Source organism: Fulvivirga sedimenti, from assembly GCF_020328055.1.
Genome location: NZ_JAIXNE010000003.1, coordinates 1,038,088 through 1,095,758, shown reverse-complemented (window position 1 = coordinate 1,095,758; position 57,671 = coordinate 1,038,088). Strand labels below are relative to the sequence as shown.

The following is a 57,671-nucleotide window of genomic DNA, read 5'->3' as shown; positions in this document are numbered from 1 at the left end:
GAAGCCGCTTTTTTCTTCTTTTTAAAGGTTTCCGTACGACCGTTGCTTCGGGGTTATTCATTTGTTGTGATAATAATTGAACTGTGGGTTAAAATAGGAAATTAACAGGAAAGTGTTCTTCTGTAATTTACCATAAAAATGGATTTAACATGATCCACAATATAATTTGAAACAATCCAAATTGTTTAAATGTAAAAATCAATTGGCAAATTCTTATTTTCCGTTTGGAAATTATAATTCATGAAAAAGTTGTCCCCGCTAGCTAAGAAAATCCTGATTGGAATTGCCTTATTATTCGCTATAATTCTGTTTTCAATCCCGTGGATTGTGGAATATTATCTTGAAAAGAACGATGTCGAATGGCTGGGTCGTGAGGTGGAAGTGGCGGATATTGACATCAATCTATTTACCGGTAAAGTAGGAGTGTACAATGCATTTCTTTTTGAAGAAGACGGTACCACACCTTTTTTAAGATTCGAATCATTTGAGGCAAATATTCGGATGTTATCATTTCTGTCCGGAATTTTTGAACTGGAATATGTTACAGTTTCAAATTCCCTCCTTCGGATCGTTCAGACAGGCGAATCGTTTAACTTTGATGATCTCGCCAAACCGGGCGAGTCTGAATCCACCGGTGAGGATGATGAAGCTGGCGATCCGCCCAGGTATATCATCAATGAAATACTTCTTACCGGCGGGGCCTTTGAATACATCGATAATAATTTATCCTCGAGTATTTTGATCGACAGGATCCGGCTTGAAATCCCCAGGGTTTCCTATGATTACCCGGGATTAGACTTTATCCTGGCGGGAACACAACGGGAAGGTGGAGAACTGGGCTTTGATGGTTCTGTAAACTGGGGTGAATCAAATTTTGCCATGAATGGGGAAATTGCCGACTGGCAACTGCGCCCGTATAAAAACTATCTTAATTCCTACCTGGCAATTCAGGATTTTGCCGGCTTGTACAATCTTCAGCTTAATATAGCCGGAAAGTATGCAGATGAGAAAAGCATTGCGGCATCTGCCTACAGTACGCTTGACAAGTTTCTGCTGGTTGACAATAATTCCGACAGTCTCATTACCTGGAAGCGTGCAGAAATATTTGTGGATTCGGTAAATACTGAAGAACGGCTCTATGATATGGGTACAGCGACACTCGATGCACCCCATATATTATTTAAATATTTCAAGGAGGGCGACAGCTTCTCCGGTTTATTGCTGGATACGACTTCTGCCCAGGTGCTCGATACCGTTTCCGTCGCCCAGCAGGAGATCGTGTTTCAAAATCCGTTTCAATATATTTCAGAATACATCTACTACCTTATTGATGAGGAGGTATTAACGACCTATGGCGCAGACAGTATGGTGATTCATAAAGGCAGGGTCGATTTCCTTGACTATTCCCATCTAGAGGATGCGCAGATCACCCTGGAAAATTTAAATATCCTCATCCCTGAAGTAAGTCCGGAAGATTCAACTCTTTCCATGCTCATAAATTCGAGGATCAATAAAACGGGAAAGTTCAAAGGAGACATGACGCTCTACAGGGCGGGGCTTTCAAATATGGGCATAAATATGGAACTTTCTGATTTTTATTTGACCTCCTTTGATCCTTATTCAAGGCACTACACCGCACATCCGATGTGGGAAGGTGTCATGAACATGAAAAGTTCAACGACGATCCGTGACTACCAGGTTCAAAGTATGAATGAAATTGATATCCTGGATGTCAAAGTGGGAAATAAACTGGATATCGAGTCGGAATATAAGATTCCTCTCCGGTTCGCTGTGGGATTATTAAAGGATGTTAACGGTGATATCCGACTGGAGGTTCCCATCGAGGGCGACCTGCATGATCCGGAATATAAACTGGGCAAAGTGATTTTGAAGGTGATAATGAATCTTTTCGCCAAGGCGGTGGCTTCTCCATATAATTTACTGGCCAGGGCGTTTGATGCGGATGAGGATGACCTAAAATCCATCAAATTCGGAAATGACCAGGATTCACTTGCAAACCCCCAGATTAAGACAATGGACCTCACTGCCCGTGTGCTGGAGCGAAAATCAGATTTGAAAGTATTGCTGGAATACGTCTTTAACGAAAAGGAAGAAAAGGAAATTATTGCACTTCAGTATGCCAAGGAGAAGTACCTTCAGCAGGCGCCGGATTCAATCCGAGGCCTGGGCCGGGACCAGGTATCCAACAGGGATTCATTATTTGTTTTGTACCTGGAGGACAAGGTCGGAGGCCTGGGGCAGCGATCTGTTCAAGCTATGTGTATAGAACTCATCGGGGAAAGCATGCTTGACGAACGTGTTGCATACATTCGTGAGAGTCAGTGGAACCTGGTATCGGAATATCTCTATCAGGAGAAGGGTGTAAGTCCTGAACGCGCAGAAATGAAGGAAACTGAAGATGAAGGATTGATGTCGGTGTATTTACAGCCTACGTTTCTGATTAAGTATGATGTAAGGGACAGCATTCCTGATGGTGTGTTGGAGGAAAATAGACCAGCTGAATCCACTGTACCGGGCGATTCGGTAGTAGTGAATCCAACTGGTAATTAAAGCCGAACTGTAAATCCTACCGGCGCCCGGATTTCCCCGGGGTCGTACATATTCAGATACAGAACAACAGGTTCGGATTGTCCTTCCCAGGTGATCTGATATTTATCCAATAATCCCATGCCATCAAATCCATGTTCTGTTTCGAACGTGCAGCAACTGCCAATTCGCATGTATTTGAGTGATTGTCCTTCCGGACCGGCGAGTGAATTAAGGAACAAACGTTGTCTGATAGCGCCAAGTGAAAGGTCGTCACCGCCAATGTTTACCGGATTGTTGGCGGAATACCCATAGGAAATATCACTGGATATACCGAACAGCTGTATTCCCTGGTTGCCCTGTTCAAGATAAGTCATGTGTTGAACATGCATCACAGGTTCCGGACTGCAGCGAGTAAATAGTATGACGAGTAATAGTAATCCGTATCGCATGGATAGTCATTTTGACTTATATATGCTGGATAAAGCCAAAGTGTAACCGGATATGATGTAAGTTTTATGTTAGAATTAAAAAGTTTCTCATCCTTTCAGGAAAGATTAATACCAGGATGAACAATACCACAAGCAAAAAAATCATCAGAAACAGGAGTCCGAGGGGATAAATAAGTAAACCTTTAATAAAGGCATGTATCCGTTTATTGTGTCGATAAAAATCCATGGCGAAAAAAGCAGTGTACAGCATACTTATTCCCGTTACAATACCGGAAAATGAGATTCCGGTAAATTTGAAGATGGTGATGGAAAAATAATTGAACACCTGTGAATGTGCCAATGAATACAATACTAATACACTGGTTTCCAGCAAATTAAACTTGCTTTTTCGAAATAGCAATGCAGTTGCGAAAAGAAAGAAAGGGAAGAAAAAGAAGGACGCGAATTTAAAATTACTGTATATCCACCCCTGCATGCTTTCCTGTTGTTCGATCTGTTCAGGTGTTAATCCACTTTGTTGAAAAAAGGATGTTTCGTTTCTTGTATAGCCGATCATGTCCACATCCATAATGGTGATCAGCAGCACCAGAATGGTGAGCATGACAAAGTAATAACCCACAGGTCCCACATAGCGAACACGGTTGCCTGCAATGTAAGATTTGGCAACCGTTGCGGGCCTGTAAAAAAGATCAAGAAACGTCCGGCTGAATTTGAAATCAAATCCGATGAGCTTATCCTGGAGGTCGTCAAAAAAGACACGGAAACTGAGACGCCCGACTACTTTTTTTTGGGTGCACCAGGGGCAGTATTCATATTCATGTGGTTTCCCGCAGTTGATACAATTGTGCATCACTCGGCTATTTCTACGATCATTTCCACTTCAACGGGAATGTTGGTTGGCAGCGAGGCCATTCCAACCGCTGCACGTGCATGTTTGCCTGATTCTCCAAAGACTTCGGTCATAAGATCCGAAAAGCCGTTGATCACTTTGGAATGATCAGTAAAATCGTCTGTAGCGTTCACCATACCCAATACGCGTACAACCCTTTTTACTTTACTTAAGTCGCCTATGGCATCTTTCAATGTAGCCAGAACGCAAACACCAGCAAGCCTGGCAGCATCATAGCCTTCTTCAACCGTCAGGTCCTGTCCGACTTTCCCGCGCTTGAATTCACCCCCGCAAGGCCCGTGGCCGGCCAGAAAAATCAGGTTTCCTGTTCTGACGTATTTCACATAATTGGCAACCGGTTTCGAAACCTCAGGCAGGGTGATCCCGAGATCTTCGAGCCTGTCTTCAGGTGATTGCGACAAAACGGGAAATGAAAACAATATCAGGCCGAGGATGAGGTAAAATCTTTTCATATTTTTTTAAATCAAGATAAATAATTACCCGGTCGTATACAATCGGTTGCAAAAAGCTACCAATGAATTCAATACCCCTCGGGCGAATTATTATCTTTGTCAGGATAAAACCTGATTATGTCGAAAAAATCTTTCAAACGTCATACCATAACGGCAGCATTGCCGTACACCAATGGTCCTGTGCATATTGGTCATCTGGCGGGAGTTTACGTTCCCGCAGATATATATGCCCGCTATTTGAGAAGTAAAAAAGAGGATGTTGTTTTTGTCTGCGGATCGGATGAGCATGGGGTGGCTATTACCCTTAAGGCACGCAAGGAGGGGAAAACTCCCCAGGAAATTGTGGATACCTATCATGCCCTGATTCGGGATTCCTTCCGTGATTTTGGTATAGACTTCGACATATATTCAAGAACTTCCTCGGCGGTACATCACGAAACGTCCTCTGAGATGTTTCGTGATCTCTATGAGAAAGGGGTGTTTGAGGAGACCACCTCAGAACAGTATTATGATGAAGAGGCCGGGCAATTTCTGGCCGACAGATATATCGTTGGTACATGCCCCAATTGCGGGTTTGACAATGCCTATGGTGATCAGTGTGAGAAATGCGGAACATCGCTTAGTCCGTCTGAATTGATCAACCCGCGATCTGCCCTTAGCGGATCGGAACCAATTCTCAAACAAACAAGGCACTGGTATTTGCCGATGGGTGATTATGAGAACTGGCTTCGTAAGTGGATTCTGGAAGACCATAAGGAATGGAAATCGAATGTATACGGCCAGTGTAAATCCTGGATTGATGGGGGGCTTAAACCCCGCGCAATGACCCGCGACCTGGATTGGGGGGTGAAAGTGCCTGTTGAAGGGGCAGAAGGAAAAGTATTGTATGTATGGTTTGATGCACCGATTGGTTACATTTCTGCCACCAAGGAATGGGCCGATGAAACAGGGAAGGACTGGAAACCTTACTGGAAAGATCCGGAGACCCGATTGATTCACTTTATTGGCAAGGATAATATTGTTTTTCACTGTATTATCTTTCCGGCTATCCTGAAAGCTGAGGGGAGTTTCATCTTACCCGATAATGTACCAGCCAATGAGTTTCTGAACCTCGAAGGGAATAAAATCAGTACTTCAAAGAATTGGGCAGTATGGTTGCATGAATACCTGGAAGAATTTCCCGGAAAGCAGGATGTGCTGAGATATGCCCTGTGCTCCAATATGCCCGAGAACAAGGACAATGACTTTACCTGGAAGGACTTCCAGGCGCGGAATAACAGCGAGCTGGTGGCGATACTGGGAAATTTTATCAACCGGACGTTGGTCCTTACACATAAGTACTTTGAAGGGTCTGTGCCTGCTGCCAATAGTCTCTTCGATATTGATCAGGAATTGATTGAACAGATCAGAAAGGCGCCGCAGTTGGTGGGCCAGGCGCTTGATCAATTTAAATTCAGGGAAGCTCAAAACGAATTCATGGCCCTTGCAAGGGCGGGGAATAAATATCTCGCTGACACCGAACCCTGGAAAGAAATAAAATCGAACCCGGAACGTGTTGCGACCATTTTAAATCTGGCGCTTCAGGTTGCGGCCAACCTGGTTATCGTCGGATATCCGTTCCTTCCTTTTTCAATGGAGAAATTAAGAATCATGCTTGGAATTGATTCGGTAGATTGGCAGTACGGCGGACAGCCCGATATACTGCAACCCGGTACTGAAATTAACAAAGCCGAACTCATGTTTGAAAAGATTGAAGATGATGCCATACAGGCGCAAATTGATAAGCTGGAAGCAACCCGGGTTTCCAATGAATCAGAAGAATCCAGCGAAAAGACTGCACCAGAACCGGTTAAACCGCAAATTCAGTATGATGATTTTGCGAAACTGGATATGCGGGTGGGAACCATCCTGTCGGCCGAGAAAATGAATAAATCAAAAAAACTGCTGAAGCTCCTGGTGGATACCGGTGTGGATCAACGCGTGGTTCTTTCCGGAATTGCAGAACACTTTCACCCGGATGAAATCATCGGCCAGCAGGTTACAATTCTGGTGAACCTTGCACCGCGAAAGATGATGGGTATTGAATCACAGGGAATGATTCTTATGGCAGAAGATTCGGATGGAAGACTTATTTTTCTCGCTCCTACAGACAGCGCTGATAACGGATCAACAGTGAGCTAGGATTCCCAGTTCGCTGTTTTTTCCTCGAAAGAAATATCCCGGGAGGCATGAATATGCACTTTGATATGTGCCACTAACTCCTGGGCTCCGTTGTCAAGAAGAATTTCCTGAGCTGCCCTGATCACGTTCATGACCTCATCATAAGGCCCCTCGATAACAGTTTCCATCGGTGTGACACGAAATCGCAACCCCGATTTTTTGATGACCCCGATAGCATCGTCTATCAGTCCATAAGCTGTTTTGTCTGCAGGATGGCCGATCGGTATCACCTGCAGGGAGGCGTTGATCTGATGTTTCATGTGCTAGTCATTAAATTCATTCATGGTGCGGACGATCCCGATACTGCAAAAGGAGAGGATCATTTCAGAGGCTTTCTGAATAGGGAATTCCAGCTCCCTGAATTCTTCCTTGCTGAAATTACTCAGAACATAATCAACCTGGTGCCCTTTATGGAAATTATCACCGATCCCGAACTTTAATCGGGGGTAATTTTGTCCGCCGGTAAGGTCTTCAATACTCTTGAGGCCATTGTGACCGGCAGAGGAGCCTTTCGCACGCATACGAAGTTTACCGAAGGGGAGGGCGAAGTCATCAACGACCACCAGCAGGTTCTCTTTTGGTATTTTTAACTCCTGCAGCCAGTATTGGACAGCCTTGCCGCTCAGGTTCATGTATGTGGTGGGCTTGATGAGGTGAATTTTCCGGCCTTTATGTGCGAACTCTGATTTCATCGCGTGTCGCTCGACCTTGAAAGAGGCATCTTTCTCTTTGGCCAGGTAGTCGAGTACAAGAAAGCCGATGTTGTGACGAGTTAGTTCATACTCGGCTCCGATGTTACCCAAACCTGCAATCAAATATTTCATAGGACAAAAATGATAAAAAAAATCCTGTCATGAAGCCATGACAGGATTTTGTATTCTGATGCGGAATAATTAGGATTCAGCACTTTCTTCAGCAGCGCCTTCAGCACCTTCGGCACCTTCAGCAGCTTCAGCTGCAGCCATTTCTTCTTCCAGTTCCTCAGCTTCTTCCTCAGCAGTTTTACCGCGAAGTGCACGTGGAATTTCCACAACCGCAACGGATGCGATTTTCGGATCCAGGATTTCGAAATCTACTTCGTTAATTTCACCTACCTTGATAGATCGTCCGAAGTCAAGTTTTTCAAGACGAACCTCAATGAATTCAGGCATGTTTTTAGGCAGCGCCTTAATTTTCAGGTATCTTCTTTTCTTAATCAGTGTTCCACCTTTCGTTACACCAGGGGATGTTCCTTCAAAGTGAACCGGAATATCCATTTTAACAAATTTGCCTTCGAAAAGCTGAAGGAAATCGACGTGAAGGAGTACCTCACTTACCGGGTGGAACTGGATATCCTGCATAATTGCCTGATAAATATCACCTTCAATGTTGAGGGTAACAAAATGGGCACGGTCGGAATAAACCAGGTCACGGAAAAGATACATTGGCGCGTGGAAGTGAACTTGTTCTTCACCACCATAAATCACACATGGTACATTTCCTTCCAGACGAAGCCTTCTGGACTCTGATTTGCCGAGATTTGCTCTTTTAAACCCTATAATCTCAACTGTTTTCATCTTATATTTAATTTAGTTTAGTAATTACGATTGTATAAATAATGCACTAATGGAGCCATGTTCATGAATGGCCCTGATCGCGCCTGCAAAGAGATCGGCTACGGTCAGTACTTTTATTTTTGAAGATTCCCGATTCAATGGAATGGTATCTGTAACCACGAGCTCTTCAAGAACTGAATTTTCAATATTCTCATAGGCATTACCCGATAGTACCGGATGTGTTACCACCGCACGTACCGAGTTCGCTCCTTTTTCCTTTAGCAGGGCTGCTGCCTTGCACATGGTTCCTCCCGTATCGATCAGGTCATCGACCATGACCACATCCTTGCCTTCCACATCTCCAATAAGACGCATTGAAGCCACTTCATTGGCACGTTGACGGTGTTTGTCACAGACAACCAGTTCAGCGTTAAAGAACTTTGCAAATGCCCTTGTCCGCTTTACACCACCTACGTCAGGAGACGCGAAGATCAGATCAGGCAATTGAATTGATTTGAGATACGGTATGAAAATGGATGTTCCGTCGAGGTGATCCAGCGGAATATCAAAGAATCCCTGGATTTGATCTGCATGAAGATCGCATGTCATAATCCGGTCTGCTCCGGCCGCAGAAAGCAGGTTTGCCATTAGTTTGGCAGCGATCGATACACGCGGCTTATCTTTCCGATCCTGTCGCGCATAGCCAAAATAAGGAACCACAGCCGTCACATACTTTGCACTTGCGCGTTTGGCTGCGTCGATCATTAATAATAATTCAAGAAGGTTGTCGGTAGGCGGGAAGGTTGACTGGATCAGAAAAACATCCGCACCACGAACAGATTCGCCGAAATATGGAGAGATTTCACCGTCGCTGAAGCGCTGAAGCGTACTTTCGCCCAGGGGCTTTCCATACGCCTTGGCGATCTTTTCAGCCAGGTAGAGTGAACTTTCTCCGGAAAATATTTTTACTTTCGACATACCTATTTTCGGTGAAAAAACGAGGGTGGACAAGCGGCCCACCCTCGTTTTTTTGATAAGTTGCCCGACTAGGGCTCGAACCTAGACTCTTCTGAACCAAAATCAGACGTGTTGCCAGTTACACCATCGGGCATTTTCCCCTCGAATTTGGGATGGCAAAGGTAATATTTATTTTTAAAAAATTACAAGTGCCTTTTAAAATTCTTATGGTGTTTGTGTCATGAGTTCTTTCTTTTCCTCCAGGAACCCATCTGCAAAGAACTGATATTTGTTGAGGATTGAGCGAACAGCATTGCGTACTTCGCGCTGATCGGCAAAATTTACATCTCCGTAATTGTCGGTTGCATACCCCTGCCAGATAGAAACATTTTGCTTCCGGTCAAAAACCTGAATCAGCAGTGTGCCCCGCGGAATATTTAATTTTAACTGATCATAGGACAGATCGCGATCTTTCTTTCGCATCCATTCCTCGATATCCGGCTGTGAATAACCCCGGAAATTCAGACTGTCCATGTAAACAGTGTAGGAAAGAAGTAAATCGGGCTTTCGGTCTCTTAATTTGTAACCCAGAAAATTCATGTGTGATTCAATAGAACCTCGGATCATGCCGCTGATCTCTGTCTTTGAGTCAGTGAAGTTCTCTTCCTGACGAATGAAATCATAGGAATTATACTTATCAAACCGGCCACGGTAGCTGTAGTCGTACTCGACGGGCAATTCTTTGTAACTGAAACAACCCGTCAGAAGAATTAAGAGTGCAATTGAGTAGAGTTTTTTCATGGGTCTTCTAGAATTTAGGGCCTATGAAATTACCTAAAAAAACCCAATTCGTTAATACAATTGGAAATAAAAACAATTTTGTCGGCTACAAAACATTTTGATTTTCAAGCCAGATTCGTGCAGAAATGAACGGTATAATCCAGGGTGAAACTTCATCTTTACTTCGATTGGAAGGATAGTATGCCCAGTTCCAGGGGTATAATGACCGTTCAATATGCGGCATTATGGCAAGATGACGCCCATCCTCCGATATGAGTGCCGCTGTCGCAAAATCTGAACCGTTCGGATTGCCCGGATAATTTTCGTATGCATACTGTGCCGCGATACCATAATTTTGTTTGCCTTCAGGCAAAACAAATTTTCCTTCACCATGTGCAAGCCATACTCCCAGCCGTGATCCTGCCAGCGCACTTAACATGACTGAATTGTTTTCCGGTATTTCGATGTTTACAAAGGCCGACTCGAATTTCCCTGAGCTGTTATGGTGCATTTTCGGATGATGGGGCCTGTCCGGGTATAACAAACCTAATTCCATCATAAGCTGACAGCCGTTACAAACTCCCAGGCTCAATGTATCCTCCCTTGCATAAAAGTCTTTCAGAGCCTTGTTGGCTTTTTCGTTATAAATAAAGGCTCCTGCCCAGCCCTTAGCTGATCCTAATACATCGGAATTGGAAAAACCACCGACGAAAACGATCATTTGAACATCCGAAAGGTCTTCTCGTCCGCTGATCAGATCAGTCATGTGAATATCTTTCACCTCGAAACCTGCCTGATACAGGGTCCAGGCCATCTCACGGTCACCGTTCACGCCCTTTTCACGTATGATTGCGCACTTGATTTTACCAGGGGAAGTACGGCGAAGTGACAGATCAAGATCTGCCAGGGAACCACTGAATTGTTCCGGAAAATGAAAGTTTAGGGGCTGAACGGCAAAGTTTGCATATCGCTGCTCCGCGTGGCTGGTTTCGCGTTGATTCCGGTCCATGAGATATGAATTGGTAAACCAGGTATTTCTTAACTCATGAACATTCAGCTGAAAACGTTTTCCACGATGCCTCAGGTCCACCAAATGATTGGTTGTTACCTGTCCGATTCTGTAGGCAAGCAGATCATATTTCTCAAAAACCTCATTTGCGATATCATTATCCCTTACCTGAACAACAACGCCGGGTTTTTCAGAAAAGAGTATTTTAACCAGATCCGATTCCGGTAATTCAGAAAGATCAAGATCCAGGCCGCACTCGGTTGAAGGGAAGCACATTTCGAGCAGTGTCGTGATCAATCCTCCTGATGCAATATCATGACCGGCGACCAGCTGTTCTCTACCTACCAGAATTTGAATGGCATGAAAGCATTTGGCGAAATATTCACTATCCTGCACATCCGGCGGTGTCGCGCCGATTTTGCTGATTACCTGGGCAAAAGAACTTCCATCAAGGGAAAACGCGCCTCCTGCAAAATCAATATAGTAAATGCTGCCTCCGGCCTGGCTATCCGCTACGGGGGTTATGGTTTTGCGAATATCACTCACTTCACCCACCGAACTTACGATGACTGTTCCAGGTGAAGAAACGGTTTTTCCATCTGGATATTTTTGCGTCATCGACAGTGAATCTTTTCCCGTAGGTACGTTGATTCCCAGCGAAATTGCGAATTCACTAAGTGCCTCTACGGCTGCATAGAGCCTGGCATTTTCTCCGGCGTTTCGTGTTGGCCACATCCAGTTGGCACTCAGGGATACGCCGTTCAGGCCGTGACGCAGCGGCGCCCATACCAGGTTGGTTAGTGCTTCAGCTACAGCAAGTCTTGATCCGGCACCCGGATCGGCCAGGGCTGCTACCGGCGCATGGCCAATCGAAGTAGCCACACCTTCAAATCCGCTATAATCCAGCGCCATCACCCCTACGTTGTTCAGCGGAAGCTGAATTGACCCGCAGGTCTGTTGTGTGGCAACTTTTCCGGTTACAGAACGGTCTACTTTATTTGTCAGCCAATCTTTACAAGCTACTGCTTCCAGCTGTAATACCTGTTCGATATACTGGTTGAGCATATCAGCATCATAGGAAACAGGGGCAAAGGATTCTGTTGAGGTCGTATCTTCAAGTATCGTCCTGGGAGATGATCCGAACATGTGTCCTAAAGACCAATCCATCGGATTATGACCGGTTTTTTTATTTTCGAAAACAAATTTATGATCACTGGTTACTTCACCGACCTCGTAAATAGGCGCGCGTTCACGTTCAGCAACCTTTCTGAGGGTTTCCACATCCTTTTGATGCATCACGAGTCCCATGCGCTCCTGGGATTCGTTTCCGATGATCTCCTTGTCGGAAAGGGTCGGGTCGCCAACGGGTAACTTGTTCACCTCAATTCGGCCGCCTGATGCTTCCACCAGTTCGGAAAGACAATTAAGATGCCCACCGGCACCATGATCGTGAATCGAAACGATGGGATTCTCCGCCTGTTCCTGCATCGCGCGGATGGCATTCATTACACGTTTCTGCATTTCCGGATTGCTTCGCTGTACAGCATTCAGCTCAATGCGGTTGTCAAATTCACCGGTATCAACCGATGAGACTGCTCCTCCGCCCATACCGATTCGATAATTATCACCACCCATGACAATGATTCTGTCGCCCGCTACGGGCTGACCTTTCTGACTGTCGGATTTTTTTCCAAATCCGATACCACCGGCAAGCATGATTACCTTATCATACCCAAGGACCGAATCATTTTCCTTGTGCTCGAATGTCAGCAGGCTTCCACTGATCAGCGGCTGCCCAAATTTATTTCCAAAGTCACTGGCTCCGTCTGAGGCCTTAATCAGAATATCCAGGGGTGTCTGGTACAACCACGGACGTTCCGGAACTTCATTCTCCCACGGCTTGTCATCCGCAGTGCGTGGATAGGAGGTCATGTATACGGCTGTTCCCGCGAGCGGTAAACTGCCTTTACCACCGGCCAGTCGGTCGCGAATTTCGCCGCCGCTGCCGGTGGCCGCTCCGTTAAATGGCTCTACCGTTGTCGGGAAATTATGTGTTTCAGCCTTCAGACTGAGAACGGTTTCAATGCGTCTGGTGGCAAAGAAGTCGGCAATGTCCTGTCGGACAGGCGCAAACTGATCTACTTCCGGACCTTCGATGAAGGCAACATTATCCTTATAGGCGGAAACGATGAAATTGGGATTTCTTTTGGAAGTTTCCTTGATGAGCTGAAACAGCGTATGGTGTTTAGTTTCACCGTCAATGATGAATTCCCCGTTAAATATCTTGTGCCTGCAGTGTTCAGAATTTACCTGTGAGAATCCGAATACTTCGCTGTCGGTGAGTTTTCTTCCCAGATCCCTGCTTACCGATTCCAGGTATTCAATTTCTTCATCGCTCAGCGCCAGTCCCTCTGCTTTGTTGTAAGCTGCAATATCTTTGATTTCACGTACGGGTTCCGGGTCATGGGCAATATCAAAAATTTCCTGGTCAAGCCCTGAATATTTCATTTGCAGCATCCGGTCGAATTCAAGATGATCTTCATCGGCCCGGTGGAACATTTCAATACGCTGAATTCCCCTGATTCCCATATTCTGAGTGATCTCCACCGCATTTGTACTCCACGGAGTGATCATTTCTTTCCTCGGCCCTATGTGGGTGCCTGAGAGTTCATCCTGCTCAAGCGACTCGGCGTCACCGAACAGCCAGCACAGTTTTGTTATATCTTCTTGAGAAAGGGTATGGGAGGTTCCGACGGCATAAACGGTGTCATGCAGTCCAAGGAAGAAACGGATCATCATGATTGCATTGCTATTATGCTGCAAAAGTAGCTAAAAGAAAATAAAGAAGTACGGTCTTTTGCTGAATTGGAAAAGAGGCCTGCTAGAAGAACTTCTTGTAGTTTTTCTCATCCGACCAGAATTCATGGCAAGCATCGATATGGTCTTTTTTGAATGATTTATCTTTTTTCAATTCTTTCCATTCTCCCAGACCCAGTCGTTCGCACATTTTATAAAAGCGATCGTCCTGTCCGTTTTTGCCATTTTTCACCAGCGCACTAAGCAAAGGTCTTCCCGCCTCATGTTCAGTTTCGGATATTTCATCCAGGATCTCTCCCAGAAGCTGCTTCTCATGTTTTATATCCATGTTCAAACCAAGATCCGTTGTAACAATGAGCCTGCGATAGGATACAGGCATAGGATCGGTACGTGAAAGCTGAATTAATTTATTTCGTATGCGTGTATTCAAGAGTATCAGGGGTTTATCCGAATAACAAAAATAATGAATTAGATACTTTTTTGCCTATGTATTGCGGCAACCTTTGCAATTAGCTGGTTGTGACCACTTTCAATTTCTATCAGGTCGGCCTTTCTTACATATTTAAGCAGGTTTTCCATCGCATCGGGGGTGATGATACGGTCATATTTTCCTACGTAGATGGTTAATGGGATTTCATATTGATTTATCAGGTCTGCGGTTTCCTTCATTCGGAATGTAAGGGGTTTGAACATAATCCAGGAATAATAGACCCGTCGTCTTTTTTTGCGTGTATCCATATGGAGGGAGGCGAATTTACTCAGACCTTTATCCAGCAGACCGGCTTTTTCCACCAGGTTCACCAGGTTGTAGAATCGCCAGGGCTTCACGATCATACTTCTGAAATATGGCTTGATCACCAGCGGATAACTGGCAAGGCTGTACCAGGTACTTGTTTTAATGCCGTCGGGTGCCAGCATGATGATCGATTCCACGCGGGACGGAAGCGCGTGCAGTGATGCAAGAACAAACTTCCCGCCCATACTGAAGCCCATCAGTGAAAATCGTTCAATTCTTTCATGATCCAGGAAAGCCACCAGAATCTCCTTCCAGATATCAGGCTGAAGCGAGCCCAGTGAATCGCTCCAAAATGATTTTCCATGGTAAAATATATCGAAGTGGATGGTTGTATAAACTGAATTGTCTTCCAGCGGGAACATATCCGGGGCTGTCTGACCAAAGCCGTGAAATGTAAGCAGATGGCGCTTGCCATACCCATGGCGATAATAATGAATGACGATTTCATGCCCCCGAATCTTCAGGTGAAGATGTTCTTCCTTTCCGTCCTGTTTCATGATTGAAAAATAATTTAAAAAAAATACACTTTCTACTGAACCTTTTCAAATGGCGTTCGTTAGGACTGCTATAAACCCAGGAAACTTTGATCATGTTAAAAGTTTCCACGGTGTTAAGTTAATGTTAAGTTGGTTAAAACAATGGAAATAAGTGAGAAGATAATTGCCGCAGCCAGTGAATTATTTCAGCGATACGGTGTGCGCAGTGTTTCGATGGATGACATCGCCTATCATTTATCCATGTCTAAGAAAACGCTTTATCAGTATTTCAAGGATAAGGATGAGATCGTAACGACGGCATTCCGCCGCCATATGGATAAGGAGAAGGAGGAGTACGATGAAATCTACAAGGTATCCAAAGACCCTATAGACGAGCTTACAAGGGTTTCTGTTTGCATGAGGAAGGATTTTAAGAACATTAATCCATCCCTGCTTTTTGATATCCGCAAGTATCATCCGACTGCATGGGAGATCTGGCTGGAATTTAAAAACGACCACATATACGGAACAATCACCGACAACCTGAAAAGAGGGATCGAGATGGGATGTTTTCGTAAGGATATAGATGTAGAGGTAATGGCCAAATTACGCCTGGAACAGGTGCAGATGGCATTTGATAACCAGCTCTTTCCACCGGATAAATTTGATCTTCCGTCTACTCAAATGCAGTTTTTTGAACATTTCATACGGGGAATACTCACTGAAAAAGGGGTGAAACTGTATGAAAGCTACCTTAATGAAAAAGAAGCTTCAGAGCTATGAGAAATATAATTGTCCTACTAATTCTGTCCGTTGTCGCCACAACATCTTTCGCACAGGAAACTGCATTAACACTCGAGGAGTGTATAAATTATGCACTTGAGCATAACCAGGAATACCTGAATGCGAACCTTGAAACGGAGATTTCCGATTACGTTGTGAAGGAAACGATTTCCGACGGCTTGCCCCAGCTGAACGGCAACCTTGACCTTACCTATAACATAAAAATTCAGACAAGTTTCATCCAGGATTTCATCTCCCCGGCGGTATATGACGTCCTTCAGGGAGAGGGATTGCTGGAACCGGGGCCTACCCCGGATCCTCAATTCTTCCCGGTTCAGTTCGGGACCAAGTATGCGGGAAATGCCAATATTAGCCTAAACCAGATGGTTTTCGATGGAAGTTTCTTTGTAGGACTGAGGGCAGCCAGAACATTTGCAGAGCTTTCCTACAAGGATCGGATCCGTACCAAGATCGATGTTGTCGAAGGAGTTAGCAAAGCGTATTATCTGGCGATGGTGAATCAGGAGCGGCAGGAACTGATTCTCAAAAACTATCAGCGTCTTGATACGCTCCTTCAGGAAACCCAGGCATTGTATGAAAATGGTTTTGCTGAAAAAATTGATGTAAACCGGATTCAGGTGCAATTCAACAATATCCGGGTCCAGCAGGATAACATTGCCAGGTCAGTTGCCTTGTCCAAGGCCCTGCTGAAATTTCAGATGGGCATGTCACCAAAAGACGACCTCGAATTGAAGGATACCATCGATGAATTGATTTTCCAGGAAGTTCCTGCGCAGGTATTTCAGGATTTCGATTACAATCGACGGATTGAGATGTCCTATCTCCAAACCAATATTGAATTGAATCAGCTGGACATTAAAAACGTGAAAATGGGCTATCTGCCAGACATCGACCTCTATGGTGCGTTGGGTGCAACAGCCGGAACGCAATCAAGTGGTGAATTATTCAAACCGGGGACAAACTGGTTTGACTACAGTGCGGTTGGTGTGAGAATGCAATTACCCATCTTCGATGGCCTGAGAAAAAGTCATCAGATCCAGCAGCGCAAGATCAAGGCGTTACAGCTCGAAAACTCCAGGGAACAACTGCAGAACTCAATCGATGTCGAAATTCAGCAGTCGGCCACCAACTACCAGCTCGCTGTAGATAACCTGAAGGCCCAGTTGGAGAATATGGATCTCGCCGAGGAAGTATATAATGTCGCGAAGATAAAATACGAAGAAGGAGTGGGTTCCAGCATCGAAGTCACCAATGCCGATGCGGACTATAAAGAATCACAAACGAATTACTACAACGCCCTCTATGATGCGCTTATCGCGAAGGTTGAGCTTCAAAAGGCATATGGCGTCCTGATAGAACAAAACTGAAAATAACAACTTAGAAACCTCAAATCGAATGAAAAATATCCTTTTATATCTCACCGTATCTGCCGCTGTTCTGGCTGGTTGTTCCAGTGGGAACGATTCGCTGGAAGCGAAAAAAGAAAAAGTAGCGGAATACAAAAAAGAATTACACGAGATCAATGTGAAAATCCGTGAGCTTGAAAGCGAGATCGCCTCGCTGGAGGGAGTATCAGAGCAACGAAGTAATGCAATTCTGGTGAATACAAGCCCGGTTCAGCCTACCCGCTTTACACACGCAATTGATGTTCGCGGAAATGTTGCTTCCCGTACGAATGTTTTTCTCTCTTCTGAAACGGGAGGTGCCATTCAACAGGTTCGTGTTTCAGAAGGAAATGTCGTGAAGAAAGGGGACATCCTGGTAACAATTGACAATGCGATCATCCGGAATAATATTGCAGAGGTAAAAACAGCGCTTGAGCTTGCCGAGGCAGTTTTTGAACGCCAGAGTAACCTGTGGGAGAAAAAGATCGGAACGGAAATTCAATACCTCGAAGCAAAAAACCGTAAGGAATCACTTGAAAGGCAACTAACAACACTTGAGACGCAGTTGAGTAAGACCATCATCCGGGCTCCGTTTGCCGGAAGTGTCGATGCCGTAGAAGCAAAGGTTGGACAGATGGCTCAGCCTGGGATGCCTTTGGTGCAGATTGTAAATCAAAATGACATGTACATTGAAGCAGACGTTTCGGAGCGCTTTATTGGAGACTTTAAGAAAGGGGATCATGTAGAAGTATTTTTCCCGATTGTGAACCGAAAGATCGAAACTTCCATCATCGCGGTGAGCGAAATCATTAACCTGGAAAACCGTACGTTCAAAATTGAGATGCGCATGCCTAAGGTGGATTTTGTCGTGAAGCCTAACCAGGTTGTGGTGATTCAGCTAATCGATTATACACGGGATTCTACGATTGTCGTACCTACCGAACTTATTTTGTCTGATGCCGACGGCAAGTTCCTCTATGTTGTGGAGGATCAGGATAATCAGCAGGTCGCCGCCAAAGCCCGCATTAGTGTTGGAATGACAAGTGAAGGGAAGACTGAAATCCTTGACGGACTGGAAATAGGGGATTTAGTCGTGCTGCAGGGGTACCGTGATCTCACCGAAGGAACCATTGTCGAACAAACAGAGAAGTCTACAGAAACTGCCAAACTCTAATTTAACATGGCTGATAATAACGAAATAAAAAAGGGTGATTTCCAGGAGAAGGAATTCGGGTTGACGGTCGCATCTCTCAATAACCGGACAACCGTGTTTTTCCTGCTTTTCCTGATCGTGGTAATGGGTATCAATTCTTATATCTCATTGCCCAAGGAAAGCTATCCCGAAGTTACCCAGCCGATGGTATATATCGGTACCGCATATCCGGGCAATTCACCTGTGGATATTGAAAATCTCATTACCAGGCCGCTCGAAAAGGAGATCAATGATATTTCGAACCTGGACAACATCAAGTCAACCTCGGTTCAGGATTTTTCAACGATCATTGCTGAATTTGATGCCGATATTGATATTGAGGATGCGCTTCAAAAGGTAAAAGATGCCGTTGACAGGGCCAAGCAGGATCTTCCTTCCGACCTCGATCAGGATCCCAACGTATTCGAAATGAATTTTTCGGAATTCCCGATTATGAACATCAACCTTTCGGGAAATTACCGGGTCGAAAAACTGGAAGAGATTGCCGAGGACTTCAAGGATGAGCTCGAGAAAATATCCGAGGTTTCCTACGTTGAGATTCGTGGCGTAGATGAAAAGGAAGTAAAAATAATGGCAGACCCCTACCTGATGGACGCCCGGCAGGTGAACTTTTCCGATATCGAGAACGCGATCAGGGGAGAGAACATCACTTTTTCCGGCGGAAGCATCAGGGAAGGAGATATCCGGCGTACCATTCGTGTTGTTGGTGAATTTAGCGATCCCCTGCAGATGCTGGATATTGTGATCAAGCATCAGGATAATAACATTGTTTATCTGCGGGATGTGGCTGATGTTGAATTTGATTACAAGGAAAAACAAAGCTATGCACGCCTGGATCAGCGCCCGGTTGTTTCTGTGGATGTCGTGAAGCGAAGTGGTGAGAACCTGTTGATCGCCACCGACAAGATTAATCAGAAGATCGATGAGATGAAACAGAAGTATCCCGCTGATCTGGAGTTCAATATTACCAACGATCAAAGCCAGATGACCCGGGATCTCGTGAATAGCCTTGAAAATAATATTATTTCGGGAGTTATACTGGTTGTACTTGTACTGCTGTTCTTCCTGGGTACACGCAACGCATTGTTTGTGGGAATCGCTATTCCTGTATCCATGTTCATGTCATTTCTTATTCTGAGCTTCCTGGGCATTTCGATCAATATGATGATCCTTTTCTCACTGATCCTCGCACTTGGGATGCTGGTTGATAACGGTATTGTAATTGTTGAGAACGTTTATCGCCTGATGGAAGATGGCATGACACCCTGGGAAGCAACCAAACTGGGCGTTAGTGAAGTGGCGTGGCCCATCATTACCTCAACAGCTACCACGCTGGCGGCATTCCTGCCACTTGTGTTATGGCCGGGTCTGATCGGTGAATTCATGCGCTACCTGCCAATAGGGGTAATCATTACGCTGGCATCCTCATTATTTGTAGCCCTGGTGATCAACCCTGCGCTGATATCAATGTTTATGAAGATTGAGGATCATTCCAAAATTGACCATTTTAAGACGTTGCGAAATGCCGGAATACTGTTACTGATCGGAATCGCACTTGTTTTTACACCGGTCATGTGGCTTGGAAATATATTGATTTTCTTTGGCTTGCTGATTCTGCTGAATGTATATATTCTGATGCCTTTGTCGGACCGCTTTCAGCGAAGTTTTCTTCCATGGCTTGAGGAAATCTACTGGAACACCGTCAATTATGCCCTTGTCGGTTTCAGACCATATCTTATTTTTTGGGGAACAGTTGCACTTCTGGTAGTTGCTGTGTTCCTGAATGCTGCATTTCCACCTAAGGTGGAGTTCTTTCCGGAGAATATGCCAAAGTATGTCAATGTATTCATTGAGTTTCCGGATGGCACGGATATTGAAAAAACCAATTCCTTTTCGAAGGAGATAGAAAGCCGTATAGCCCGCGTAATAGAGCCCTATAACGAAATAGTGGAATCGATGATTGCCAAGGTTGGCCAGGATACGGCAGATCCAAATGATCCGTCTGCCTTCGGACAGTCGGACACCCCCAATAAGGCACGCATTACTGTAAATTTCGTTGAATTCAAGGAAAGAGGGGGGGTAGATACCCGAAAAGTGATGTCAGAAATCAGGGAAGCGGTGCAGGGATACCCGGGAGTTAATATAGCTGTAGATAAGGATAATATGGCTCCCCCAACGGGTAAGCCTGTAAATATTGAAGTGACGGGAGAGGATATTCCAAAGTTGATCAGCGTGGTGGAAGACATGAAGAAGTATATCAATGAGGCGGGAATAGACGGTATTGAACAGCTTCAAAGTGATATGAGCATTGGAAAGCCTGAATTGCTCGTTAATATAGACAGGGAAAAGGCACGTCGATTCGGATTATCAACCCAGACGATCGCGAATGAAATTCGTACCTCTTTGTTCGGTAAGGAAATTTCAAAATTTAAACAGGGTGAGGACGATTATGAGATCCAGCTACGGCTTCAGGATGAATATCGCTATGACCTGGAAGCGCTCAGAAACAAATCCATCACGTTTAGAAACCAGGTGAATGGGCGCATTATGCAAATTCCCATTTCATCGGTGGCAGAGCTCGAACTCAGTACTACCTATGGATCTGTGCGTCGTAAGGACCTTGATCGCGTGATTACCCTTTATTCCAATGTTCTGGCTGGCGCCAATGCAACGGAGATCAATGACCAGCTGAAGGTACTTCTGGAGGATTTTGAAATGCCGGCCGGCTACTCCTATAAATTTGGGGGTGAGCAGGAAAAACAAGCAGAGGAATTGGCATTCCTGCAACAGGCGCTTGTTCTTGCGGTTTTCATCATATTTATGATCATCGTTGCGCAGTTCAATAAAGTTACTACCCCACTTATCATCATGTCGTCAGTGGCCCTAAGTACGGCAGGCGTGCTGCTGGGATTATTCATTTTCGATATGAAATTCGTCATCATCATGATGATGATCGGAATTATTTCACTTGCCGGTGTGGTTGTAAATAATGCCATCGTGCTGGTGGATTTCATTGAGCTGATCCGGAAGCGCAAGCAAAAGGAACTGGGCGTAGACCGTCTTGATTTTCAGCATATCAATGAAGCGATCGCAGAGGCAGGAAAAACACGTTTGCGTCCGGTTCTGCTGACGGCTATTACAACGATCCTCGGACTGATTCCGTTGGCGGTCGGGATCAACTTTGATTTTGTTAAGTTCTTCGCAACCTATGAAGTCGACTTCTACATTGGGGGAGATAACGTGGTATTCTGGGGACCCATGTCGTGGACCATTATTTTCGGATTGACGTTTGCAACTTTCCTTACGCTAATTGTTGTTCCGGTCATGTATCAGTTCTTTGCGAAGATCAATCGCAAATTGAATATAAGTTAAATTAAAGGGGGACATCGAACAGGTGTCCTCCATCAGACATAATGAATAGAGTTTTTGTGATCGGTGTTGTTTTAGCAATTCTCCTCTTGATTGACATATATGTTTATCAGGCGGTGAGCTTTGTTATGCGAAATTTTTCCTCGACCAGTCAGCAAATCGTGCGCTATACCTATTGGTTCTTTACAGCGGCAACATTTGCGGTCATTCTGCTATATAATTTCGGTGATCCGGATATATGGAAGGGCAGTACCCGGAGCGTTGTATTCACCATTATTTTCATCAATTACTTTTCAAAAGTTTTTGCAGCCCTGTTCCTCGTGGTAGATGATATCATTCGGCTCGGCCGGTGGATTGCAGGCCTGTTTCAATCCGGTGGATCATCTGTTTCTGAAGGACAGACCATTACCCGAAGTGAATTCCTGACGAAGACAGCACTCGTTGCAGGAACTGTGCCATTGCTTACGATGAGTTATGGTATTATCTCCGGGGCGCATGATTACAGAATTCGCAGAAAGACCATTTACCTGCCCAATCTTCCCTCATCTTTTGACGGGATTACCGTTGCACAGTTATCAGATATTCACTCAGGCAGTTTTTTTAACAAAACAGCTGTTAAGGGCGGAGTTGAAATGTTGATGGCTGAAAAGCCTGATATGGTGTTTTTTACCGGCGACCTGGTAAATAATGAAACGTCGGAAGTGAAGGATTATGTGCCAATATTCGAAAAGGTGAAGGCACCGCTGGGCGTTTTCTCCACTACAGGAAATCATGATTACGGAGACTACCGCAGTTGGAACTCTGAGCAAGCCAAAAAACAGAATTTCGAAGATCTGAAAGAAGCCCATCGTTTAATGGGATACGATCTGCTGATGAATGAAAATCGTTATATCGAGGTTGACGGAGAGAAAATTGCGGTCATCGGAATCGAAAACTGGGGGGCTGGCCGGTTTGCCAAATATGGCAAACTTGATGAAGCCATGAAGGGAACTAATGAGGCCCCTGTAAAATTACTTCTTTCGCACGATCCAAGTCACTGGGATGCGCAGGTAAGACCCAACTATCCGGATGTGGATATTGCATTTGCCGGGCATACCCATGGTTTTCAATTCGGTGTAGAATGGGGTGATTTCAAATGGAGTCCTGCACAATATGCCTACAAGCAGTGGGCCGGACTTTATCAGCAGGATCAGCAATATCTCTATGTGAACCGGGGATATGGGTACATCGGTTATCCGGGTCGGATAGGAATTCCACCTGAAATTACGCTGATAACCTTAAAAAAAGGTATTAATCCTCCAGCTTGATCCAGTCATCACTGGATGATACCCCGATGGTACCATCCTGATACTCCATAAGAAAATCGAGCATTACGGGTGTCCTGCACCCCTGAAATGAAGTTTCTCCCGTTGCACGCAGAATGATCGGGTAGGAATAACCATAATCCCTGCTGATCCGTACGAGACTGTCATTCTCATTGATTAGAAATCCATACTCAACTTCAATGGGACCTTTTTTGCAGCCGTTAAGCGCCAATCCAAAAATATCATAAACATATGTGCCGGTACCATCTTCCCGGATTTCCAGGTACCCGTCTTTCGCCCCGGAATATTTTCCATTGAAGCGCGAAACATTATAGGCGGTTCTATACACCTTGCCTTCATACTCCATTTGCCTGACAGGCTCATTCGCTTTTTCCTGGCTGTAAAAAATTGCCAGCAAAAGTATGCCTATTCTGATCATTAAAATGGCAGGTCTTCTTCCCCGTTGGATTCGTTATTGATCCATTCAGGCTCTTCCATGTTGTCCATTCCGGGTGCAGGGGGCATTCCTTCCACATCCTTTTCAAGACGCCATGCCTGTAGTGAGTTGAAATATTTTACCTGTCCCTGGGGGTTGGTCCATTTACGTCCTTTCAGGTTAAAGTATACATTTACCTCATCGCCGGCCGAAAACTGATCCAGCTGTGCACATTTGTCCTGGATCATTTCGAATTGGAGAAATTCTGGATATTGAGGGTTTTCTACGTATTCCAGGACAAAATCACGTTTTTGAAATTTGTCTGAAATTTTTTGTGTAGTGGAGATCTCTAAAATTTTACCTTTTACATTCATGAGTGAGTACTGTTTTCTACAAAACTAAGGGGTGGCATGCGATTACCACAACTTTATCTTTTTTTTCTGAATACAAGTCGCATGACCCATAAAAATATGAGTACGCCAACAAGAATTATGAAGAGTGTGGTCGCATCGATCTGTTCAACGGCATGCATCTTATATTGTATATTTTAGCTGAATTTTTAATTCATGTTCACGGTAACCTGATTTCTCAGGGGATGAAACTGTGAGTGCCCACCGAAACCAGCCCGTCAGGCTTCGGTTAAACCTGTGTCTCACCAGCAGGAAAGCACGGTATCCTTTTCCGTAATACGAAGGTAAGGAAAATGATCCCCAAACATCCCTTTCAAATGTAAATTCCCGCGTATAATAACTGTCGGTTCTGAAATACATGAAGCGCATGTTCCAGGAGGTTCGCGGATTGTCGATGATCCATTCGCAGGACAGCAGCCATCCCTGTTCGGCATCAAGGCTGCTTCTCATGTTATATTGTACCCGGATTCTCATTTCATGCAAGTTCTTTTTCAATACCCAGTGAAATTGATGCCTGTATGTTGTTAGTGATTGGGAATTGCCAGGTGACTGATCTCTTTTTTCGACTTTACTTAATAGCCTGACATTCATATGATCATGAATTGTATATGTCAGATCCAGACGTCCATCCCGGCCCCTTACCGCAGTGTTATGCCGGTATGAATACCAGGGTATCAGATAAAAATCAGCATAGGCAACCAGCAACAGTTTCTTTCGAATGGAGTACCGGAAGCCCAGATACCGTCCGCGTTCATTACTGAACCCCGAACCTGTTTCAGAAAAACCTTTACCATAAAACGTAAAATACCCCGGCTGATATCTTCGTAGCAATAGAATCCATTCCAGATTTCTGCCAGCTGATATTGAAACCCCGGATACCCAGGCTGTAGAACCTGTGGGATTTGCTGCAATTTCAAACCACATCAACAGATTTCTATATCGGTAATTCCCAAACAGGGAAGCTTGTCCGAATGATGAACCTTCCGGCAAGGGATCCTTATACATCCGGTCGTATGCCAGGTTATGGGTAAGCCTGTCTGAATTGATCGCATATCCGAAACGACCATTGGTTCCATGGTATTCCGTGAAATGCCCAATCGATATTATTCCAACTGCCTTACGCTTTTTCTGACTTGCCTGGTCGGAATGATCGCCGGAATTCATGAAGCTTCTGAATGTTTTATCGTTGTAAATACTGGCATCCCTGCGCCGAAAACTAATATAACCGGATGTCTTCCATCGTCCTTTTGAGAGTGTAATTGCGCCACCGCTCATGCCGCTGGATTCACTGAAGGATCCATGGTAGGTTATAAAACTTGCTGCCGAAGGAAGCGGCAGATTTGATCCCTTGCCAAGCTGGAAAGATCCCTGATGAATCAGCCCCTGGCCGGTGTGAACCCTGAAATCTCCAATTATCATCCTTTCAATGATCCCGGAAGGTTGCTTTTGGAAAAAAACATTGATATGATCCGCTCCCCAATATCCCTGTGCCGGGCTGATCTTCCATGTTTCACCCGGATCCTGGTCAAATCGCAAGCCTGCCTTCCATTGCCCGGGCTTATCGAGCGTCATTCTTCCGCGGAAATGTATTCCCGGTCTGGCGGTTTGTTTTTCCGCCAGAAGCATGAATTCCAATGATTCAGGCCGACTCAAAAACCCCTCGGATGTTTCATAATTAAAAGCTAGCTCCGGAATCATGAAATATTGAAGTAACGACCTGATCTTTTCCCGGGTAAATCCGGGGATAGCCTGCAGTTCATATGGTGAAATAATTCTGCCGAATTTTCTTCGATACTGTATGAATTCCTCAATGTCCTTTGAGGTTAGAATATCAATCATCTGAAGGTGTTCCGGGGTTGCTTCCTGCAGGTATTGGGGAAGTTCGCCCATGGCGTCGGGTAAGTTACCCTCCTCAAGAGCAGATTCAAAAAGCAAACCCGCCTGCGCATGAACGTGCAAACTGCCAATCACCCAGGCAAGGATGGTCAAACTATTTTTCAGATTTCGGAACATAGTTGAAACCTGTAATTGACCGCGCTCCCAGGTAAGGGTGGCCGGTGACAGAAACCCCGATTTTCAGTTGTTTATAGTGAAACTGGATACCCAGACTTGCCGACCATCCCGCTGTTTCGATTCCAAAGAGGACCCTCAATTTTTCCAGGACACTTATTTCCCCTCCGAAAATTAATATTGACGGATATGGAGGTTCATGGTTGTATTGTACATTGAATTCTGTGATTCCGGAAATATGAATTTTGACGGCGATGGATTTGAAAAAGACCGGGCTGCCATAGAACAATCGGGTCTGAAATAATGCGCCAATCATAAGTTGCTCACCCAGATCAAACTGAATACCGGCTCCGGTAAAAAGCCGCTCATTTATAATTTGATCGGATCTTTGAGTGATAAGTCCGCCCTGGAAACCAGCACGGATATTGGGTAAGTGGAGCATGACAGCCAGTACACTGCCAACTATGGAGTGTCCCTTACTCCAGAATGCGTGGACTCCTGCGCCGGCCCCCCAGTTTCCCCTGTTCAGTGTCGTGCAGATGTAGCCATTTTGTACACCTGAATCCCCATAAAATTTACCTAATCCTCCTGATATCTGACTGCTCATCATCCCGGCTGGGTTGTGGAATACCGAGGTTCCATGAGTGCCGGTGGTGCCTGAACCTCCCAGGGCGGTTTGGTGCGTTGTAAAAACGGGAAAATCCAGTTGAGCAAACAGGATTGATGGAATGATCAGACAATAAATTGTAAAGAGAAATGGCATCCATCAACAATGTCATTATTGTTATGGACAATGGCTGGCCGTTAGAATTCCTTCTTGAAATTAAGAAAGAACCCCCCTTCCTTTTCAGCATTGAAGCTATATTCAAGACGGAGGACCGCATCATAAAAGGTCACGAAATCAATTCCGAGACCCGTTCCAAAAAGATATTTATTGGAAAGTCGTGTGTTAAGCCCTTCAGTCTCATAGAATTCATAATTCCGGGCATAACCCATATCGAAATAGGTCTTCAGGTAAATTGCGATCGGAATTCTTCGAAACTGCTCAACGGGAATAAATCCTGCATACAGATCTGTAGAAAATATTTTCTTTTTAAAGGTTGTCCGGTTTAGCAGCAGGTGCTGGCCTTCGATCAGGTAAAGCTCATATCCCCGGATATAGTCGCTCCGGTATCCCAAGCCTGAAAGAGAGGAGTAGGGAGGGTTTTCGGGTGCACTAATGTACGCTGCCGAATAGTTCGAAAGATAATAATCCTTGCCAAGCGGAGAATAATGAATGTATTTTACGACCAGTTCTGTTTTATCAAGATCCTTGTAAATACCCAGTCCGTCCTTCCGCAAGGTGGCCTGAAAAAAGTGCCCGTTTAGTGGATAGGCAAATAAATCTCTTCTGTCGATAACGAACTGATAGGAGATGCTGAAATACTGTTGTTTTAAAGAAGAATCACTGTGATAGGAAGGATTGGAAATGAGCAATGTGTCTGAAATGTCATTGTTATTGTAGGTTATATCTACATTATGCCTCGTGAAGAAAGAATTGCGAAACGTATAACCTATATTGATCAGCCGGCGGGTTCTCAATACATCCTCACTGTCAAGAAACTGTGCAACGTGATTTACCGTGCGGTATGCTACATTTTTATTATCTGCATATTGAGCCGCAAAATTCAGTCCGTGTCGCTGTGACTTGTCCACATAAGGCATTTGATATGCGATGGCAAACCGCTTTGTAAATCCGAACTGGGCGTCAAGCCGCAAACGTTCATTTCGTCCGCGGGTATTATTCTGATATAGTTTGAGTCCGTAGGATACACGACTCAGATCACCACCCTGGTTTTGGATCCAGTCATTGAAATTTCGGTCGGCCAGGGAAAATATAGGTACGGGAAAGGTATACCACCGTTCAGAAATCTCAATCAAAATATCAGTTCTGCTTTGAAAGGGGGGCATAACGGTGATTTTCACCGAGTTGAACAACCGGGTGTTCATAATTTTTTTACGGTCGCCTTCCAGTATGATGGCCAGTTCTTTTGACTCGTACACATCACCCGTTTTTACCGTCATTTCCCGCAGAATAATGGGATTTTTGGTCTTTTTATTTCCGACAATAATGATCTTGCCCACTTGATAATAGCGGATGGTATCTGAAGATACACTATCAGCATGTACGGAGTGGTTCAGCGGCAGGCCACTGCCCGTGAAAAGGGAACATAAAGAGATCAGCACAACGAGCATGCCCGGAAATTAAATCTTGGTGGAAAGATAAATATACTATTTATATCAGATTTTCAGTTGGGTAACCCACCCGAATATCCTGAATAGGAAGGTTATTTAATGGTTTTTGGTTCCCGGCCACGCTTTAAAGCACGAAACAGTATGAATATTCCGGCAATGATTAGCGGGATACTCAGAATTTGTCCCATGTTGAACGTGAGATCCTCTTCAAATGCTACCTGGTTTTCCTTGAACAGCTCGTGTACAAAACGCAAACCGAATAAAATGATCAGAAATAGCCCCAGGAGCAACCCCTCCGGTAATTCACTTTTATAGTGAAACCAGATTGCGAACAGCAGGAAAAAGAGCAGCAAACTGGTGGCCGACTCATATAATTGTGTAGGATGTCGGACGATTCCATAAACCGGTACTGTGGCGCGAATCCTGTTATCCTCCAACTGTACCACCTCATAACCCTTGTACAGAATAGAATCATACATGAAGTGATCATTGAGATAATACCTGGAATCTGACAGGTACCTTGGAATATTATTCAGAACAAATCTTTCAACAGCATCCCTGGTATTCACATTGTCCTGCGGTTCATAGGTGAGAATCATATTGATCGGGACATATTGTTCATCGTTCGGAGGCAAATCTGCGATCCTTTGATAATCCACGTTCTCAATACCGGTTTGGGAGGGGCGTTCCAGGAATTCCCTGACGTCCTTTCCGAAAACAACTCCATAATTGCTGTGAGTGGGTTTACCGTAAATTTCAGAATTCATGAAATTTCCAAATCGGATCAGACATCCGGTGAGCGCGACAACAATCACAATTCGATCTACTACCTGTAAATAACTTTGGCCCGGCCGTTTGATCGGCGTAAATACGGGTTTAATCCCTTTAAAATGAACATCATATTTGCTGTAAAGCCACAGTGCAAACAAAATTCCAAACGCCGCTCCGTGGCTGGCAAGTCCGCCTTCCCATATCTTCAGAATCTCAATCGGGTTGGCCAGGTATTTATCCGGCTCATAGAAAAGCACATGGCCAAGACGGGCACCGATGATAGTGGCGATCACCATAAAGACCGTAAGTGTTTCAACATCCTTTTCAGGCTTATTTTCCCGATTATAGATATAAAACATTATCTGTTGACTGACGATAAAGCCTAAAGCAAACAGGAGTCCGTAATACCTAACAGGCCTGCCGCCCATCAGCGGGAGAAAATCAGGGAAATAAAAGAATTCGGGAAGGGTGTCCCAAATCAGGTAGGAGAGTAGCATTCTAATATTATTTTGCCCACAAGAATAAGCAAATCTGGACAGAATGCCTTTTACATATGCTCCTTTTTATTCTTTACAAGGTCATACAGGAGTTCACGGGCACGATGTAATTGCGCTTTAACAGTACCCAGTGGGGCGTCCAGCTCATCGGCGATTTCCTCGTAAGACAGTTCTTCAAAATAGCGGAGTCGTACCAGACGCTGATATTTAGGGGGTAGTTTGGTTACGAAAAGCTGAATGAGTTCAATTTTTTGTGTTTTGATGGCACGTTCCTGCGGGTTCAGATTATGATCCTCCACGTCAATGGTAACTGCGTCCCCGTTGTCATCCTGAAACGAGGTGTCGAGACTCATCGTTTCCAGTTTCTTCTTCCGGATGAAATCGATTGCATTATTGGTTGCAATTCTGAAAAGCCAGGTGCTGAATGTATAGTCCTTCTTGAAGCGATGAAGATTTTTGAATGCCTTCGCAAATGCTTCAATGGTAAGATCCTCCGCGTCATCAACATTACGAACCATTTTCAGGATCATGTGATAGACCGGGCGTTTATAACGCTCCATAAGTTTCGCAAAGGCCTGTTCGTCCCCGTTATTGACCGCATCATCAATGAGGTCAAAATCTTCAAGCGCCTTATCCGAGAACTGTTTTTTTATTTCCATCGGACTGTTTTTCTAAATGTAGCTGCCAAACCCATGACCGGATATAAGATGGCAAACAGCAAATCCATGGGTAAAACCTTCCCGGTGGAAAAAGGTATTTCGAGTTTTTGACATGTCCTTTTAAACGTTAACAGCAGAAAAAGGGTTCGTATAAAAAGCCCTGAAACACTGTAAACCCAACCCATTGGCTGGAAAAGAAGAATACCCATGAAGATATAACCAAATATATGCGATAAAGACAAAACAGCCAATAATCTGCGGGTTGCTGGTCGGTAATGCCGCCCAACGGATAAATGCCGCAATTTTTGGCGGTAATACTCCTTCCACGTCTTTTTGGGATAACTCCAGGTAAGGGCATCCCTGCCGATAACAACACTTGCCGAGTGAGGTCTTACATGCTTATTTACAAAAATATCATCGTCCCCCCCGGTCACATTACCATAACCCCGAAAGCCCTTTTGTTCCACAAAAATCTGCCGTCGATAGGCCAGGTTCCTTCCGACCCCCATATAGGGTTTGCCTGCGAGGGCCATTCCCAGGTAATGGATTCCGGTCCAGATGGTTTCATACCGGATGAAAAGGTTCAGCAGTCCGGGCCCCGGTGTATACATTGAAAACCCAAGCACGAAATCTTTAGTATCAGTGCCAGCCATCATTTGTCGTATCCACTGATCAGATTCAGGAAAACAATCGGCATCTGTGAGAAGTATCCACTCCTTGCGTGCTGCCATGATGCCTATCGACAGGGCATATTTTTTTCCATTGAGATTTGCGGGAAGGTGGTCCACCTTGGCCAGGCGAAGATGGCTGTATGTTTCCTGGAATGCGCGGATTACCTGACGGGTTTCATCTTCAGACCGGTCATCTACAATGATCACTTCATAGTGAGGATAATCCTGACTGCAAAGCGCAGGAATCAGCCTTTCCAGGTTATGCTCCTCATTCCTGGCACAAACTACCACAGAAACAGCAGGAGTTTGATCGTCATTCACAGGTTGATGCCGGGAAAAGGCCCTTAGCATCCGAATTAGGAAATATACCTGAATGAGGATGCAAATGTAAAATACCGTGAGAAGCAAGGGGTAGGGCATGGATTGAAAATAAGAACAAATATACTACAGGGGTTAATATGACAATATCCGGCAGGGATTTATCTTTTCAATGAAGGAACATCGTATAATCTGTTATTTTTGCTGGATGAAGTTTGATCTCTCCCATAAAGACAGCAAGTCTTCGGCACGTGCCGGCAGTATTACCACAGATCACGGAGTAATTCAAACCCCGATCTTTATGCCCGTTGGTACAGCCGGATCTGTGAAAGCTGTGCATCAGCGGGAGCTGAAGGATGATATTAAAGCACAGATTATTCTGGGGAATACCTACCATTTATATCTCCGCCCTGGCCTGGACATAATCGGGGAAGCCGGAGGCCTTCATAAATTTAATGGCTGGGATGGGCCTATTCTTACCGATTCGGGGGGATATCAGGTATATTCCCTTTCAGGTACGCGAAAGATCAAGGAGGATGGCGTCACGTTCATGTCGCATATCGACGGGTCACGGCATACTTTCACGCCGGAAAACGTAATGGATATACAACGCAGGATTGGTGCCGACATTATAATGGCTTTCGACGAATGCACGCCGTATCCGTGTGAGTACACCTATGCACGAGAAAGCATGGAGATGACCCATCGCTGGCTTGATCGCTGCTGTAAGCGCTTTGATGAAACGGAAAGTTTATACGGCTATCAGCAGACCCTCTTTCCGATCGTTCAGGGAAGTGTCTATCCCGATTTGCGGAAACAATCGGCAGAGGCTATTGCAGCATTCGGTCGGGAAGGAAATGCTATTGGCGGGTTATCTGTTGGCGAGCCGGCTGAAAAAATGTATGAAATGACGTCACTTGTGTGCGATATTCTGCCTTCGGATAAACCCCGATACCTGATGGGTGTGGGAACGCCTGCAAATATTCTTGAATGTATCGCCCTGGGTATAGATATGTTCGACTGCGTCATGCCTACACGCAATGCCAGGAACGGCATGCTGTTCACGACCCAGGGCATCATAAATATCCGAAATGAAAAATGGAAGAATGACCTGAACCCGATCGACCCTGAACTGGGAGGCTATGTGAGTACGTTTTATTCCAGGGCTTACCTGCGGCATCTGATACACAGTAAGGAAATATTGGGCGCGCAAATTGCTAGTATTCATAACCTGACTTTCTACCTTTGGCTGGTTGGACAGGCCCGGGAGCATATAATTGCGGGAGATTTTGCCATTTGGAAGGAAAAAATGACCAAAACAGTATCACAACGACTCTGAATGAAACTTATTGATAAATATATACTGAAAAAGTTTCTGAGCGCTTTTGTATTCACTGTACTCATCCTCGTTGCGGTGATCGTTGTGATTGATATCACCGAAAAACTGGATAAATTCAGCCGGTCTGAAGCGACATCATGGGAAGTGGTACAGTATTACCTTGATTTCGTTCCCTGGATTGCCAATCTGATCACGCCCATTACCACCTTCATCGCCACTGTCTTTGTCACTGCACAGCTGGCGGGCCGCACAGAGATCATAGCTATTCTTTCGAGCGGCGTCTCCTTTCGTCGAATGCTGATGCCCTATTTTATTGGCGCTTCGTGCATCGCTATACTTACTTTCGTGCTAAGCGGTTGGGTAATCCCGAATTCCAATAAACGGGCGACGGCCTTCGAAATGGAACACCTGGGCAAGGCAGAAAATCCGTCGTTGTCCAACATTCATCTGCAAACCACACCCGATACCTACCTTTATATCCGAACTTATAACAACGAATCGGATATGGGATTTGATTTTACCCTTGAACAGGTGGAAGGGACCGAGGTAATGGGAAAGCTTACCGCAAACCGAATGTCCTGGGATGAGGAACTGCAAAAATGGAAACTCACAAACTGGAAATATCGAAGTTTGGATTCGATGCGGGAAGAACTCAGTGAGGGACGGGAAATGGATACCTTGCTGAATATCCATCCGGGTGATTTTGAAAACATCTATCGCGCCTATGATGCGATGACACTGAATGAGCTCAACGAGCATATAGATAAACTCGTGATGCGCGGAGCAAGTGGTGTTCAGATCTATCTTGTAGAGAAGTATACGCGCTATTCAGCGCCATTTGCTGTACTCATTCTCACTTTTATGGGAGTTATTGTTTCTTCCCGGAAGACGAGGGGAGGGGCCGGTCTCAAAATTGCGATTGGATTTGTGCTGTCCTTTTTATTCCTGGTCTTTTTTCTGCTTGGAAAGACCTATGCCGAAGCAGGCTCAATGGATCCGGCTTTTTCGGTCTGGATCCCAAATATCATTTTCGCAGGAATTTCATTGGTCATGTATAGATATTTGCCACGCTGATGACTGCAACCCGGGATTATGTTCGTCTGCATGTGATCGTGCTGTTCTGGGGATTTACGGCGATCCTCGGAGCTTTGATTACCATTCCTTCGGTTGAAATTGTCTTCTACAGAACACTCATTGCCTTTATCGGACTGGGGATACTTTTAAAATTCAGGGGAAGATCATTCAAAATGCCACGCCGTTCTGCACTTCAGATATTAGGTACAGGCGGATTGATCGCGGCCCACTGGATCTTGTTTTTCGCCGCTGCCAGGGTGGCAAATGTTTCGGTTTGCCTTGCGGGAATGGCGACCTGCTCGCTGTGGACCAGCCTGCTGGAGCCATTATTCAATAAGAAGAAGATACTGTTTTATGAAGTTCTGCTTGGTTTACTCGGACTGATTGGGCTGTGGGTTATATTCCAGTTTGATTTCCAGTATAAGTGGGGTATTATCATGGCAGTTATTTCGGCCTTCCTGAGCGCACTCTTTACGGTAATCAACGGCAGTTTCACGAAACGTCATAATGCCTATACCATTACCTTCTATGAGATGATAGGCGCATGGCTGAGCGTCGTACTGTTTCTGCCGTTCTATCAGGCGTATCTCAGTCCTGATGGCTTACTTCACCTGGCTCCCGTTCCGCTGGACTGGCTTTATTTAATGATTCTGGCCATCATTTGTACAGTGTATGCCTACAGCGAATCGGTCGAGTTAATGAAACGTCTTTCTGCATTTATAATTAATCTTACTGTAAACCTGGAACCGGTTTATGGGATAATACTGGCACTTATCCTTTTTCCGGAAAAGGAAAAAATGCCCGGCAATTTTTACCTGGGCACAGGTCTCATTATTATTTCTGTTCTGTTGTATCCACTTCTGAACAAATATTACAGACGCAGATATCTGAAAGTTGATGGTTTACGCTAAGCGGCCCGTCCAGATGAAATAGCCCGATTTGGGCGCCGGTGGGGGTTCGCTATCAAAAAGACCGTAAACGGCGGAGCCAGAGCCTGACATGCATGCGTAAAATGCGCCATCATTGTAAAGGGAAGATTCAATCTCAGATAACTGACTGAAATTTTTATATGTTCCTTTACAGAAGTCATTGGTCAGCTTGTCTTTCCATAAACTCTTGTCAAGAGCCAGCAATTCCGCGACAGGCAGCCGGTTGTCGGCGGGTGTCAGGTTGGCAAAGGCCTGGGCTGTAGATATATGAATTCCCGGGTGAATGATCCGAATGTAGTTATCCGCGAGTGAAATATCTGCGGGCAGCAGGTCGGTTCCCCGGCCACTTCCGATCATGGGTTTGTTGTAAATGAAAAACGGACAGTCACTACCCAGAACCGCCGAATATTCACTCATTTCCACGGGTGACAGATTCAAATGGAAAAGATCATTCAGCAACCGAATGGTAAACGCACCGTCAGATGATCCACCACCCAGGCCTGCTCCCATCGGCACGATTTTATGCAAATGCATTTTTACGGGTGGAATATTGTACTTTTCCTTAAGCAGGGAGTATGCCCTTATGCAGAGGTTGGAATCCTCACCGCCGGGCACCTCAAGGCCGGTTTGACTGAATTCAAACTCTTTTGAGGGAATGGCTTCCAGTATGTCAGACAGCGGGACCGGATAAAAGCAGGTATCAAGGTCATGGTACCCATCGGGCCGTTTCCTCAGAACATGCAGCCCGAGGTTGATCTTAACATTTGGAAAAACAACCATCCATTATTTAGATAGTTCGGCAATGATTTCTTCAGTAATTCCCGAAGATGAGAATCCGCCATCATGCATCAGGTTTTGCATCGTGACCCTCCGGGTGTAATCTGAGAACATCATTACAATATAGTTCGCACAATCTTCTGCAGGGGCATTTCCAAGTGGAGACATCTTATCTGCATAGTCGAAGAATACATCAAATCCCGGTACACCGGTTCCTGCTGTGGTCATTGTAGGAGACTGTGAAATGGTATTCACACGCACTTTGCCATTCTTCGCAAAACGGTAACCGTAGCTTCTTGCGATGGATTCCAGTACAGCCTTGGCCTGGGCCATGTCACCATAATCAGGGAATGTGCGTTGTGCAGCAATGTAGGTAAGCGCCAGAATCGATCCCCACTCATTCATTGATTCCGTTTTTTCAGCGATCTGAAGTACTTTGTGGAATGATATCCCGGAAACATCCAGTGTCTTGAGAAACCAGTCATAATTGAGGTCCCCATAGTCTTTACCTTTACGAACGTTCGGACTCATTCCAATGGAATGAAGCACAAAATCAAGCTTGCCTCCAAGGGTTTCTTTTGACTGTTCGAAAAGAAGTGCAAGGTCTTCAAGGTTGGTGGCATCAGCAGGTATGATCTCCGCCTCGCATTTTTTTGCCAGGTCATTGATAGTTCCCATGCGAAGGGCGATCGGAGCATTCGTCAGAACGAATCTGCCTCCTTCCTCATATATTTTTTCAGCTGTTTTCCAGGCGATCGAATTTTCATCGAGTGCGCCAAAAATAATTCCTTTTTTTCCTTCGAGCAGTTGATGTGCCATGGTCAGATGAGATAAGGTTGATAGTAAGATTATTGCACAATATTACGAAAATACTCAATTATCACATCCCTTTGTTCAACCTTTACCCGGTGACGGGTTATTCACATGCTAAAGTGGGTTTTCTGAATTGGATTATTTGTATCACTTTTACGTCATGAACACCCGTGAACATCCTATCGGAATTTTTGACAGCGGCATTGGAGGACTCACTGTGGCACATGCCATCAAGGAGTTGATGCCACGTGAATCACTTATTTATTTTGGTGACACTGCTCATTTGCCGTATGGTGATAAATCTGAAGCGGCAATTCAGGCTTATTCGGTTAAGATAGCTGATGTCTTGTTACAGCGTGGATGCAAGGCAATCGTTATTGCCTGTAATTCAGCCAGCTCCTCGGCCTATGAGCTCCTGAAGGAATATGTTGGCAGCAAAGCCCTGGTGGTGAATGTGATCGATCCCATGATCGAGCATGTCAGGTCTAATTTCCCGGATTCCAATATTGGTCTGATCGGTACACGTCGTACTGTAGATTCAAAAATCTACGCCACAAGGATTGCCGAAGTGGCAGATTCAGTGCATTTATCATCGCTGGCCACACCCCTGCTGGTACCGATGATTGAGGAGGGTTTTTTTGATAACAGGATCAGCTCCGAAATTATTGCAACCTACCTCGATGATCCATCCCTGGCAGATATTCAGGCCATTATTCTGGGCTGTACACACTATCCGCTAATCCGGCAGCAGATTGATGCCTATTACGGGGGAGGGGTATCTGTTCTCGACAGCTCACTCATCACGGCCCTCCATCTGAAAGATTTACTGGAAGAAAAAGACATGTTGTGCGAAAAGTGTGAGGGAGAAGATGAGTTTCTGGTATCCGATTACACGGAGTCATTTCAGGCCTCAACACGCTTGTTTTTTGGTGAGAAGGTACGTCTGACAAATTATCGACTATGGGAATAAGTTTAGTGAATGTTTTTTTCTTTATTTGTATGCCATAGACGCGTGAGTAAAATTTTTTTTAATGTCTACGATCCTGTTTTTTCTGCCCTTTATACTTGCCTATACGGTTATTGCCGTGTATGCCGAAAGAAAGGTGTCTGCCTTTATCCAGGATCGTTATGGCCCGATGGAGACAGGTAGTTATGGCATTCTGCAGACCGTGGCAGATCTGATTAAATTATTGCAGAAGGAAGATATTGTTCCGGCCAAGTCAGATAAACCTTTATTTCTTGTAGCACCATTTGTTCTTTTTGCGGTTGTATTTACAGGTTTCTCTGTTCTTCCCCTGACGCCCACATGGAGCGGCGCTGCGATGCACACCGGAGTATTCCTGCTTCTGGCAATTGTATCACTGGATGTGCTGGGAATCATCCTGGCAGGATGGGGTTCCAATAATAAGTATTCACTTGTGGGCGCTATGCGCTCTGCGGCACAAATCATTGCCTATGAGGTTCCGTTAACTCTCAGTGTCCTTTGCGTGCTGGTAATAACCCAGACACTGGATTTGCAGCAAATTTCCTATATGCAGGGCACTTTAAGTGGCCAGGAATCGTTTCTTTTCGGAATCCGTTCCTGGGGAATTCGCGTCGACGAAATTGGCGGGATACTGATGTGGAATATCCTACAGGCTCCTGTTCTTCTCCCGGTTTGGGTCATTTTCTTCATCACAACGCTTGCAGAATCAAATCGGGCACCGTTTGATTTACCCGAGGCTGAATCTGAATTGGTAGCCGGATTTCAGACTGAGTACTCCGGGTTCAGGTGGTCTGTCATCATGCTTTCCGAATACGGGATGATGCTCCTGGTTAGTATTCTGGGAACAATATTATTCTTCGGAAGCTGGAATACTCCCCTTCCAAATATCGGTTTTGTTGCATTGGCTGATTGGACAACCGGTACCCCGGGAAGCTGGACATTGGAGGTATGGGCCATTTTTTGGCTGCTTACCAAATCATTATTCTTCGTATTAATACAAATGTGGGTGAGATGGACCTATCCCAGGGTCAGAATGGATCAATTGCTGGTTTTGGGATGGAAATACCTTACCCCGATGATTTTATTTTTATTATTCGTATGCGGTCTTTACCGTTTATTGATGGTTTAATTTTTTAATTTGAGAGTATTTGTCATCATATGGCTTTTAATTTTTTCGGCTGGTCCTGTTTTTACGCAGGATATAGACCGTTTGCGATCAATAATCAATGATCCAAATGCTGATATATCGGTCAGAACGAAAGCTACCATCGACCTGGCAGGCATCTATCATTACCAAAATCCGGATTCAGCTGAAAACATGCTCAAAAGGGCATTGAGATCGGCTGAACAGCAGCAGGATAGTATGAACATCGCGAGTGCCTACTATACCTACTCTCAAATCAGTTCAACAAAAGGTAATTTCAAGGAGGCTATGAAATATGACCTCTTGTTACTCGACATCGGTACGAAATTAAATAATAATAAAATCCGCTCGGATGCCCTGAATAACCTGGGCGAAGATTATTTTGATCAGGGTGCTTTCGGAATGGCCTATGATCATTACCAGCGCTCTCGAAAGCGGGCTATAGAGGCGAATGATTCCTTGCTTATCGCCATTACTACCTACAATGTGGGTAAGGTGTTGGGTGCGCAGGGGCAGCTGGACAGGGCTCGTTTTTATCTCGAGCGGTCTAAAGAAATCAGCACCAGCATTAACGATATTGAAGGGATTGTTTATTGTAACCTGAAACTGGCTGAAATCGAAATGGAGTCGGGAGATCTTGAACAGGCCCTGGATATCCTGATCAAAGCTGAATCTACTATCGAATCCAATAACTACCAGTCACTGAAGACAGAGGTGTACAGTTTGTTTGCAATTGCATATGAACGAAAGAAACAATACAGCAGCGCACTTACATACTATGATAAACTTGGGGAATTACATGATAATGTAGGAAATTACCTGGGATTGGGTGAAAGCTTTATTGGTAAGGGAAGTGTATGGATGGAGCTGGGCGATTTTACGCGTTCAAGATCATTTTTGGAACAGGCACTGAACATTGCCCGCGAAAAACAGAATAAACCATTGCTTCGTGATGTTTATCTTGAGCTTGCTGTTTTGAATGAGATTCAAGGCAACTACCGAGCCGCACACGATCTTCAGAAGAAGTATTATCAACTGAATGATTCCTTAAAATCCGAACAGCGTAATGAACAGTTTGCCAACATGCAGATCATGCATGAAACTGCACAGAAGGATGCAGAGATCCGGTTAATGAAGGAGCAGGAACAGCAGCAGCGCTCTCTGCTGGAAAGTGAGGAGTTTAAGAATAATATCCTGGTCGTAATCCTTGCTCTTGGTGCTGTTATCCTGTTTAATCTTCACAGAAGCAGTGTGAAGCGTAAAAAATCGAACAAGGTACTGTTGGCGCATCAGAAGGAGATAGAAGATAAGTCGAGGGAAATGGAGGGTCTCCTTTCCATGAAGGATAAATTCCTGTCGATTATTTCCCATGATTTGCGATCACCGATCAATTCGTTGCTGGGCACGATTGATATGCTCAATAAGGGTCACCTGACGGAGAAGGAATCCAGGGATTTAATGCTTTCACTCAAGAACAGATTGAATAATACCCGTAAGCTGCTGGATAATTTACTTGACTGGACGCTCATTCAGATGGATGAGATCCATATTAAGATGAAATCCATCGATCTTCATGAGATAGCCCAGGAGAATATCGATTTCTTCCACGAGACCAACGAGAAACATATCGTGTTTTTTAATAAAGTGAAAAAGAACACAATGGTATTGGCTGATCATAACATGCTCGAACTCATTCTTCGTAATCTTATCGTGAACTCAATAAAATTCACGCAGGAAGGCGGGTTCATTGAGATCGATACCGAAGTTGGTTCGGATAATATGCTCGTGATCTGTATATCGGATAATGGAATTGGAATGACATCTGAGCAGGCCGAAAAATTATTTGATACGACAGCACTCTATTCCACACCCGGAACTGCCAATGAGCAGGGTACTGGTCTTGGGTTGAAGCTTTGTAAGGAGTTTGTAGACCGAATGGGAGGGGCAATTTGGGTGGAAAGTACCAAGGATGAAGGAAGTGTATTTAAATTTACACTAAAAATACCTGATAGGCCCTGACAATTTTTTATCTTCGGTTCATAATCGAAGCATCGATATATGGGCAATTCCTACTGGAATAATATCAGGACAACCATTACAACTTTATTAAAGGGTCTGGGTCTGACCTTTCGTCATACTTTACAGGCCCGTCATACCCATACGAAAACCAGTATCTCAGATGAGGCATATTTCAAGGTACCCGATGGTATCATGACGATTCAGTATCCGCACGAGAGTATTCCGGTTCCGGATAATGGCCGTTACAAGCTTCACAACGAAATTGATGACTGTATCGTCTGCGACAAGTGTGCTAAGATTTGCCCGGTTGATTGCATTGAGATAGAATCCATTCGCGCCGTGGAGGAGTTTGGTAAAACCTCCGACGGGACATCCAAGAGAATTTACGCGGCGAAGTTCGACATCGATATGGGTAAGTGCTGTTTTTGCGGGCTTTGTACCACGGTTTGTCCGACCGAATGCCTCACGATGACGAAGTCCTATGACTTCAGTGAATTTGATGTCGAAGATCATACCTATTCCTTTGCAACGATGACCCCCCTGGAAATTCTGGAAAAGAAGAAGGAATTCGAAGAATTTCAGCAAAAGAAAGCCGATACGAATACCCCTGATCAGGCCACCACATCGAGCCCCAGACCGAAGATGACGCCTAAAATCCCTGGTGCAACATCCACTGCCGCTCCCGGAGAAAAAACAAAACCTGTTATCAGACCAAAGCCGGTCATGAAACCAAAGCCGGTTATGAAACCAAAACCGGTCATGAAACCAAAGCCCGTTATTGAGCCCAAGCCTGAAATGAAGCCCAAACCTGTTATCAGACCCAGGCCCATTATTCCGAAAAAGAAAAAAGACGACGACAATGAGTAATGTGCTCATGATCATATTCAGCTCGCTGGCAGCATTGTCCGTTACGTTCATGCTCTTTACCAGGAACATAATGTATGCGGCTTTCGGACTCGTAACAACACTGATCAGCCTGGCGGGAATATATGTGCTTTTCGGTGCTGAGTTTGTGGCTGTATCGCAGTTGATGATCTACGTAGGAGGGATTATTGTCCTGCTGCTGTTTGCTATCATGCTTACCCAACGAACGAATGCCGGCGTGTTAATTTCAGGTACTTCAAGGTTATTCATTGCTCCGTTCTCGGCTGCTGTGCTGCTTATCTTACTGGGTTCCCTTCTTTGGAAATTCCCACTTGCACCAAAGGCTGTGGAATCTGATGACCCGATCGGTGAGCTCGGTATTCGGCTCCTTTCGGAACACCTGGTATCCATGGAGCTCATCGCAATGCTGCTTCTTGTAGTATTGATCGGTGCAGCAACGATTGCGGGAAAGTTTTATATCACTAACAGAAGGAGGACGTCATGAATCTGAATGTGTTGCTGCTCCTGGGTGCCTATATGTTCTGTGCCGGACTTATTCTGAGTATAACCCGCAAAAATGCAATCATGATTCTGATCGGCATTGAACTTATGCTCAATGCCTCGAATCTCAATTTCATAGTATTCAGCCAGCAGGCAGATAATGTTCTGGATGGGCAGTTATTCTCACTTTTTGTGATTGTGCTGGCAGCGGCAGAGGCAGCTGTGGGACTGGCTATAATAGTTCAGATGTACCGTAAATTCCGGACAACAGAATTGGATCGTGTAAACTCAATTCAAAAAGGATGACACCTCAGAATGATGCGTTAATCGTTACCCTTGCGCTGTTGGTAGCTCTGTTGCCACTGACGGGGGCGGTTATGCTGATTCTGGTTTCCCGTCTTTTAAAAAGGACCATCCCTTTTTTGCAAACCTTATTTCTTTTTGGAGGTTTTCTGGCGGCTGTATCCCTGCTTTATCTGCAGGGTATCAACCCCGAATCTGTTTTTCATACCAGCATTACCTGGTTTAAAGCAGGGGATGAGATATTTACTGTTGGATTGCTGATCAATGGCGCAGCAGCTCTGATGGCCGTTGTGGTAACACTGATCGCCACCCTTGTCAGCCTCTACAGTCAGGTTTATATGCACGCTGCGTCTGGTCAGCTTCGCTATTATGCAATGATCGGCTTCTTTACATTCAGTATGCTGGGAATAGTCCTGGCTGATAATCTTATCATGATTTTTATTTTCTGGGAGCTGGTGGGTCTGGCTTCCTACATGCTCATCAATCACGAGTACAAGCAGGACATCGCCAATAATGCGTCCAAGAAGGCGTTTATTGTAAACAGGATTGGTGATGCAGGATTTCTGATCGGGATTGCTGTCCTTTGGATGTTCTTTGGAACGGCGGATCTCCAGGAATTGACAATCCGGATGCAGGAATCTGAATTGATGAACGGAACCTGGCAATGGTCGGGTATATCATTACCCGCCTCACTTCTTACCCTTGCCGGAGTTGGTTTATTCATGGGTGCCGTGGGTAAGTCGGCTCAATTTCCCTTGCAGGTATGGCTGCCCGATGCCATGGCCGGACCAACCCCTGTGTCTGCCCTGATCCATGCAGCAACAATGGTGGCTGCCGGTGTATTTCTGCTTTCGAGGATCTTTGTTTTGCTCGGATGGGATGTGTTTCATGTTATTGCAGTTATCGGATCTGTTACCGCGTTTATGGGTGCCGTAGCTGCCCTTACACAAAATGACATCAAGCGCGTACTGGCGTATTCCACCATCAGTCAGCTCGGTTATATGGTAATGGGAATGGGTACAGGATCTTATGATGCAGCTATGTTTCACCTGCTTACGCATGCCTTTTTTAAGGCCGGGCTCTTTCTGGCTGCCGGTGCGGTGATTTATTCACTTCATCAGTTTGAGGCTCAGACCAACATTCATTTTGACGTACAGGATATGCGCCAGATGGGCGGCCTGCGTAAAAAAATGCCGGTCACCTTTATCGCCTATCTCATTCTTTCCATGGCCCTCATTGGATTGCCACTCTTCAGCGGGTTTCTTTCCAAAGATGCCATCATCACAGGTGCTTTTGCCTGGGCGGGTGAATCACCTTCATGGAAACATCTTGTCCCGATCGCAGGCCTGGTTACAGTGGCACTAACAGCATTTTATATGGTTCGTCAGCTTCTGCTGGTCTTCTTCGGTGAATTCCGGGCTGGATTGACTTCTTATCAGCCTACAGATCCGCCAGTATTGATGAGGGGTATCCTGATCTTTCTGGCATTGATGTCATTTGGCCTGGTCTGGTCATTTAATCCGTTCGATGCATATAGCAGCACTATTTTTATGGCCCTCCGGCCACCTGTACTTGCAGCCCCGGATATTCCCGCGGGATTTCAGTCGATGCTGCTCGAACAGACACATCATTACCATGTCCTGATTTCGGTTTTCTCAATCGGCATGATCATCGTAGGATCCATCATTGCACTGCGTAAATTCAGGGCTTCAGGCCCCTATGTAGCAGGATATCAAACCATGCCAGGCCCCGCGGACTTGCCGGGAAGGATATCCCTTAATAACTGGTATTTAAATGAAATTTATGCAAAGGCCGTGGTGGGGCCGCTTCTAAAGATATCAGATGTCCTGCGATGGCTGGATGCCCGGGTAATTGACAGGATAATCGATTCTATTGCTGTCGGATATGTTATCCTGTCTAAAGTGGCGGGGTGGTTCGACAGGACGATTATCGATGGATTTGTGCGGATGGTTGCCGGCATTGCACGGCAGATCGGACAGCTTACCTCCGGGTTATTAAAAGGAAATGTTCAATATTATGTTTTAGTTGCCTTATTTGGCGTGATAATTATTATTTGCTTTGTAATTTGACTTTATGATAACGGATTACCTTCTGAGTCTGTTGATCTTTCTTCCCATTACCGCATCGGTGGTAATGCTAATCCTTCCGAAGGAATGGGACCATTCCTTTAAATGGATTGCGCTGGTTGTAAGCCTTCTTCAGGCAGTGCTGCTCATACCTGTGTTCAATGGCTTCGATCCTTCATTGTCGGATCCGGGATCTATGAGTGGCTTTCAGTGGCTTGAATACAGGGAATGGATCAATTTGGACCTGGGTAATCTTGGGATTCTTTCTGCGCATTATTTCCTCGGTTTGGACGGACTGAATGTCTGGATGGTTGTACTCAGTGTGCTCATTCTCCTCGTAAGTGTAATCGCTTCCTGGAAGGTGAAAGACCGGAGAAGAGGATATTTTGCCCTTTTCCTACTCCTGAATGGTGCCATCATAGGATGCTTCACATCGCTGGATTTTCTGCTGTTCTACCTGTTTTTCGAATTTATGCTGCTTCCGATGTTCTTCCTTATCGGATTATGGGGCGGTCCCCGAAAAGATTATGCAGCCATCAAGTTTTTTCTTTATACGTTGTTTGGATCGGTTCTGATCCTGATCGTAATGATCGCACTTTACCTTTCAGTAATCGACCCGGTTTCCACCGCCGGTGAACTGATGGTAGATGCCGAAACAGTGCAGATTCTGCTGAAGAACGGAGAAATTCCGGCCAACCGCATCGTACATACTTTCAATATGATTTTCATGACTGATCCGGGAAATATTATACCCGGCAGTTTGCTTGATAAATTCAACGAAACCGTATTTGTCGGACTATCTCTTAGAATGTGGGCATTTCTTCTGGTATTCGCCGGATTTGCCATTAAGGTGCCGCTCGTACCTGTTCATACATGGCTCCCGGACGCACACGTGGAGGCTCCCACGGCAATCTCGGTAATTCTTGCCGGCGTGCTTCTGAAGGTGGGAGGTTACGGCATGATCCGGGCTGGCTACTTCATTTTTCCAGACGGAGCCACGCACTTTGCATGGCTTGTTGCACTGCTTGGGGTCATCAGCATAATTTATGGAGCCATGAATGCCCTTGCCAGTAAAGACCTGAAAAGACTGGTTGCATATTCATCGGTTTCCCATATGGGCTTTGTTGCGCTCGGCATTGCATCGAACACCGCTGAGGGAATCGGTGGCGCGATTTATCAACTTTTCAGTCATGGTATTATTTCTGCGGCGTTATTTATCCTGGTGGGAGTGATTTACGACAGGACTCACGACAGATCCATATCTAATTATTCCGGACTGGCTTCAAAAATGCCGGCATTTACAGTACTTTCCGTATTGTTCTTTTTTGCCTCCATGGGTTTACCGGGTATGTCTGGTTTTATAGCTGAAATCCTTGTTCTTCTCGGTGCCTTCGCATCCCAGTTGGTGAACGGATTTGTGAGCCGAACCTACGCGGCCATTGCTGTCCTTGGGATGATTCTAAGTGCTGCTTATTATTTATGGACATTGCAGCGAATGTATTTCGGTGAGTTTTTTGTTCGGAAATCCGGTGCCAGCCTGCCGGATCTGGACCGGCGTGAATATGTGATGCTCATTCCACTCGGCATTCTTGCGATCGTTTTAGGTATATTTCCTTCGTTGTTTCTCGACTGGATAAACCCAATGATCAACTCAATGATCGATTTGATTAGCGTTCATGCGAAGGAATTGTTAATGACCAGCAGGGGAGTATGAAGGGCGTAGCACAAATTCTTGATAATCTTACAAACCTGCTGCCTTTCCTGTTGCCCGAAGTTGTGCTGGCAGTAACTATACTTTTGGTCACTGTTTCAACGCTAAAAAGAGGCATTCCACATCAGGTCGCGCATATTATTGGAATTTTAGGAATTCTTGTCTCGCTGGTACTGAGCCAAATGAACAGCACTTATCTTCCGGGAGATTGGTTCACATTTGATGAATCGGCAATTTGGTGGAAGACATTGCTGGATTCGGCTGTTGTGGCAATCCTCCTGTTTCGCACATCACGGCATTTGAGAACGATCTCCGGTGAATACGTGATTATTACACTGATGATGTTACTGGGGGCCCATTTCCTCGTGATGGCGAACCATTTATTTCTGGTTTACCTTTCAGTTGAAATAATGTCCCTTTCGGGTTACATGCTGGTAGCGTTGCCATTATTTCGAAAGAATATTGATGCGGGATTTAAATATCTCGTTTTCGGGGCTGTTTCATCCGCATTGATGCTGTACGGGATTTCACTGTTTTATGGATTGGAAGGAAACCTTTCGTTGGCTGTCGCCAATTCCCTGAGTGATCATTGGTCAACCCCGCTTGGCTACACTGTGCTGGTATTAATCAGTTTTGGCCTGATGTTCAAAGTGGCCGCTGTACCGTTTCATATCTGGGTACCCGACGTTTATGAAGCTACGCCGATGCCGGTAATTACGCTTTTATCGACCGTTCCAAAAGTAGCTGCCATAGCATTTCTGTTGAGATGGACTGATTTTTTAACAGAATCAATGTATGTTACCGCAATCCTGGCTGGTCTCTCGATGCTTGCCGGAAATTTCGGAGCACTCCGGCAACAACATATGAAACGGATGATGGGATTTTCGGCCATTGCGCATACCGGCTTCATGCTGGCAGGTTTACTGCTGGTACGGGATAATCCGGCGTATGTGTACTTCTATGCTGCGACCTATGTTCTGATGACCGTCGGTGCATTTCATTTGTTGAATTATTATGAAATCAGGTTTGGAACTGAAACACTGGAAGACATGACAGGTGCCTCTGCTGTGTCGGGCTGGAAAACCGTGAGCATGGTCATCTGGATGATCGCACTTACAGGTTTGCCGCCAACCGCCGGATTTACGGCAAAACTGTTCCTCTTTGGCGGACTGGCGGAAATTTATTCGGTACTGGAAGACAGTTACATTCTCTGGCTACTGCTGTTTGCAGTCGTTAACGCTGTTATATCGCTGGCGTATTATTTGAAGATTCCGTATTACATGATCTTTCGGAAGAGTGAGGCGCAATTGTGGTCGGCGGAAAAAATATGGACAAAGGAGAATTTTTTGGGAACAATTTTAGTTTTAGCCGTATTAATTATATTCTTTAAACCCGAGTGGTTGATGGGATCGATCAATAGTATTAGCTTTGTACCTTAAATATATGCAATGAGCGAGCAGATCAAGCATGAATGTGGTATCGCAATGGTTCGTTTGCGAAAGCCGTTAGCCTACTACATTGAAAAATACGGGACTCCCGCCTACGCTGCCAACAAGATGTATATCCTGATGGAGAAACAGCGAAACCGGGGTCAGGACGGGGTTGGAATTGCAAATATAAAGATAGATCAGAAGCCAGGACTCAGGTACATCAGCCGCTATCGATCAATCGATCAGGAACCCATTAAGCGAATTTTTGAGAAAATTGCCAAGAAATATAAGCGCGCCAGGAATGAAGGCGGGGAACGTTTCTATGATGAGCAATGGATGAAGGAGAATTGTGCCTTTACCGGTGAGGTGTGGCTGGGCCACCTGCGGTATGGTACACACGGAAAGAACAGTATTGAGAATTGTCATCCTTTTTTGCGTCAGAATAACTGGAGAAGCCGAAACCTCGTTGTTGCAGGAAATTTCAACATGACCAACGTGGATGAGCTTTTTGATATTCTCGTTCGGCTGGGGCAGCACCCAAAGGAAAAAGTGGATACGGTAACCGTAATGGAGAAGATCGGTCACTTCCTCGATGAAGAGAATAACGAGATCTTCAGGAAATACAAGGATGAGTATTCAAACCAGGAGATCACCGAGGTCATTGAAAGCGAGATAGATCTCCAGCGTGTTTTGAGCCGGGCCTGTAAAGATTTCGATGGAGGGTATGCGATGGCCGGAATGGTTGGGCACGGGGATGCCTTTGTGGCAAGGGACCCGAATGGAATTCGCCCTGCATATTTTTACAAGGATGATGAAGTCATCGTAGTGGCATCTGAAAAGCCCGCAATAAAAACGGCCTTCAATGTCGATTATGAGCAAATAGAAGAGATCAAACCTGGTCATGCTTTGATCATGAAAAAGAATGGGGAAGCAGATCAGTTTAAATTTATTGAACCGGGCACTAAGACCTCCTGCAGTTTTGAACGGATTTACTTTTCCAGAGGAACGGACCCTGATATTTACCAGGAACGTAAACAGCTTGGAAGATTGCTCGTACCACAGGTATTAAAGGCGATTAACTTCGACCTGAAGAACACAGTCTTCTCATATATTCCAAACACGGCGGAAACAGCATTTTTAGGACTTATGTCGGGTATGGAAGACTACCTGAGTGCTCTTCGCAAGGAAGTTGTCCTTGAAAAGAAGCCTGTCATGGATTCACTCGAGGATTTTCTTACGTTCAGACCACGAGTGGAAAAAATTATCCTGAAGGACGCGAAGCTGCGTACATTCATTACCGATGATAACTCGCGCGATGAGATGGTTGCCCATGTTTATGATACAACATATGAGGTGATCAGGAAAGGGGTGGATACATTAGTGATCATGGATGACTCCATCGTTCGCGGGACTACCCTTGAGAAAAGCATCCTTACGATGCTGGCACGCCTTGAACCCAAGAAGGTTGTAATCGTATCTTCTGCTCCTCAAATACGCTTCCCTGACTGCTACGGCATCGATATGTCGAAAATGAGTGAGTTCGTCGCTTTTCGGGCCATGGTAGGGCTGATCAAAGACCATAATAAGGAGCATCTGCTCGGAGAGGTTTACGAACGCGCCAAGTGGGCACTGGAAAAAGGCGAAGCTATCAATCATGTAAACACATTGTATAATGAGTTTAGCGTAGAAGAGATCTCTGCAAAAATTGCCGAGATAGTTAAACCTGAAGAAATGACGGCGGATCTTGAAGTTCTGTACCAAACCGTTGAAAACCTCCACGAGGCTTGTCCGAACCACCTGGGCGACTGGTATTTTACAGGGAATTTTCCTACCCGTGGCGGTATGCGCGTGGCAAACCGGTCATTTGTGAACTACATGGAAGGGAAGATGGTGAGAGCCTATTGATAGTCAATAGTCAGCCCGCCTCCAGGAGGGCAGGCCTGCCTGCCGGCAGGTAGTCAGTAGTGATTGGTTAGGGGAGGTAGAAGTCGAAAGTTACCTCATTCATGCATTTGAAATGTCCTTTCGGACATTTATTGTAGCCGATTTTACTGCACGGGCGGCAATTGATCCGATTATTTTCGAATACGGTGAATCGTGTCCTGTAGGGGTACATGCCAAATAACGGAATCGTATTGCCCCATATGCTGAAAATCTCTTTTTTAAATGCAGCAGCAATGTGCATCAGGCCTGTGTCATGACTGAATACATACCTGGCCTGTTTTACCAGTGATGCCGATTCATTGATTGAGAATTTTCCGCAGGCATTATAGATGATCGTTTTTTTATTTAATTCCAGCAATCCCTCCTCAAAAGGTTGGGATTGTTCATTTCGCCCGAAGAATTTCACAATCTGATCACCGGTTTCTGCATCTTCCTTTCCTCCCAGCAGAATGATCGGCTTGTTAATTTTATCACATAGTTCAATAAGCCGGTTCAGCGGAAGCCGTTTTGTTGCATGCTGTGCTCCGATTGCAAATGCCACATATTCCCTCCGGAAGGCATCAGGAAGCCTGCTTAGAGATACATTCTCGTCATCCGGGATGAAATAATCCAAACCAAGATTATCCATTTTTATCCCCAGGGGAGCAACGGTGTCCATATAGCGGTCAACAATATGTCGATTTGGCAGCTTATTGATCTTCAGGTTGACCATCAGCCACTTTTCCAGGTTAAGCTTATTAAAAGCCCTGCCATCTGTCTTTAGACGGGCTTTAATTATGCGGGTGCGTAAATTATTATGAAGATCCACCACATAATCGAAATCTTCCTGCCTGAGTTGCTGTATCAGGGCAGACAGATCATCATCAAGCAAGTGGATCTTATCGATATATGGATTTGCCACAAGTAAGGAATGAAAAGCCTTCTTGGTACAAAAATGGACTTCAGCATCATCCAGTTGTGTCTTTAGGTTTCGAATGACCGGAGTGGTAAGTACAATGTCGCCAATCGAAGAAAACCGGATGATAAGGATTTTTTTAATGCTCATGACTTACTTTCTGTATGCTTTTTGCTTTACGCTCGCTGAAAAACCTGGTGAGCTCATCAGCAGGTAGCGAAGTAAGGTTATCGGCGGGTGTTACCAGGCCTTTTCGAGCCGCCATAACACCAAACTTAACATCATTAATCCCTTTAATGTTGTGAGCATCCGGATTAATACTGATTTTAATATTGCGTTCAAGTACTTCAGGAAGGTATGACCAATCTATATCAAGTCGGCGCGGATTTGCATTAATCTCAATACTAACTCCGTTGTCACGGCAGGCATCGAGTATCGTTGGCATGTGCAGGGGATAACCCTGCCGGCGCAGCAGAAGCCGTCCGGAGAGATGACCCAATATGGTAGAGAAGGGGTTTTCAATCGCTTTTACAAGTCTTGCCGTCGCGGTCTTGATGTCCATATGAAGAACTGAATGCACTGAAATAATGATAAAGTCAAAACCCTCAAGAAATTCATTGGTATAATCAAGTGAACCGTCACTCAGGATATCACATTCAATCCCCTTGAATATTTTAAAATCAGGATATTCCTGCTGGAGTTGATCGATTTCCCTGAACTGGTCCTGAACACGGTTTTCAAATAACCCGTTAGCGTAAAAAAAGGATGATTTGCTGTGATCTGTCATGCCAAGATAGGAATAGCCGGCTTTGCGGCAGGCTTCAACCATCTCTTTGATGGAATACTGTCCGTCACTATAGGTACTGTGTGCATGCAGGATTCCCCTGATATCGTCTTCAGCAATCAGATTCTCTATTTTTGACGGATCGGCATGCAGTATGTCCGGGGCTATCCTTACATCAGGTGGAATGAACGGATATCCTGCTTTTTTATAGGCCGCCTCCTCATTTGAAAATTTATATGGGGCAGTACCCAGGCCTAATGCTTTCAGGTGGTTTTCCGGCCCGGTTGTCCGCATTTTTTGAATTTCAAAGTGAGCCGGATCAGCTTTACGGAAGCGCAGGTGCATACCGGAAGGTTCATGTATTCCGCGCCAGTTGAACGGACTTGATCGCTTTCTGTCCATGGCAAAATCATCGATGCCGCTGATTTTTTCGAAAACATCATCCTTGTCTTCAACCAAATAGCAAAACTCTGATATAATGAGGTCCCGCCTCCGCAAGGCACCTGTCTCACTTATTTTATATTCCTTTAACTGATCTGAAAACGTCCTGATTATCGATTCGCTCCAAGTCAGGGCTTCTGAGATCAGCAGCTTGTGTTTATTGTTCAGGTAAAAATCCAGTGATTCTGTCACTTGTTGGATGGTTTTTTCGCCGAAGCCCTTCACACTGCTTAGTTTGCCCGCCTCAATTGCCTCTTTCAAAGCAAGTGGAGAAGTAATATTGAGTTCCTTCCAGAGTAGTTGAATTTTTTTTGCGCCGACCCCGGAGATATTAAGTAATTCAACGACGCCTTTGGGAGTCTCATCCAGGAGTTTACGCAATTCAGTACTTTCATTCTCTGCGATAATCTCGGCAATCTGCTCAGCAATACTTTTTCCGATTCCCTTGAGCCCCTGTAATTCTTCGGGACTCATGTCTTCCAGTTTGCCCGTCACACGTTCCAGGTTGAAAATGGCGTTATTAACAGCACGTACCTTAAACTCATTGGCTCCATTGATTTCCATAAGTGAAGCGGTCCTGCGTAATAATCTGATAATTTCCTTGTTTTCCACGTGCGCGGTATGGTTATTGATGTTATTGATAATTATGTAAATTTAACCAAATGATCTTGGTTGTATCAATAAATAACACATGAACTATTGGTTATTAAAGACAGAGCCGGGCACCTATTCGTGGGATGATTTGTTACGGGATGGAAGGACATTCTGGGACGGCGTTCGAAATTACCAGGCCAGGAATTACATGAAGGAAATGAAATCAGGAGATCTGGCCCTGTATTATCACAGTGTAAATGAAAAACGTATTTTGGGAATTGCCCGGGTGGTGAAGGAATCCTATCAGGATCCATCCACCGATGACGACCGGTGGGTAGCCGTTGATATTGAACCGGAATCCACCTTTGAGAAGCCCGTAACGTTGGCGGACATAAAAGGGAATCCGGCATTATCCAATATGGTGCTGGTCAGAAATTCCAGGCTGTCCGTACAGCCGGTTACCAAAAATGAATTTGACCTGATTATTGAGAAAAGCAAGAATTGAATGTTGAGAACAACTCTGATACTTTTTGCAGGTTTACTGCTTCTAACATTAACAGTTTCAGCGCAGGAGCAGGTAGCGCGCTATGAACAGGAAAAGAAAGACAATGGTGAATACTTCACGGTAATTCCGGGAGGTGAATACGGAATACTGCTGGTGCGCGAAGACAATTCTGTTCGTGGCAGGGAAAACAAATGGATTCTGACCAACCTGGATACTGACCTCGAAGAAAAGTGGACAAGGGAACTGTCCGTTGAGTCAAAATTTGACTTCCGCGCCTATGAGCATTTCAGGAACCACCTGTACATTGTTTTTGTGGAAGCAGATCGTATAGTAAGTGAGTTTCTCATCCTTCAGATCGATCTTGAGTCCGGTAGAATTGTACCCTATGCCATTCAAAATGAGCTGGCATTTGAACTCACCAATATAATCGCTGTACAGGACCGGTTGGTGATGGCAGGATATGTTCGTGAGAGTCCTACAATTCTATCCTACACCGTTAATGATAAGAAATTCGATGTAGTTCCGGGATACTTTACTGCCAAGAGCGATATCATTGATTTGCGGCCCAATATGGACGGGATCACCTATAACATCGTGACCATGGAACGTTCCTATTCTGGATACTTCCTGCGGCTGCGTACCTACAGCTATGATTCCGATATTCTTTTTGAACGTGAAGTACAAATGCGGGATAATTTGCAGATTATTGACGGACTGACACTGGGTTTTGTTAACGGAAATATCGCGATAGCGGGTTCCTACGGATCGCAGAATTCCAACTTTATTCAGGGCCTGTATTTTGCTATAATTAAGCCGGAGGGGCAGGATAATACCGTCAAATACCATGACTTTGGAAATTTTGAACATTTCTTCGACTATACAAGTCCGAGGCGCGCTGAGCGTCTGGAAGAAAAGGCTTCTGAAATGTCGGGCAGAGGGAAGGATATGAAATTAAGTCTTCGGCTTTTCCTTCACAATATGATAGAGGTCAACGGTGAGTATGTTTTGTTTGCAGAGGTCTATGATCAGAATTATCAGCGTGGAAATGTACCTTACTATTATTCCCCGTACGACCGTTTTACTTCCATTTACAATCCATACCGATATCGTTATTTCAGGGAAGCATATCGCGGGTATGATGATATACAGAATACACTGGAATTCGAGTTTTTGGAAGCCATCGTGATAGGTTTGTCTGGTGATGGAGATGTGAAATGGGATAACAGCCTGGTCGTTGAAGACCTGGAGCAAACATCCACTTCAAGCATGGTAGATGCCTATGCCGACAGGAGCTTTGTTCATATGCTTTATAAGCATGAGGAGGAGATCGTTTATAAATCAATTCCCTATTCATCTGTACCGGTCGAAGAGAACTGGATTCCATTACGCCTCGAAAAAGATCAGGATAATATAAAAAGTACCGATGAAGAGACCGGTGGTGTCGGATACTGGTTCAACAATGCCTTTTATGTGTGGGGATTTCACCGGGTTGCCAGTGCCGAAGGAAAACGGAATGTGATTTTTATAAACAAAGTAATTTTTTAAGAACCTTTCGCCTAAGAATTGTTATTCTAATAATGGAATAACAAACAGCCTATGCGATTCATTTTCATTTTGCTGGTAAGTGCAATTGCACTTCAATCCGCCATTGCCCAGGTTAAACAACTCCGGTACGAAACCAATATCTCTTTGCGAAATGAAGATTTTGCGGTTTTTCCGGCTGGAGAAAACGGTCTGGTTTTTTTGAGACAAGTGAGGGGAGAGCACAAGGTTGATTTTTTCGATGTGCAAGTCAATTTACTTGATCCTTTTTTAAGAACCATCGCGACAGATACATTGATTACCGATCCTTCCTTTGAACTGAAACGGGTAATACATGAAAATAAACAAGTGTTTCTTATCTATGAGCAGTCGGAAATAGAGATCCCAAGTTATAAAATAGTTAAAATAGACTTTTCATCCGGCAGGGTACAGCCATTTTCAATTAAAAATGAGTTGCCTTTTGATCTGGTGAAAGCCATGTCTGTTAGGGGCAAAATTTATTTTGGCGGATATGTTCGCGGAGTACCAACAATAATGGTATTTGAAGAAGGTAAATCGACGCTTTCATTACTGCCAGTGAGACCACTAAGTGCTGATTTTCTCGATTTAAGCTTAAATAATGATCAGGAATCAATCAATCTGGTCACTCAGGAAAGAAGCGGTAATGTCATTTTACTTCATGTGACTACATACGGAGGTACTTCAATGCTGTTTCAGAAAACAATTGTAATGCAAAATGAAGCGGTAACTGCACGGTCGCTTGGTTTTATTAACGGGAATATCATCATCGCGGGTACTTACGGATCCAACAAACTTAATTTGACACAGGGAACATTCATGGTATCCGTCCAACCCGGTAAGGATAAGGATGTTGTACATTATCATGGCATAAGTGAATTTGATCATTTTTTTGACTATGCCGATGTTAACCAAAAGGAGCGACTGACAGAGAAGGTAGAGCGCAAGTCGGTCAGCGGCAATGATATAAAGTTCAATAAGGTCCTTTTTGTCAATGATCTTCAACTGGTGGGTGATGAACTGCTGATGGATATAGAGATGTTCCAGTTGGTGCCACGGCAGATTGCGAGACAGAGACGTGTTCGGAATTCGTATGGAAATTTTGGTGGTTCGAGAAGCAACCCACACAATGGATATGGAAACAATGTATTTGCAGATGCCCTATATCCGGATAAATTAAGACTGTTCAGAAAGCTCTTTTTTGAATCTCCCAGTGAAAATGCCGAGGTCATTCCGGAATTTTTGCAACGCTGGTCGGTAGGATTTGATCCTAATGGTTTAGTAAAGTGGGATAATTCCATGGCTGTTCAGGAGCAGGACCGGGCGAGTGCAGCCCCGTTAACTGCCGCTGCCTTTGATGATACTGTACTGAGATATGGGTACAAACACGAAGAAGGCATTGTTTATGCGGAATCTTCCTTTGGTTCAACAAAAGGGGAGGAATTCATTTTCCCACTGGTACTCAAGAATGAGAATGAATCACTCGTTTATGAGCTAAATGATGTGAACGGGCTATGGTCGATCAATAATGACGTTTTTTACGCCTGGGGAAGTCACCGTGTCAAGGGGGATTCCGGGCGCAGAAATGTCATTTATATTAATGCCTTGTTTTTCCCGGAGGTAATTAACTAACGTACATCACACTTTTCACCGCCTCGATCGTTCTCTTTGCATTCGGCAGAATGGCATCAATCAGGGTGGGTGCATAAGGAAGAGGTACATCCATGCTGTTCACACGATGCACAGGGGCATCAAGGAAATCAAAGGCATATTTTTGAACATGATAGGTGATCTCCGAGCTGATCGCTGCTAACGGCCATGCTTCCTCAACGATTACCAGGCGATTTGTCTTTTTTACTGAATTCACCACGGTAGCATAATCCAGCGGACGTACAGAACGCATATCGATCAATTCAGCAGAGATGCCGTCCTTGGCAAGTTCATCAGCCGCTTCGTAAAGAACCTTCATGGTTTTTCCAAATGAGACTATGGTAACGTCCTCTCCCTCGCGTTTGATATCTGCTGATCCGATCGGAATCAGGTATTCGCTTTCAGGGACTTCGCCTTTATCGCCATACATCAATTCTGATTCCATGAAGATAACCGGATCATTGTCGCGAATGGATGACTTTAACAAACCTTTCGCATCGTAAGGGTTCGATGGAACGACTACCTTCAGACCCGGGGTATTCGCATACCAGTTCTCAAAGTTCTGTGAGTGCTGTGAACTTAACATCCCTGCGTTACCGGTAGGTCCGCGAAATACCATAGGTATGTTAAACTGTCCTCCTGACATCGACATCATTTTGGCAGCACTGTTAATAACCTGATCAATGGCTACGAGAGAGAAATTAAACGTCATGAATTCAATGATGGGTCTCAGTCCATTCATTGCGGCACCAACGCCTACGCCTGCAAACCCAAGCTCAGCGATAGGGGTGTCTATTACCCGGTTCGGACCGAATTCATCAAGCATTCCCTGGCTAACCTTGTAAGCGCCATTATATTCGGCCACTTCTTCGCCCATAAGAAACACTTTTTCATCTCGACGCATTTCTTCGCTCATGGCTTCGCCGAGCGCTTCTCTGAATTGAATTTCTCTCATTTTTACCTTTGTTAAACGGTCCCCAAAATTAGGACATCAGCGTAGATTATCAAAAAACAATTTTCGTTAAAATAAAAAAGGCTCTCCTTTACGGAAGAGCCTTTTTTCAGATGTTTTAAACGATTATTTCATCGCGTCAGTCCACTGCGGGTAGCTTCTGTACTGCAGGAACTCAAGGTCGTTCATTGCCTTTTCTTTCAGGCTTGGATCAGCAGAGAATGCTTCCTTCAGGATGGTGGCGATATCATCTTCACCTGCCTGACGGCGGGCAGCTACGATTGCTGTAAGATAAGCAGCTTTACCGTACATCTCATCTTTTTCAGATCCGTAAGTGTTGGTATACTCACCACGAAGGGTCTCGTATGCCTGAGGCCATCTCTTATCAAGAACCTGTGCCAGCGCCTTGTTGAATACGTTCTCTTTAGTTTGAGTAGCATTCGCAAGCGTAGTCTGAGCAGAAGTGTAATCTGCCATCATGATCTCAGCTGCACCCTTAACACCATTCAGACCCTGAGTTACCTCATTAGAAGGACTCATTGAAAGTGCTTTGGTTACATGCTCATGTGCTTTGTAAGGATTGCCATTAGCCAGCGCTACAGAAGCCAGGTTACCATGAACCTCAGCAGTAGGATTCTGATTTGCTGCAATCTCTAACTGAGTTTCAGCCATTTCCATGTATTCTGCACGGCGCGAAGGATTCTGGTTTGCCATTGCGATGTATGTAGCCGCAAGGTTGTTGTGTGCGTTCCAGCTGTCTTCTTTCTGAATAGCCGCCTTGTAAATAGCTTCTTTTTCTGAAAGTGAAGGAGTCATGGATGCAGCATACATCATTTCCTCAGCTGATAATGTATCAGCAGATACGGATCCGCCAACAACCTGCTTCGCAAGAACAGCGATCTCTGCATCTGTTTTCTTTTCCTTTACTGTAAGGATCTCAGTTTTTGCAGTACGCAGTTTAGGATACAGCTCACGGAATACCTTGTTGTATGTGGGCAGTGTATGAAGTTTATCTTCAACCTGCTCGTATGTTCCTCCAGCATTGATGATATTCAACCATGCTGACTTCTCTTCAGAAGAAAGACCATCATACAGGGCCAGGGAATCTTTGAATACAGTCCAGTCTTCAACTACATCCTTAATGATGAAGTTGATGGAATCAGCTTTTCCTTCGTAATCATATTTGTCCATTTCACGACGGTAGAAAGACTCGATTGCCTGGGCACGATTTTTTGCCAGGTTGGAGTTTACACGTTCCGGACCTTCAGGAGAGTGAGTACCTGTGATGGTAACTGTGCGGGTAAGGTTCTTGGCTGCGATGTACGCGTCAAGCTTTT

At 44.9% G+C, this 57,671-nt stretch carries 49 protein-coding genes and 1 tRNA gene (2 of these 50 only partly in view); 23 read left to right on the top strand and 27 right to left on the bottom strand.

All coding sequences use genetic code 11. The features are described from left to right. Positions 1–61, bottom strand: partial view of an AsmA family protein gene (locus tag LDX50_RS17155; protein WP_225698534.1) — the 5' end (the start) only. Its footprint begins 3,458 nt before the window's first position; 61 of the gene's 3,519 nt are visible here — the first part of the coding sequence; it begins with the start codon at positions 59–61; the stop codon falls past the left edge of the window. A 179-nt stretch (positions 62–240) separates the two neighbouring features. Between LDX50_RS17155 and LDX50_RS17150 the strand changes: the two genes are divergently transcribed. After that, a complete protein-coding gene (locus LDX50_RS17150; RefSeq protein WP_225698533.1) occupies positions 241–2,571 on the top strand; it encodes a DUF748 domain-containing protein in 2,331 nt (776 codons plus the stop codon). Here LDX50_RS17150 and LDX50_RS17145 read toward each other — a convergent pair. The 3 genes from LDX50_RS17145 to LDX50_RS17135 all read right to left on the bottom strand — a co-directional run bounded on the left by LDX50_RS17145 (position 2,568) and on the right by LDX50_RS17135 (position 4,361). Beyond that, entirely contained in the window at positions 2,568–2,999 is a 432-nt protein-coding gene (locus LDX50_RS17145) for a hypothetical protein (protein WP_225698532.1), read from the bottom strand. The genes LDX50_RS17150 and LDX50_RS17145 overlap by 4 nt on opposite strands. Before the next feature lie 64 nt (positions 3,000–3,063). After that, entirely contained in the window at positions 3,064–3,849 is a 786-nt protein-coding gene (locus LDX50_RS17140; protein WP_225698531.1) for a DUF3667 domain-containing protein, read from the bottom strand. Beyond that, positions 3,849–4,361, bottom strand: coding sequence for a RidA family protein (locus LDX50_RS17135; RefSeq protein ID WP_225698530.1), 513 nt, complete (start codon positions 4,359–4,361; stop codon positions 3,849–3,851). The genes LDX50_RS17140 and LDX50_RS17135 overlap by 1 nt, the downstream gene beginning before the upstream one ends. 117 nt (positions 4,362–4,478) lie before the next feature. Here LDX50_RS17135 and metG point away from each other — a divergent pair, with 117 nt between their 5' ends. Beyond that, positions 4,479–6,542, top strand: coding sequence for a methionine--tRNA ligase (gene metG / locus LDX50_RS17130; RefSeq protein WP_225698529.1), 2,064 nt, complete (start codon positions 4,479–4,481; stop codon positions 6,540–6,542). Here the strand turns inward: metG and LDX50_RS17125 are convergent. The 9 genes from LDX50_RS17125 to LDX50_RS17085 form a co-directional block, all read right to left on the bottom strand. After that, on the bottom strand, positions 6,539–6,841 hold the full coding sequence (locus LDX50_RS17125) for a thiamine-binding protein (protein ID WP_225698528.1): 303 nt from the start codon (positions 6,839–6,841) through the stop codon (positions 6,539–6,541). The two genes, metG and LDX50_RS17125, sit on opposite strands and share 4 nt — an antisense overlap. Before the next feature lie 3 nt (positions 6,842–6,844). Beyond that, positions 6,845–7,405 (bottom strand): aminoacyl-tRNA hydrolase, encoded by a 561-nt coding sequence (pth, locus tag LDX50_RS17120; RefSeq protein WP_225698527.1) that lies wholly within the window; start codon positions 7,403–7,405, stop codon positions 6,845–6,847. A gap of 69 nt (positions 7,406–7,474) precedes the next feature. Beyond that, on the bottom strand, positions 7,475–8,137 hold the full coding sequence (locus LDX50_RS17115; protein WP_225698526.1) for a 50S ribosomal protein L25/general stress protein Ctc: 663 nt from the start codon (positions 8,135–8,137) through the stop codon (positions 7,475–7,477). 24 nt (positions 8,138–8,161) lie between these two features. Next, positions 8,162–9,094 carry a ribose-phosphate pyrophosphokinase gene (locus LDX50_RS17110; RefSeq protein ID WP_225698525.1) on the bottom strand — a complete coding sequence of 311 codons (933 nt, stop codon included), beginning with the start codon at positions 9,092–9,094 and terminating at the stop codon, positions 8,162–8,164. A gap of 60 nt (positions 9,095–9,154) precedes the next feature. Next, positions 9,155–9,227, bottom strand: a tRNA-Gln gene (locus LDX50_RS17105). 71 nt (positions 9,228–9,298) lie between these two features. Continuing rightward, entirely contained in the window at positions 9,299–9,874 is a 576-nt protein-coding gene (locus LDX50_RS17100) for a DUF4136 domain-containing protein (RefSeq protein WP_225698524.1), read from the bottom strand. 85 nt (positions 9,875–9,959) lie between these two features. Next, complete coding sequence (gene purL / locus LDX50_RS17095; RefSeq protein WP_225698756.1) at positions 9,960–13,658, bottom strand: phosphoribosylformylglycinamidine synthase; 3,699 nt, start codon at positions 13,656–13,658, stop codon at positions 9,960–9,962. An 85-nt stretch (positions 13,659–13,743) separates the two neighbouring features. Then, a complete protein-coding gene (locus LDX50_RS17090) occupies positions 13,744–14,109 on the bottom strand; it encodes a hypothetical protein (protein WP_225698523.1) in 366 nt (121 codons plus the stop codon). A gap of 38 nt (positions 14,110–14,147) precedes the next feature. Further along, positions 14,148–14,972, bottom strand: coding sequence for an alpha/beta fold hydrolase (locus tag LDX50_RS17085; protein WP_225698522.1), 825 nt, complete (start codon positions 14,970–14,972; stop codon positions 14,148–14,150). Between the two features lie 141 nt (positions 14,973–15,113). On the opposite strand from LDX50_RS17085, the gene LDX50_RS17080 reads away from it, so the two are divergent. Genes LDX50_RS17080 through LDX50_RS17060 form a run of 5 tightly spaced genes read left to right on the top strand, consistent with a single transcriptional unit; the run spans position 15,114 to position 23,029 of the window. Then, positions 15,114–15,734 (top strand): TetR/AcrR family transcriptional regulator, encoded by a 621-nt coding sequence (locus tag LDX50_RS17080; RefSeq protein ID WP_225698521.1) that lies wholly within the window; start codon positions 15,114–15,116, stop codon positions 15,732–15,734. Beyond that, a complete protein-coding gene (locus LDX50_RS17075) occupies positions 15,731–17,122 on the top strand; it encodes a TolC family protein (RefSeq protein ID WP_225698520.1) in 1,392 nt (463 codons plus the stop codon). The genes LDX50_RS17080 and LDX50_RS17075 overlap by 4 nt, the downstream gene beginning before the upstream one ends. Before the next feature lie 28 nt (positions 17,123–17,150). After that, on the top strand, positions 17,151–18,314 hold the full coding sequence (locus tag LDX50_RS17070) for an efflux RND transporter periplasmic adaptor subunit (protein ID WP_225698519.1): 1,164 nt from the start codon (positions 17,151–17,153) through the stop codon (positions 18,312–18,314). A 6-nt stretch (positions 18,315–18,320) separates the two neighbouring features. After that, positions 18,321–21,725, top strand: coding sequence for an efflux RND transporter permease subunit (locus LDX50_RS17065; RefSeq protein ID WP_225698518.1), 3,405 nt, complete (start codon positions 18,321–18,323; stop codon positions 21,723–21,725). A 41-nt stretch (positions 21,726–21,766) separates the two neighbouring features. Next, on the top strand, positions 21,767–23,029 hold the full coding sequence (locus LDX50_RS17060) for a metallophosphoesterase (protein WP_225698517.1): 1,263 nt from the start codon (positions 21,767–21,769) through the stop codon (positions 23,027–23,029). On the opposite strand, the gene LDX50_RS17055 is transcribed toward LDX50_RS17060, so the two are convergent. From LDX50_RS17055 to LDX50_RS17020, 8 genes are all read right to left on the bottom strand, one after another. Beyond that, positions 23,013–23,465 (bottom strand): hypothetical protein, encoded by a 453-nt coding sequence (locus tag LDX50_RS17055; RefSeq protein WP_225698516.1) that lies wholly within the window; start codon positions 23,463–23,465, stop codon positions 23,013–23,015. The two genes, LDX50_RS17060 and LDX50_RS17055, sit on opposite strands and share 17 nt — an antisense overlap. Then, positions 23,465–23,836: a DUF3127 domain-containing protein gene (locus LDX50_RS17050; RefSeq protein ID WP_225698515.1), complete on the bottom strand. Its 372-nt coding sequence runs from the start codon at positions 23,834–23,836 to the stop codon at positions 23,465–23,467. The genes LDX50_RS17055 and LDX50_RS17050 overlap by 1 nt, the downstream gene beginning before the upstream one ends. Before the next feature lie 159 nt (positions 23,837–23,995). Then, on the bottom strand, positions 23,996–25,885 hold the full coding sequence (locus LDX50_RS17045) for a ComEA family DNA-binding protein (protein WP_225698514.1): 1,890 nt from the start codon (positions 25,883–25,885) through the stop codon (positions 23,996–23,998). Then, the gene (locus LDX50_RS17040) at positions 25,863–26,645 is read right to left on the bottom strand and encodes a hypothetical protein (protein ID WP_225698513.1); all 783 of its coding nucleotides are present in this window, start codon (positions 26,643–26,645) and stop codon (positions 25,863–25,865) included. Before LDX50_RS17040 ends, LDX50_RS17045 begins: the two co-directional genes overlap by 23 nt. Positions 26,646–26,686: 41 nt before the next feature. Then, positions 26,687–28,117 carry a POTRA domain-containing protein gene (locus tag LDX50_RS17035; RefSeq protein WP_225698512.1) on the bottom strand — a complete coding sequence of 477 codons (1,431 nt, stop codon included), beginning with the start codon at positions 28,115–28,117 and terminating at the stop codon, positions 26,687–26,689. 92 nt (positions 28,118–28,209) lie between these two features. Next, the gene (locus tag LDX50_RS17030; RefSeq protein WP_225698511.1) at positions 28,210–29,385 is read right to left on the bottom strand and encodes a prolipoprotein diacylglyceryl transferase; all 1,176 of its coding nucleotides are present in this window, start codon (positions 29,383–29,385) and stop codon (positions 28,210–28,212) included. 50 nt (positions 29,386–29,435) lie between these two features. Beyond that, on the bottom strand, positions 29,436–30,044 hold the full coding sequence (locus tag LDX50_RS17025) for an RNA polymerase sigma factor (protein ID WP_225698510.1): 609 nt from the start codon (positions 30,042–30,044) through the stop codon (positions 29,436–29,438). After that, the gene (locus LDX50_RS17020) at positions 30,035–31,066 is read right to left on the bottom strand and encodes a glycosyltransferase (RefSeq protein ID WP_225698509.1); all 1,032 of its coding nucleotides are present in this window, start codon (positions 31,064–31,066) and stop codon (positions 30,035–30,037) included. The genes LDX50_RS17025 and LDX50_RS17020 overlap by 10 nt, the downstream gene beginning before the upstream one ends. 175 nt (positions 31,067–31,241) lie before the next feature. Between LDX50_RS17020 and tgt the strand changes: the two genes are divergently transcribed. The 3 genes from tgt to LDX50_RS17005 are packed head-to-tail and all read left to right on the top strand — an operon-like array spanning position 31,242 to position 34,357. Then, a complete protein-coding gene (tgt, locus tag LDX50_RS17015) occupies positions 31,242–32,372 on the top strand; it encodes a tRNA guanosine(34) transglycosylase Tgt (protein WP_225698508.1) in 1,131 nt (376 codons plus the stop codon). Further along, a complete protein-coding gene (locus tag LDX50_RS17010; RefSeq protein WP_225698507.1) occupies positions 32,373–33,446 on the top strand; it encodes an LptF/LptG family permease in 1,074 nt (357 codons plus the stop codon). Then, the gene (locus LDX50_RS17005; protein ID WP_225698506.1) at positions 33,446–34,357 is read left to right on the top strand and encodes a DMT family transporter; all 912 of its coding nucleotides are present in this window, start codon (positions 33,446–33,448) and stop codon (positions 34,355–34,357) included. Before LDX50_RS17010 ends, LDX50_RS17005 begins: the two co-directional genes overlap by 1 nt. Here the strand turns inward: LDX50_RS17005 and ispE are convergent. Further along, entirely contained in the window at positions 34,349–35,155 is an 807-nt protein-coding gene (gene ispE, locus LDX50_RS17000; RefSeq protein ID WP_225698505.1) for a 4-(cytidine 5'-diphospho)-2-C-methyl-D-erythritol kinase, read from the bottom strand. The genes LDX50_RS17005 and ispE overlap by 9 nt on opposite strands. A gap of 3 nt (positions 35,156–35,158) precedes the next feature. Beyond that, complete coding sequence (locus tag LDX50_RS16995) at positions 35,159–35,971, bottom strand: enoyl-ACP reductase FabI (RefSeq protein WP_225698504.1); 813 nt, start codon at positions 35,969–35,971, stop codon at positions 35,159–35,161. A 154-nt stretch (positions 35,972–36,125) separates the two neighbouring features. Between LDX50_RS16995 and murI the strand changes: the two genes are divergently transcribed. The 10 genes from murI to LDX50_RS16940 all read left to right on the top strand — a co-directional run bounded on the left by murI (position 36,126) and on the right by LDX50_RS16940 (position 48,914). Further along, positions 36,126–36,935 carry a glutamate racemase gene (gene murI, locus LDX50_RS16990; protein ID WP_225698503.1) on the top strand — a complete coding sequence of 270 codons (810 nt, stop codon included), beginning with the start codon at positions 36,126–36,128 and terminating at the stop codon, positions 36,933–36,935. A 61-nt stretch (positions 36,936–36,996) separates the two neighbouring features. Continuing rightward, positions 36,997–38,079 carry a complex I subunit 1/NuoH family protein gene (locus LDX50_RS16985; protein WP_225698502.1) on the top strand — a complete coding sequence of 361 codons (1,083 nt, stop codon included), beginning with the start codon at positions 36,997–36,999 and terminating at the stop codon, positions 38,077–38,079. Between the two features lie 81 nt (positions 38,080–38,160). Then, the gene (locus LDX50_RS16980) at positions 38,161–40,113 is read left to right on the top strand and encodes a tetratricopeptide repeat-containing sensor histidine kinase (protein ID WP_225698501.1); all 1,953 of its coding nucleotides are present in this window, start codon (positions 38,161–38,163) and stop codon (positions 40,111–40,113) included. A 39-nt stretch (positions 40,114–40,152) separates the two neighbouring features. Then, positions 40,153–40,980, top strand: a complete 828-nt coding sequence (locus tag LDX50_RS30950; protein ID WP_275951758.1) for a 4Fe-4S binding protein — start codon at positions 40,153–40,155, stop codon at positions 40,978–40,980. Next, a complete protein-coding gene (locus LDX50_RS16965; protein ID WP_225698500.1) occupies positions 40,973–41,482 on the top strand; it encodes an NADH-quinone oxidoreductase subunit J family protein in 510 nt (169 codons plus the stop codon). The genes LDX50_RS30950 and LDX50_RS16965 overlap by 8 nt, the downstream gene beginning before the upstream one ends. Further along, positions 41,479–41,784 carry an NADH-quinone oxidoreductase subunit NuoK gene (gene nuoK / locus LDX50_RS16960; RefSeq protein ID WP_225698499.1) on the top strand — a complete coding sequence of 102 codons (306 nt, stop codon included), beginning with the start codon at positions 41,479–41,481 and terminating at the stop codon, positions 41,782–41,784. Before LDX50_RS16965 ends, nuoK begins: the two co-directional genes overlap by 4 nt. Next, positions 41,781–43,871, top strand: coding sequence for an NADH-quinone oxidoreductase subunit 5 family protein (locus LDX50_RS16955; RefSeq protein WP_225698498.1), 2,091 nt, complete (start codon positions 41,781–41,783; stop codon positions 43,869–43,871). Before nuoK ends, LDX50_RS16955 begins: the two co-directional genes overlap by 4 nt. Before the next feature lie 4 nt (positions 43,872–43,875). Continuing rightward, entirely contained in the window at positions 43,876–45,582 is a 1,707-nt protein-coding gene (locus LDX50_RS16950) for a complex I subunit 4 family protein (RefSeq protein WP_225698497.1), read from the top strand. Then, complete coding sequence (locus LDX50_RS16945) at positions 45,579–47,018, top strand: NADH-quinone oxidoreductase subunit N (RefSeq protein ID WP_225698496.1); 1,440 nt, start codon at positions 45,579–45,581, stop codon at positions 47,016–47,018. The genes LDX50_RS16950 and LDX50_RS16945 overlap by 4 nt, the downstream gene beginning before the upstream one ends. A gap of 9 nt (positions 47,019–47,027) precedes the next feature. Then, the gene (locus LDX50_RS16940; protein WP_225698495.1) at positions 47,028–48,914 is read left to right on the top strand and encodes an amidophosphoribosyltransferase; all 1,887 of its coding nucleotides are present in this window, start codon (positions 47,028–47,030) and stop codon (positions 48,912–48,914) included. A 67-nt stretch (positions 48,915–48,981) separates the two neighbouring features. Here LDX50_RS16940 and LDX50_RS16935 read toward each other — a convergent pair whose 3' ends face one another. Continuing rightward, positions 48,982–49,998, bottom strand: coding sequence for a glycosyltransferase family 9 protein (locus LDX50_RS16935; protein WP_225698494.1), 1,017 nt, complete (start codon positions 49,996–49,998; stop codon positions 48,982–48,984). After that, entirely contained in the window at positions 49,988–51,685 is a 1,698-nt protein-coding gene (locus LDX50_RS31030; RefSeq protein WP_225698493.1) for a helix-hairpin-helix domain-containing protein, read from the bottom strand. The genes LDX50_RS16935 and LDX50_RS31030 overlap by 11 nt, the downstream gene beginning before the upstream one ends. Positions 51,686–51,764: 79 nt before the next feature. Here LDX50_RS31030 and LDX50_RS16925 point away from each other — a divergent pair, with 79 nt between their 5' ends. The 3 genes from LDX50_RS16925 to LDX50_RS16915 are packed head-to-tail and all read left to right on the top strand — an operon-like array spanning position 51,765 to position 55,364. Continuing rightward, positions 51,765–52,172: an EVE domain-containing protein gene (locus tag LDX50_RS16925; protein WP_225698492.1), complete on the top strand. Its 408-nt coding sequence runs from the start codon at positions 51,765–51,767 to the stop codon at positions 52,170–52,172. Beyond that, on the top strand, positions 52,173–53,717 hold the full coding sequence (locus LDX50_RS16920; protein WP_225698491.1) for a hypothetical protein: 1,545 nt from the start codon (positions 52,173–52,175) through the stop codon (positions 53,715–53,717). A gap of 51 nt (positions 53,718–53,768) precedes the next feature. Next, positions 53,769–55,364, top strand: a complete 1,596-nt coding sequence (locus tag LDX50_RS16915) for a hypothetical protein (RefSeq protein WP_225698490.1) — start codon at positions 53,769–53,771, stop codon at positions 55,362–55,364. On the opposite strand, the gene LDX50_RS16910 is transcribed toward LDX50_RS16915, so the two are convergent. Next, positions 55,357–56,337: a pyruvate dehydrogenase complex E1 component subunit beta gene (locus tag LDX50_RS16910; protein WP_225698489.1), complete on the bottom strand. Its 981-nt coding sequence runs from the start codon at positions 56,335–56,337 to the stop codon at positions 55,357–55,359. The genes LDX50_RS16915 and LDX50_RS16910 overlap by 8 nt on opposite strands. Before the next feature lie 123 nt (positions 56,338–56,460). Continuing rightward, positions 56,461–57,671, bottom strand: partial view of a hypothetical protein gene (locus LDX50_RS16905; RefSeq protein WP_225698488.1) — the 3' portion only. The gene runs 589 nt beyond the window's last position; 1,211 of the gene's 1,800 nt are visible here — the last part of the coding sequence; its start codon lies beyond the right edge, outside the window; its stop codon occupies positions 56,461–56,463.

Excerpts from the sequence above, each read along its gene's own strand:
- LDX50_RS17150 (WP_225698533.1), top strand. The coding sequence starts at position 241 with ATGAAAAAGTTGTCCCCGCTAGCTAAGAAAATCCTGATTGGAATTGCC.
- LDX50_RS17065 (WP_225698518.1), top strand. The coding sequence starts at position 18,321 with ATGGCTGATAATAACGAAATAAAAAAGGGTGATTTCCAGGAGAAGGAA.
- LDX50_RS17145 (WP_225698532.1), bottom strand. The coding sequence starts at position 2,999 with ATGCGATACGGATTACTATTACTCGTCATACTATTTACTCGCTGCAGT.
- LDX50_RS17005 (WP_225698506.1), top strand. The coding sequence starts at position 33,446 with ATGACTGCAACCCGGGATTATGTTCGTCTGCATGTGATCGTGCTGTTC.
- nuoK (WP_225698499.1), top strand. The coding sequence starts at position 41,479 with ATGAATCTGAATGTGTTGCTGCTCCTGGGTGCCTATATGTTCTGTGCC.
- LDX50_RS17045 (WP_225698514.1), bottom strand. The coding sequence starts at position 25,885 with ATGTTCCGAAATCTGAAAAATAGTTTGACCATCCTTGCCTGGGTGATT.
- LDX50_RS30950 (WP_275951758.1), top strand. The coding sequence starts at position 40,153 with ATGGGCAATTCCTACTGGAATAATATCAGGACAACCATTACAACTTTA.
- LDX50_RS17125 (WP_225698528.1), bottom strand. The coding sequence starts at position 6,841 with ATGAAACATCAGATCAACGCCTCCCTGCAGGTGATACCGATCGGCCAT.
- LDX50_RS16950 (WP_225698497.1), top strand. The coding sequence starts at position 43,876 with ATGATAACGGATTACCTTCTGAGTCTGTTGATCTTTCTTCCCATTACC.
- LDX50_RS17070 (WP_225698519.1), top strand. The coding sequence starts at position 17,151 with ATGAAAAATATCCTTTTATATCTCACCGTATCTGCCGCTGTTCTGGCT.
- LDX50_RS17110 (WP_225698525.1), bottom strand. The coding sequence starts at position 9,094 with ATGTCGAAAGTAAAAATATTTTCCGGAGAAAGTTCACTCTACCTGGCT.
- LDX50_RS17115 (WP_225698526.1), bottom strand. The coding sequence starts at position 8,137 with ATGAAAACAGTTGAGATTATAGGGTTTAAAAGAGCAAATCTCGGCAAA.
- LDX50_RS17040 (WP_225698513.1), bottom strand. The coding sequence starts at position 26,645 with ATGCCATTTCTCTTTACAATTTATTGTCTGATCATTCCATCAATCCTG.
- LDX50_RS16985 (WP_225698502.1), top strand. The coding sequence starts at position 36,997 with ATGTCTACGATCCTGTTTTTTCTGCCCTTTATACTTGCCTATACGGTT.
- purL (WP_225698756.1), bottom strand. The coding sequence starts at position 13,658 with ATGATCCGTTTCTTCCTTGGACTGCATGACACCGTTTATGCCGTCGGA.
- metG (WP_225698529.1), top strand. The coding sequence starts at position 4,479 with ATGTCGAAAAAATCTTTCAAACGTCATACCATAACGGCAGCATTGCCG.
- pth (WP_225698527.1), bottom strand. The coding sequence starts at position 7,405 with ATGAAATATTTGATTGCAGGTTTGGGTAACATCGGAGCCGAGTATGAA.
- LDX50_RS16945 (WP_225698496.1), top strand. The coding sequence starts at position 45,579 with ATGAAGGGCGTAGCACAAATTCTTGATAATCTTACAAACCTGCTGCCT.
- LDX50_RS17085 (WP_225698522.1), bottom strand. The coding sequence starts at position 14,972 with ATGAAACAGGACGGAAAGGAAGAACATCTTCACCTGAAGATTCGGGGG.
- LDX50_RS17140 (WP_225698531.1), bottom strand. The coding sequence starts at position 3,849 with ATGCACAATTGTATCAACTGCGGGAAACCACATGAATATGAATACTGC.
- LDX50_RS16910 (WP_225698489.1), bottom strand. The coding sequence starts at position 56,337 with ATGAGAGAAATTCAATTCAGAGAAGCGCTCGGCGAAGCCATGAGCGAA.
- LDX50_RS16925 (WP_225698492.1), top strand. The coding sequence starts at position 51,765 with ATGAACTATTGGTTATTAAAGACAGAGCCGGGCACCTATTCGTGGGAT.
- LDX50_RS16935 (WP_225698494.1), bottom strand. The coding sequence starts at position 49,998 with ATGAGCATTAAAAAAATCCTTATCATCCGGTTTTCTTCGATTGGCGAC.
- tgt (WP_225698508.1), top strand. The coding sequence starts at position 31,242 with ATGAAGTTTGATCTCTCCCATAAAGACAGCAAGTCTTCGGCACGTGCC.
- LDX50_RS17030 (WP_225698511.1), bottom strand. The coding sequence starts at position 29,385 with ATGCTACTCTCCTACCTGATTTGGGACACCCTTCCCGAATTCTTTTAT.
- LDX50_RS16995 (WP_225698504.1), bottom strand. The coding sequence starts at position 35,971 with ATGGCACATCAACTGCTCGAAGGAAAAAAAGGAATTATTTTTGGCGCA.
- LDX50_RS17100 (WP_225698524.1), bottom strand. The coding sequence starts at position 9,874 with ATGAAAAAACTCTACTCAATTGCACTCTTAATTCTTCTGACGGGTTGT.
- LDX50_RS16920 (WP_225698491.1), top strand. The coding sequence starts at position 52,173 with ATGTTGAGAACAACTCTGATACTTTTTGCAGGTTTACTGCTTCTAACA.
- ispE (WP_225698505.1), bottom strand. The coding sequence starts at position 35,155 with ATGGTTGTTTTTCCAAATGTTAAGATCAACCTCGGGCTGCATGTTCTG.
- LDX50_RS17010 (WP_225698507.1), top strand. The coding sequence starts at position 32,373 with ATGAAACTTATTGATAAATATATACTGAAAAAGTTTCTGAGCGCTTTT.
- LDX50_RS17025 (WP_225698510.1), bottom strand. The coding sequence starts at position 30,044 with ATGGAAATAAAAAAACAGTTCTCGGATAAGGCGCTTGAAGATTTTGAC.
- LDX50_RS17050 (WP_225698515.1), bottom strand. The coding sequence starts at position 23,836 with ATGAATGTAAAAGGTAAAATTTTAGAGATCTCCACTACACAAAAAATT.
- LDX50_RS16940 (WP_225698495.1), top strand. The coding sequence starts at position 47,028 with ATGAGCGAGCAGATCAAGCATGAATGTGGTATCGCAATGGTTCGTTTG.
- LDX50_RS17020 (WP_225698509.1), bottom strand. The coding sequence starts at position 31,066 with ATGCTAAGGGCCTTTTCCCGGCATCAACCTGTGAATGACGATCAAACT.
- LDX50_RS17135 (WP_225698530.1), bottom strand. The coding sequence starts at position 4,361 with ATGAAAAGATTTTACCTCATCCTCGGCCTGATATTGTTTTCATTTCCC.
- LDX50_RS16955 (WP_225698498.1), top strand. The coding sequence starts at position 41,781 with ATGACACCTCAGAATGATGCGTTAATCGTTACCCTTGCGCTGTTGGTA.
- LDX50_RS17075 (WP_225698520.1), top strand. The coding sequence starts at position 15,731 with ATGAGAAATATAATTGTCCTACTAATTCTGTCCGTTGTCGCCACAACA.
- LDX50_RS16915 (WP_225698490.1), top strand. The coding sequence starts at position 53,769 with ATGCGATTCATTTTCATTTTGCTGGTAAGTGCAATTGCACTTCAATCC.
- LDX50_RS16965 (WP_225698500.1), top strand. The coding sequence starts at position 40,973 with ATGAGTAATGTGCTCATGATCATATTCAGCTCGCTGGCAGCATTGTCC.
- murI (WP_225698503.1), top strand. The coding sequence starts at position 36,126 with ATGAACACCCGTGAACATCCTATCGGAATTTTTGACAGCGGCATTGGA.
- LDX50_RS17080 (WP_225698521.1), top strand. The coding sequence starts at position 15,114 with ATGGAAATAAGTGAGAAGATAATTGCCGCAGCCAGTGAATTATTTCAG.
- LDX50_RS17060 (WP_225698517.1), top strand. The coding sequence starts at position 21,767 with ATGAATAGAGTTTTTGTGATCGGTGTTGTTTTAGCAATTCTCCTCTTG.
- LDX50_RS17035 (WP_225698512.1), bottom strand. The coding sequence starts at position 28,117 with ATGCTCGTTGTGCTGATCTCTTTATGTTCCCTTTTCACGGGCAGTGGC.
- LDX50_RS17055 (WP_225698516.1), bottom strand. The coding sequence starts at position 23,465 with ATGATCAGAATAGGCATACTTTTGCTGGCAATTTTTTACAGCCAGGAA.